Source organism: Streptomyces sp. NPDC089915, from assembly GCF_040684675.1.
In the GTDB taxonomy this organism is placed as follows: Bacteria; Actinomycetota; Actinomycetes; order Streptomycetales; family Streptomycetaceae; genus Streptomyces.
In genome coordinates this window covers 1-56361 of sequence record NZ_JBFBGN010000010.1, presented here as the reverse complement: position 1 = coordinate 56361, position 56361 = coordinate 1, and the positions used below count along the sequence as shown (strand labels likewise).

49 protein-coding genes and 1 pseudogene (1 of these 50 only partly in view) are annotated in these 56361 nt (G+C 72.6%); 31 read left to right on the top strand and 19 right to left on the bottom strand.

What is annotated here, in order from left to right:
• The 6 genes from AB0O29_RS05355 to AB0O29_RS05330 form a co-directional block, all read left to right on the top strand.
• On the top strand, positions 1–305 hold the final stretch of the coding sequence (locus AB0O29_RS05355; RefSeq protein WP_365146414.1) for a helix-turn-helix transcriptional regulator. 940 nt of this gene lie to the left of the window's left edge; only the last 305 of its 1245 coding nucleotides appear in the window; its start codon lies off the left edge, out of view; it ends in the stop codon at positions 303–305.
• Positions 306–547: 242 nt separating this feature from the next.
• Positions 548–805 carry a hypothetical protein gene (locus AB0O29_RS05350; RefSeq protein ID WP_365146412.1) on the top strand — a complete coding sequence of 86 codons (258 nt, stop codon included), beginning with the start codon at positions 548–550 and terminating at the stop codon, positions 803–805.
• 82 nt (positions 806–887) lie between these two features.
• Positions 888–1433: a CYTH domain-containing protein gene (locus AB0O29_RS05345; protein ID WP_365146409.1), complete on the top strand. Its 546-nt coding sequence runs from the start codon at positions 888–890 to the stop codon at positions 1431–1433.
• 114 nt (positions 1434–1547) lie between these two features.
• Positions 1548–2732: a helix-turn-helix transcriptional regulator gene (locus AB0O29_RS05340; RefSeq protein WP_365146406.1), complete on the top strand. Its 1185-nt coding sequence runs from the start codon at positions 1548–1550 to the stop codon at positions 2730–2732.
• Between the two features lie 110 nt (positions 2733–2842).
• A complete protein-coding gene (locus tag AB0O29_RS05335) occupies positions 2843–3016 on the top strand; it encodes a hypothetical protein (RefSeq protein ID WP_365146403.1) in 174 nt (57 codons plus the stop codon).
• Positions 3009–3266 (top strand): hypothetical protein, encoded by a 258-nt coding sequence (locus tag AB0O29_RS05330; RefSeq protein ID WP_365146400.1) that lies wholly within the window; start codon positions 3009–3011, stop codon positions 3264–3266. Before AB0O29_RS05335 ends, AB0O29_RS05330 begins: the two co-directional genes overlap by 8 nt.
• 545 nt (positions 3267–3811) lie before the next feature.
• Here AB0O29_RS05330 and AB0O29_RS05325 read toward each other — a convergent pair.
• The 5 genes from AB0O29_RS05325 to AB0O29_RS05305 all read right to left on the bottom strand — a co-directional run bounded on the left by AB0O29_RS05325 (position 3812) and on the right by AB0O29_RS05305 (position 9702).
• Complete coding sequence (locus AB0O29_RS05325; RefSeq protein ID WP_365146398.1) at positions 3812–4819, bottom strand: LacI family DNA-binding transcriptional regulator; 1008 nt, start codon at positions 4817–4819, stop codon at positions 3812–3814.
• Positions 4807–6402 carry a glycoside hydrolase family 13 protein gene (locus AB0O29_RS05320; protein ID WP_365146512.1) on the bottom strand — a complete coding sequence of 532 codons (1596 nt, stop codon included), beginning with the start codon at positions 6400–6402 and terminating at the stop codon, positions 4807–4809. The genes AB0O29_RS05325 and AB0O29_RS05320 overlap by 13 nt, the downstream gene beginning before the upstream one ends.
• A 65-nt stretch (positions 6403–6467) precedes the next feature.
• Positions 6468–7250 carry a carbohydrate ABC transporter permease gene (locus tag AB0O29_RS05315; RefSeq protein ID WP_365146509.1) on the bottom strand — a complete coding sequence of 261 codons (783 nt, stop codon included), beginning with the start codon at positions 7248–7250 and terminating at the stop codon, positions 6468–6470.
• Between the two features lie 83 nt (positions 7251–7333).
• On the bottom strand, positions 7334–8419 hold the full coding sequence (locus tag AB0O29_RS05310; protein ID WP_365146395.1) for a sugar ABC transporter permease: 1086 nt from the start codon (positions 8417–8419) through the stop codon (positions 7334–7336).
• An 8-nt stretch (positions 8420–8427) separates the two neighbouring features.
• Positions 8428–9702, bottom strand: a complete 1275-nt coding sequence (locus AB0O29_RS05305) for an extracellular solute-binding protein (RefSeq protein WP_365146392.1) — start codon at positions 9700–9702, stop codon at positions 8428–8430.
• Positions 9703–9935: 233 nt separating this feature from the next.
• Here AB0O29_RS05305 and AB0O29_RS05300 point away from each other — a divergent pair, with 233 nt between their 5' ends.
• From AB0O29_RS05300 to AB0O29_RS05290, 3 genes are all read left to right on the top strand, one after another.
• A complete protein-coding gene (locus AB0O29_RS05300; protein WP_365146389.1) occupies positions 9936–11702 on the top strand; it encodes a glycoside hydrolase family 13 protein in 1767 nt (588 codons plus the stop codon).
• Positions 11703–11728: 26 nt separating this feature from the next.
• Entirely contained in the window at positions 11729–12763 is a 1035-nt protein-coding gene (locus AB0O29_RS05295) for a LacI family DNA-binding transcriptional regulator (protein ID WP_365146386.1), read from the top strand.
• An 84-nt stretch (positions 12764–12847) separates the two neighbouring features.
• On the top strand, positions 12848–13780 hold the full coding sequence (locus AB0O29_RS05290; protein ID WP_365146506.1) for a phosphatase PAP2 family protein: 933 nt from the start codon (positions 12848–12850) through the stop codon (positions 13778–13780).
• Between the two features lie 46 nt (positions 13781–13826).
• On the opposite strand, the gene AB0O29_RS05285 is transcribed toward AB0O29_RS05290, so the two are convergent.
• The gene (locus AB0O29_RS05285) at positions 13827–16814 is read right to left on the bottom strand and encodes a bifunctional [glutamine synthetase] adenylyltransferase/[glutamine synthetase]-adenylyl-L-tyrosine phosphorylase (RefSeq protein ID WP_365146383.1); all 2988 of its coding nucleotides are present in this window, start codon (positions 16812–16814) and stop codon (positions 13827–13829) included.
• A gap of 203 nt (positions 16815–17017) precedes the next feature.
• Here AB0O29_RS05285 and AB0O29_RS05280 point away from each other — a divergent pair, with 203 nt between their 5' ends.
• The gene (locus AB0O29_RS05280) at positions 17018–19588 is read left to right on the top strand and encodes a PIG-L family deacetylase (RefSeq protein ID WP_365146380.1); all 2571 of its coding nucleotides are present in this window, start codon (positions 17018–17020) and stop codon (positions 19586–19588) included.
• 354 nt (positions 19589–19942) lie between these two features.
• A complete protein-coding gene (locus tag AB0O29_RS05275) occupies positions 19943–22021 on the top strand; it encodes a PIG-L family deacetylase (protein ID WP_365146377.1) in 2079 nt (692 codons plus the stop codon).
• A 304-nt stretch (positions 22022–22325) separates the two neighbouring features.
• Here AB0O29_RS05275 and AB0O29_RS05270 read toward each other — a convergent pair whose 3' ends face one another.
• Positions 22326–22646 carry a hypothetical protein gene (locus AB0O29_RS05270; protein ID WP_365146375.1) on the bottom strand — a complete coding sequence of 107 codons (321 nt, stop codon included), beginning with the start codon at positions 22644–22646 and terminating at the stop codon, positions 22326–22328.
• 382 nt (positions 22647–23028) lie between these two features.
• The gene (locus tag AB0O29_RS05265) at positions 23029–24276 is read right to left on the bottom strand and encodes a hypothetical protein (RefSeq protein ID WP_365146372.1); all 1248 of its coding nucleotides are present in this window, start codon (positions 24274–24276) and stop codon (positions 23029–23031) included.
• A gap of 73 nt (positions 24277–24349) precedes the next feature.
• On the opposite strand from AB0O29_RS05265, the pseudogene AB0O29_RS05260 reads away from it, so the two are divergent.
• Positions 24350–24754: pseudogene (locus AB0O29_RS05260) on the top strand (site-specific integrase); the annotation flags it as partial.
• 75 nt (positions 24755–24829) lie between these two features.
• Here AB0O29_RS05260 and AB0O29_RS05255 read toward each other — a convergent pair.
• Positions 24830–26191 (bottom strand): glutamine synthetase family protein, encoded by a 1362-nt coding sequence (locus AB0O29_RS05255; protein ID WP_365146370.1) that lies wholly within the window; start codon positions 26189–26191, stop codon positions 24830–24832.
• Between the two features lie 174 nt (positions 26192–26365).
• Here AB0O29_RS05255 and AB0O29_RS05250 point away from each other — a divergent pair, with 174 nt between their 5' ends.
• The 3 genes from AB0O29_RS05250 to AB0O29_RS05240 all read left to right on the top strand — a co-directional run bounded on the left by AB0O29_RS05250 (position 26366) and on the right by AB0O29_RS05240 (position 28237).
• Complete coding sequence (locus tag AB0O29_RS05250; protein ID WP_365146367.1) at positions 26366–26773, top strand: hypothetical protein; 408 nt, start codon at positions 26366–26368, stop codon at positions 26771–26773.
• A gap of 70 nt (positions 26774–26843) precedes the next feature.
• A complete protein-coding gene (locus tag AB0O29_RS05245; RefSeq protein ID WP_365146364.1) occupies positions 26844–27506 on the top strand; it encodes a DUF3105 domain-containing protein in 663 nt (220 codons plus the stop codon).
• Positions 27503–28237, top strand: coding sequence for a DUF305 domain-containing protein (locus AB0O29_RS05240; RefSeq protein WP_365146361.1), 735 nt, complete (start codon positions 27503–27505; stop codon positions 28235–28237). Before AB0O29_RS05245 ends, AB0O29_RS05240 begins: the two co-directional genes overlap by 4 nt.
• On the opposite strand, the gene AB0O29_RS05235 is transcribed toward AB0O29_RS05240, so the two are convergent.
• The gene (locus AB0O29_RS05235; RefSeq protein ID WP_365146359.1) at positions 28206–29150 is read right to left on the bottom strand and encodes an alpha/beta hydrolase; all 945 of its coding nucleotides are present in this window, start codon (positions 29148–29150) and stop codon (positions 28206–28208) included. The two genes, AB0O29_RS05240 and AB0O29_RS05235, sit on opposite strands and share 32 nt — an antisense overlap.
• On the bottom strand, positions 29147–29866 hold the full coding sequence (locus AB0O29_RS05230; protein WP_365146356.1) for a DUF998 domain-containing protein: 720 nt from the start codon (positions 29864–29866) through the stop codon (positions 29147–29149). The genes AB0O29_RS05235 and AB0O29_RS05230 overlap by 4 nt, the downstream gene beginning before the upstream one ends.
• Before the next feature lie 286 nt (positions 29867–30152).
• On the opposite strand from AB0O29_RS05230, the gene AB0O29_RS05225 reads away from it, so the two are divergent.
• Together AB0O29_RS05225 and AB0O29_RS05220 are read left to right on the top strand one after the other, a co-directional pair.
• Positions 30153–31883: a hypothetical protein gene (locus AB0O29_RS05225; protein WP_365146353.1), complete on the top strand. Its 1731-nt coding sequence runs from the start codon at positions 30153–30155 to the stop codon at positions 31881–31883.
• A gap of 68 nt (positions 31884–31951) precedes the next feature.
• Positions 31952–33706: an NAD+ synthase gene (locus tag AB0O29_RS05220; RefSeq protein WP_365146350.1), complete on the top strand. Its 1755-nt coding sequence runs from the start codon at positions 31952–31954 to the stop codon at positions 33704–33706.
• A gap of 72 nt (positions 33707–33778) precedes the next feature.
• On the opposite strand, the gene AB0O29_RS05215 is transcribed toward AB0O29_RS05220, so the two are convergent.
• Positions 33779–34828 (bottom strand): endonuclease/exonuclease/phosphatase family protein, encoded by a 1050-nt coding sequence (locus AB0O29_RS05215; RefSeq protein ID WP_365146347.1) that lies wholly within the window; start codon positions 34826–34828, stop codon positions 33779–33781.
• A gap of 306 nt (positions 34829–35134) precedes the next feature.
• On the opposite strand from AB0O29_RS05215, the gene panB reads away from it, so the two are divergent.
• The 3 genes from panB (at position 35135) to AB0O29_RS05200 (ending at position 37956) form a co-directional block, all read left to right on the top strand.
• Positions 35135–35995 (top strand): 3-methyl-2-oxobutanoate hydroxymethyltransferase, encoded by an 861-nt coding sequence (gene panB, locus AB0O29_RS05210; protein WP_365146344.1) that lies wholly within the window; start codon positions 35135–35137, stop codon positions 35993–35995.
• Positions 35996–36097: 102 nt separating this feature from the next.
• A complete protein-coding gene (locus AB0O29_RS05205) occupies positions 36098–37120 on the top strand; it encodes an ATP-binding cassette domain-containing protein (protein WP_365146341.1) in 1023 nt (340 codons plus the stop codon).
• A complete protein-coding gene (locus AB0O29_RS05200) occupies positions 37117–37956 on the top strand; it encodes an ABC transporter permease (RefSeq protein ID WP_365146338.1) in 840 nt (279 codons plus the stop codon). Before AB0O29_RS05205 ends, AB0O29_RS05200 begins: the two co-directional genes overlap by 4 nt.
• Positions 37957–38014: 58 nt before the next feature.
• On the opposite strand, the gene AB0O29_RS05195 is transcribed toward AB0O29_RS05200, so the two are convergent.
• A complete protein-coding gene (locus tag AB0O29_RS05195; protein ID WP_365146335.1) occupies positions 38015–41497 on the bottom strand; it encodes a BTAD domain-containing putative transcriptional regulator in 3483 nt (1160 codons plus the stop codon).
• Between the two features lie 62 nt (positions 41498–41559).
• On the opposite strand from AB0O29_RS05195, the gene AB0O29_RS05190 reads away from it, so the two are divergent.
• Positions 41560–42360 carry a site-2 protease family protein gene (locus AB0O29_RS05190; RefSeq protein ID WP_365146332.1) on the top strand — a complete coding sequence of 267 codons (801 nt, stop codon included), beginning with the start codon at positions 41560–41562 and terminating at the stop codon, positions 42358–42360.
• Positions 42361–42393: 33 nt separating this feature from the next.
• On the opposite strand, the gene AB0O29_RS05185 is transcribed toward AB0O29_RS05190, so the two are convergent.
• Together AB0O29_RS05185 and npdG are read right to left on the bottom strand one after the other, a co-directional pair.
• A complete protein-coding gene (locus AB0O29_RS05185; RefSeq protein WP_365146330.1) occupies positions 42394–42579 on the bottom strand; it encodes a hypothetical protein in 186 nt (61 codons plus the stop codon).
• Positions 42580–42694: 115 nt separating this feature from the next.
• On the bottom strand, positions 42695–43399 hold the full coding sequence (gene npdG / locus AB0O29_RS05180) for an NADPH-dependent F420 reductase (RefSeq protein WP_365146327.1): 705 nt from the start codon (positions 43397–43399) through the stop codon (positions 42695–42697).
• Positions 43400–43494: 95 nt separating this feature from the next.
• Here npdG and AB0O29_RS05175 point away from each other — a divergent pair, with 95 nt between their 5' ends.
• Positions 43495–44106 (top strand): hypothetical protein, encoded by a 612-nt coding sequence (locus AB0O29_RS05175; protein ID WP_365146324.1) that lies wholly within the window; start codon positions 43495–43497, stop codon positions 44104–44106.
• Between the two features lie 10 nt (positions 44107–44116).
• Here AB0O29_RS05175 and AB0O29_RS05170 read toward each other — a convergent pair whose 3' ends face one another.
• Complete coding sequence (locus AB0O29_RS05170) at positions 44117–44374, bottom strand: hypothetical protein (RefSeq protein WP_365146321.1); 258 nt, start codon at positions 44372–44374, stop codon at positions 44117–44119.
• Positions 44375–44446: 72 nt separating this feature from the next.
• Here AB0O29_RS05170 and map point away from each other — a divergent pair, with 72 nt between their 5' ends.
• Complete coding sequence (gene map / locus AB0O29_RS05165) at positions 44447–45304, top strand: type I methionyl aminopeptidase (RefSeq protein ID WP_365146318.1); 858 nt, start codon at positions 44447–44449, stop codon at positions 45302–45304.
• A 129-nt stretch (positions 45305–45433) separates the two neighbouring features.
• Positions 45434–46081, top strand: coding sequence for a biliverdin-producing heme oxygenase (locus AB0O29_RS05160; protein WP_365146315.1), 648 nt, complete (start codon positions 45434–45436; stop codon positions 46079–46081).
• A gap of 12 nt (positions 46082–46093) precedes the next feature.
• Here AB0O29_RS05160 and AB0O29_RS05155 read toward each other — a convergent pair whose 3' ends face one another.
• Positions 46094–46744 carry a PhzF family phenazine biosynthesis protein gene (locus AB0O29_RS05155; RefSeq protein ID WP_365146312.1) on the bottom strand — a complete coding sequence of 217 codons (651 nt, stop codon included), beginning with the start codon at positions 46742–46744 and terminating at the stop codon, positions 46094–46096.
• 455 nt (positions 46745–47199) lie between these two features.
• Between AB0O29_RS05155 and efeO the strand changes: the two genes are divergently transcribed.
• From efeO to efeU, 3 genes are read left to right on the top strand one after another with little or no spacing between them, the layout of a single operon-like run.
• A complete protein-coding gene (gene efeO / locus AB0O29_RS05150; protein WP_365146309.1) occupies positions 47200–48351 on the top strand; it encodes an iron uptake system protein EfeO in 1152 nt (383 codons plus the stop codon).
• A 31-nt stretch (positions 48352–48382) separates the two neighbouring features.
• Positions 48383–49675 carry an iron uptake transporter deferrochelatase/peroxidase subunit gene (efeB, locus tag AB0O29_RS05145; RefSeq protein WP_365146306.1) on the top strand — a complete coding sequence of 431 codons (1293 nt, stop codon included), beginning with the start codon at positions 48383–48385 and terminating at the stop codon, positions 49673–49675.
• A gap of 30 nt (positions 49676–49705) precedes the next feature.
• Entirely contained in the window at positions 49706–50542 is an 837-nt protein-coding gene (gene efeU / locus AB0O29_RS05140) for an iron uptake transporter permease EfeU (protein WP_365146303.1), read from the top strand.
• A 77-nt stretch (positions 50543–50619) separates the two neighbouring features.
• Here the strand turns inward: efeU and AB0O29_RS05135 are convergent, their stop codons facing one another.
• Positions 50620–51381 carry an SDR family oxidoreductase gene (locus AB0O29_RS05135; RefSeq protein ID WP_365146300.1) on the bottom strand — a complete coding sequence of 254 codons (762 nt, stop codon included), beginning with the start codon at positions 51379–51381 and terminating at the stop codon, positions 50620–50622.
• 108 nt (positions 51382–51489) lie between these two features.
• On the opposite strand from AB0O29_RS05135, the gene AB0O29_RS05130 reads away from it, so the two are divergent.
• Both AB0O29_RS05130 and AB0O29_RS05125 read left to right on the top strand, forming a co-directional pair.
• Positions 51490–52806: a multidrug effflux MFS transporter gene (locus tag AB0O29_RS05130; protein WP_365146297.1), complete on the top strand. Its 1317-nt coding sequence runs from the start codon at positions 51490–51492 to the stop codon at positions 52804–52806.
• 9 nt (positions 52807–52815) lie between these two features.
• Positions 52816–53829, top strand: coding sequence for a small ribosomal subunit Rsm22 family protein (locus AB0O29_RS05125; protein WP_365146294.1), 1014 nt, complete (start codon positions 52816–52818; stop codon positions 53827–53829).
• A gap of 7 nt (positions 53830–53836) precedes the next feature.
• Here AB0O29_RS05125 and ddaH read toward each other — a convergent pair whose 3' ends face one another.
• Entirely contained in the window at positions 53837–54649 is an 813-nt protein-coding gene (ddaH, locus tag AB0O29_RS05120; RefSeq protein ID WP_344153421.1) for a dimethylargininase, read from the bottom strand.
• 149 nt (positions 54650–54798) lie between these two features.
• Between ddaH and AB0O29_RS05115 the strand changes: the two genes are divergently transcribed.
• Both AB0O29_RS05115 and AB0O29_RS05110 read left to right on the top strand, forming a co-directional pair.
• Complete coding sequence (locus AB0O29_RS05115) at positions 54799–55449, top strand: TetR/AcrR family transcriptional regulator (protein WP_365146290.1); 651 nt, start codon at positions 54799–54801, stop codon at positions 55447–55449.
• A 179-nt stretch (positions 55450–55628) separates the two neighbouring features.
• On the top strand, positions 55629–56361 hold a 733-nt coding region (locus tag AB0O29_RS05110), incomplete at its 3' end, for a bifunctional DNA primase/polymerase (RefSeq protein ID WP_365146287.1).

The following is a 56361-nucleotide window of genomic DNA, read 5'->3' as shown; positions in this document are numbered from 1 at the left end:
TGGCGGTGGAACTCCACGCGGGCGGCGAATCCGTCCGCCAGTCCGCCCGCGCCGAAGCGGAAGCCATCCCCTCCCGCCCCCGCCGGGCCCGCCACCGCATCGAACAGGCCCGCGCCTACCACCTGGACGCCCAGCCGGACGTGGCCCTGGCCACGCTGGCCCAGGCCCACGCGACAGCCCCCGACACCATCCGCTACAACGGCTACGCCCGCCGGATCATCCTGGAGGAGACGGAAGCCAAATCCCCGTCCCGCCGCCGCCGAGCCTCCGACCTGGCAACCCGCCTGGGCCTCCTGACCGCCTGAACCAAGGGGCACAGACTGTGCCCCTGCCCGCCCGGACCCGCCCCTACCGTCGTCCCCACCACTCGCGACGGTAGGGACCCCCGCCATGACCGCACACACCCACTCCCCTGAATCCCTCAACCCCAAAGCCCCGGACAAACCCTCAACCCGTGTGACGGTCATGGACACCCCCGGCACCGACCTGCTCACCCGCGCCCACACCGGCTGGCAGCGCTTCCTCGACACCTTCGAGGAGCCACCCCATGGATGAGCAGTACGAGTACGTCCCCCACCGCCTCCTCCACCACCGCGTCCGCGACATCGCCTCCGGCATCGAAGGCGTCCTCATGGCCGTCATCAACGAAAACGTCTCCGACTCCACCGGATACGAGCACTGGATGGAACTGGCGTACATCCGCAACGCCTCCGGCCGCGAATTCACGACCGCCATCGCCAACGTCCACCCCGCCTATGACCAGCCCCAGACAGACCGCACCCGCCAAGCCGGGAGAAGCGCGTAGCGATCTGACGCGTACGGCGGGGTCGCTTGCGGCAGGAATGGTTGGCCCCGCGCCGCCTCACACCATCCGAAGGGACCGCCCTGTGACCACCGCCATCACCGAGTTCGAAGTCAAGGCCCTGGAGATCGACCCCGCCGACATCGCCGCCCGCATCGCGAAGGCCGGCGGAACGCACATCACCGACCGCCACATGCGCCGCTACGTCTACGACACCATCCCACCCGTCCCCGGCAAATGGGTCCGCCTGCGCGACACCGGCACCGCCATCACCCTCTGCGTCAAGGAGATCACCTCCGAGCAGGTCGACGGCACCCGCGAGACCGAGGTCGGCGTCACCGACTTCGACACCACCCACGCCCTCCTCACCGCCACCGGGCTGACCGCCCGCGCCTACCAGGAGAACCGGCGCTCGTCCTGGCTGCTCGACGGCGTGCGCCTGGAACTGGACGAGTGGCCGCTGATCCCCCCGTACCTGGAGATCGAGGCCGACACCGAAGACGCCGTCTGGGACATGGCCGACCGCCTCGGCCTGGACCGCACCGAACTCACCGGCGAGAACACCACCGCCGTCTACGCCCGCTACGGCATCGACCTCGACCAGGTCACCGACCTCAGGTTCACCACCTGACCCCGCGCACCACCACCAGCGGTGCGGCCGGACGGCGGGGGCCCGGCCGCACGGAACAGGCACTGCCGCCACCCGGCTAGTGTTTCCGGTGTCGAGTCAGAACGGAGCACCAGCATGCACGCTCTCCCGCACGACCACACCGGCGCACGCATCAAGCGCCTCCGGCTGCAGCACGGCCTCACCCAGAAGGCCCTCTCCGATCTCTCCCAAGTCCCCTACTCCACCCTGACGAAGGCGGAGCAGGGCGTGAAGCCGGCCTCGCCGTACGTCATCGCCCAGGTGGCCCGCGCACTCCGCGTCGACGTGGCCACGGTCCTCGGCCAGCCCTACGCCGCCGAACTCCGCGAGGACCAACTGGACGTCCTCGTACAGCCGATCCGTGAAGCCCTGGACGTCTACGACCTCGGCGCCGACCCCGAGATCACCCCGCGCCCCCATCAACTCCTGGCCGCCGACGCCGAATCACTCCTCATCGCCGTCCGAGCCGGGGAGATCAAGCAGGCGGCCGCCGCCGTTCCCGGCCTCATCCTGGAGGCCACCACCTCCGCGCACTCGGCGCCCGGACACGAACGCTGGCTCCTGCTGGCCAGCACCTACCGAACCTCCTACGACATCGCCACCAAACTCGGCTACGGCGACCTCGCGACCATCGCCCTGGCCCGCATGGACTGGGCCGCCGAACGCGCCTCCAGCGCCGCCCTCGGCGGCATCTACCGGTACATGCGCGCCCTCACCTACCTCCGTGACGGCCAGTACCGCACCGGTCAGCGCCTCACCACCCTCGGCCTGAGCCTTCTGGAACAGGCCGACCCGGGCCAGGAACGCGAGGTCGTGACCGGCCAGCTGCACCTCGGCGCATCGGTCATGGCCGGCCGCTCCAAGGACAGGGCAACCGCCGAGATCCACCTGTCCGAGGCCGAACGGATCGCCGCACGCACAGGTGAAGCGCCCACCGTCCACTACCTCTCCTTCGGCCCCACCAACGTGAAGGTCCACCGGGTGAGCGTCCTGGCCGAGCTGGACGAGTACGGAGACGCCGCGCGGACCGGACGCACCGTCGCGATCCCGCAGGACTGGCCCAAGTCGAGAAAGGCCCACCACTACGCGGAGCTCGCCCGAGCACACCTCTGGACCGGCGACCTGGACGCGTCGTTCGACAACCTGCTCCGCGCCCGCAAGGCCGCCCCGCAGCAGGCGCGCTACCACCAGACGGTCCGCGACACCTACACCGGCCTGGAGGCCGCCCGCCGCCAGCTGCCCGACAACTTCCTCTCCTACGGCACCTGGCTGGGCGTCTAACGACGCCCTGTCAGGCCCTGGCCCCGGCTATCACCAACGCGTGTCAGTCGGGGCCTTTCCGCACCCCCACCCTGGTCACCTCATCCGCTGACAACGGCAGGGAGTGGCCCATGACCAGCCACATCACCCACAACTACGCCCACACGACGTCCAGTCCCGAGACCTCGGACAAACCCTCGACCCGTGTGACGGTCATAGACACCCCCGGCACCGACCTGCTCGCCCGCGCCCACACCGGCTGGCAGCGCTTCCTCGACACCTTCGAGGAGCCACCCCATGAGTGAGCAGTACGAGTACGTCCCGCACCGCCTCCTCCACCACCGCGTCCGCGACATCGCCTCCGGCATCGAAGGCGTCCTCATGGCCGTGATCAACGAGAACGTCTCGGACTCCACCGGATACGAGCACTGGATGGAACTGGCGTACATCCGCAACGCCTCCGGCCGCGAATTCACCACCGCCGTGGCCAACGTCCAGCCCGCCTATGACCAGCCCCGGACGGCCCGCAGCCGCCAAGACGAGAGAAGCGCGTAGCGATCTGCTGCGCCCACCGGCCCCGGATGCCAATCTGATTGGCCTTTGGTGCGGGTACCAGCCCCACGCGGGGGCCGGACGCTGAGAAATGAGGAGCGCGTAGCGATCTGACGCGGACGTCGGCGCCGCTTGCCCTCTGGAGTCGGCCCGGATGCCCGGTCTGCCGGCCCCCGGCCGCCCCGCCTGCTCGCTGAGGGAGCCGGTCCTTTGACTCCGGACCGTCCCGTTCCTTTGGGGGGTTCCCGGCAGTCCTTGTCTTTCCGGGGCGGGTCGGTCTGTCAAGGGTGGCCGAAGGCCATCGCGAAGCGACGCGACCGAAGGGAGCGCCCTTGACAGGGCGGCCCGAACCGGAAGGACAGTGGGACTGACGGGAAACCCCCAACCCCTCCCTGAGACCGCCGAGCCGGGACCCCGCCCCCCACACCACCGCCCCGCACCCGGGGAGGCGGGTGGGCAACCACCGCCCGGCCCCCGGCCCGTCGAGGGGGAGATGGCGGGCCCGCACCGCGAGAACCCGTACCAGCCGGCCCGCACCGCGAGCCGCCCTACCCCGGCCCCGTCGACCCCCGGACCACCAGTTCCGGCTGGAAGACGTACTCCGTCCGCTGCACCGGCGTCCCCGCCACCGCCTCCAGCAGGGCCCCCACCGCCGCCGTCGCCATGGCCCGCACCGGCTGGCGGACCGTCGTCAGCGGCGGGTCGGTGAAGGCGATCAGCGGCGAGTCGTCGAACCCCACCACCGAGACGTCCTCCGGCACCCGCAGCCCCCGCTCCCGGGCGGCCCGTACGACGCCCAGCGCCATCATGTCGCTCGCGCACACCACCCCCGTACACCCCCGCTCCAGCAGCGCGATGCCCGCCGCGTGACCCCCCTCGACGGTGAACAGGGTGCGCTGGACCAGCCCTTCCGCATCCGCCCCCGGCCGGGCCGCCAGGAAGCCCTGCTCCTTCCTGGCGGAGGGCACGTACCGCGTCGGCCCGATGGCCAGCCCGATCCTGCGGTGCCCCAGCTCCTCCAGGTGCCGTACGGCCATCTCCGCCGCCGCCCGGTCGTCCGGGGAGACGAACGGGGCCTGGACGTGCTCGTTGAACCCGTTGACCATCACGAACGGAACCCCCCGCGCCGCCAGCCGCTGGTACCGCGCCGGATCGGCCGAGGCATCCGCGTGCAGCCCGGACAGGAAGACGATCCCGGTGACCCCCCGCTCCTCCAGCTGCTCGACCAGCTCGTCCTCCGTCGCCCCGCCCGGCGTCTGTGTGCACAACACCGGCGTGTACCCGTGCCCCGCCAGCGCCTGCTCGATGACCTGCGCGAACGCCGGGAAGATCGGATTGGTCAACTCAGGGATCAGCAACCCCACCAGCCCGTTGCTCCGCCGCTTCAGCCGCACCGGCCGCTCGTAGCCGAGCAGGTCCATGGCGGCCAGCACCCGGTGCCGGGTGCCGGCCGCCACGCCCGCCTTGCCGTTGAGCACACGGCTGACGGTCGCCTCGCTGACCTGGGCCTGCGAGGCGATGTCCGTCAGCCGCAACGGGGAACTCACCCCTGCCACCACACGGTGGTGTCACCGGGCAGCACATCGGCCTCCGCCCCCAGCTCACCACTGGCGAGCAGGACGGAGCCACCCACCCCGGCTATCCGCACGTTCTCCCCGGTCGTATTGACGGCGCACACGAACGCCCCCCGCCGGAACATCAGCACCCCCTCGGGTCCCTCCAGCCACTCCACCGCGTCCCCCGCACCCAGATCCGCGTGCTCCCGCCGGATCCGCAGCGCCGCACGGTAGAGCTCCAGCGTGGACCCGGCGTCCCCGGTCTGCGCCTCCACGCTCAGCTCGGCCCACTCCTCGGGCTGCGGCAGCCAACTACCGCCCTCCCCGAACCCGTACGGGGCGGACTCCCCCGACCACGGGATCGGCACGCGGCACCCGTCCCGCAGCCCGTCCTGCCCGTTCGCCTTGAAGAACGACGGGTCCTGGCGCACCTCGTCCGGCAGCTCGGTCACCTCCGGCAGCCCCAGCTCCTCCCCCTGGTACACGTACGCCGACCCGGGCAGCGCCAGCATCAGCAGCGAGGCCGCCCGCGCCCGCGCGAGGCTGCCGAGCCGCGTCCGGTGCCGGACCACGTCGTGGTTGGACAGCACCCACGTGGTCGGCGCCCCCACGGGCCGCATGGCGTCGAGCGACTCGTCCACCGCGGCGCGCAGCGCGACGGCGTCCCAACCGGTCGTCAGGTAGTGGAAGTTGAACGCCTGGTGCAGCTCATCGCTCCGCACGTACAGGGCAGTGCGCGCCACGCTCGGCGCCCACGCCTCCGCGACCCCGATCCGCTCGCCCGCGTACTCGTCGAGCACCTTCCGCCACGACCGGTAGATCTCGTGGACCCCGTCCTGGTCGAAGAACGGCAGCACCTGGTTGCCCAGCAGCTTGAGCTGCTCGTCCCGCCCCAGGTCGGGCAGTCCGGCCGCCTTCACCAGCCCGTGGGCCACGTCGATCCGGAACCCGTCCACCCCCAGGTCCAGCCAGAACCTGAGCACGGAGCGGAACTCGTCCTGGACCGCCGGGTGTTCCCAGTTGAAGTCGGGCTGCTCGGGCGCGAAGAGGTGCAGGTACCACTCCCCGTCCTCGGCCCGCGTCCACGCGGGCCCGCCGAAGATGGACTCCCAGTCGTTCGGCGGCAGCTCCCCCGCCTCTCCCTTTCCCGGCCGGAAGTGGAAGCGTTCGCGCAGCGGGGTCCCCGGGCCCTCCCGGAGCGCCTGCTTGAACCATTCGTGCTGGTCGGAGCAGTGGTTGGGGACGAGGTCGACGATGATGCGCAGGCCCAGCCCATGGGCCTCGCGGATGACGGCGTCGGCGTCGTGCAGGGTGCCGAACATGGGGTCGATGGCCCGGTAGTCGGCGACGTCGTAGCCGGCGTCGGCCTGCGGGGAGGCGTAGAAGGGGCTCAGCCAGACGGCGTCGACGCCGAGCTCCTTGAGGTAGGGCAGTCTGCCGCGGATGCCCGCCAGGTCCCCCATGCCGTCCCCGTTGGAGTCGGCGAAGCTGCGCGGATAGACCTGGTAGATCACCGCGTCTCTCCACCAGCCGGACCGGGTCCCGGTCGGGGTGGGGAGTGCGTCGGCGAGGTGCTGGGTCATGGTGTCCTTGGAGAGGTCGGGCCGGTGGTCGTACGACGAGCGCGGAAGGCGCAACTCAGGGTTGGTCAGCCCTTGGTGGCGCCCGCCGTCATACCGGCGACGAGGTGACGCTGGGCGAACAGGAAGAAGACGGCCGCAGGGATGGCGATCAGCACGGAGGCCGCGCTCATCGCACCCCAGTTGGACGTGTACTGCGTGACGAAGGTCTGCAGCCCGCCCGCGAGGGTGAGGTTCTCCTCGCCGACCATGAAGGCCGAGGCGTAGGCGACCTCGCCCCATGCGGTGATGAAGGCGTAGAAGCCGGTGACGGCGAGGCCGGGCTTGGCGAGCGGGAGGATCAGGCGCCAGAAGGTGCCGAAGGGGTTGAGCCCGTCGACCCGGCCGGATTCGTCGATCTCGACCGGGATGGTGTCGAAGAAGCCCTTCATCATCCACGCGCAGAACGGCACGGCGATGGTCAGGTACGTGATGATCAGTCCGAGCGGCTGGTTCAGCAGCCCGAACTCTCCCATCATGTTGTAGAGCGGGACGATGAGGATGGCCATCGGGAACATCTGCGTGATGAGCAGGGTCCACATCAGCGGCTTCATGCCCGGGAACTTGAACCGGCTGACGGCGTATCCGGTGGTGGCGGCGATGAACACGCCGAGCACCGTCGTGACGCCGGCCACCAGCACGGAGTTCCAGAACCAGCTCAGGAAGTGGCTGGACTCCAGCAGGTAGGAGTAGTTGTCCAGCGACGGCTCCTTCACGAAGTCCGTGCTGATGGCGTACTTCGCGGGCTTCAGCGACGTCAGCAGGATCCACAGCACCGGGAAGACGGCGATGACGGACGCGGCGAGGAGCATGGCGTGCAGCCCGAAGGAGGCGAGCGGGGAGCGGCTGCCCCTCGGCCGGACGGCGCCCTGCTTCGAAGCGGTCTCGGACACGGTCACCACACCTCTCCCTGCTTGCGCAGCGAGCGCCGGTAGACCAGCGCGAAGATCATGAGCAGGCCGAGGATCAGCACGCCCCAGGTCGCGGAGCCGGCGAAGTCGCGCGGGCTGGCGATGAAGGCCTGGCGGAAGGCCTGGGTCACGAGGATCTCGGTGGAGTCGCCGGGGCCGCCCCGCGTGAGCAGGAAGATCACCGGGAACATGTTGAAGGTCCAGATGGTGGAGAGCAGGATCACCGTCATGCTGACGGCGCGCAGCCCGGGCAGGGTGATGTGCCGGAACCGCTGCCAGGGTCCGGCGCCGTCCATCTCGGCGGCCTCGTACAGCTCGCCGGGGATCGACTGGAGCCCGCCGAGCAGGGCGACCATCATGAAGGGCACGCCGAGCCAGACGTTGACGGCGATGACGGAGACCTTGGCCCAGGTCGGGTCGTCCAGCCACGGGACGGCCGAGATGCCGCCGCCGTCGAGGATCTTGTTGAGGATGCCGTTGTCGCGGTTGAAGAGGAACCGCCAGGCGAAGACGGAGACGAAGCCGGGCACGGCCCAGGGCAGGATGAGCGCCATCCGGTAGGCGGCGCGGCCCCTGAACTGCCGGTTGAGGGCGGTGGCCAGGCCGAGGCCGAGGGCGAAGGTGATGGAGACGCAGGCGACGGTCCACATCACCGTCCACACCAGCCGCTGCCAGAACACGGGGTCGCCGAGGACCGCCGCGTAGTTCTCGAGGCCGACGAACTCGTACGTGGCCTCGATGTGGCGCACGCCGATCGTACGGGCGACGTTGCGCTCGCTGGCGTTCGTCAGCGACAGGTAGACGCCGCGGACGAGCGGCCAGCCGACGATCACGCCGAGGACGAGGACGACCGGGGCGACCATGGCCCAGGCGTACCAGTGCGTGGCGAGGGCCCGGCGGATGCCGCCGCGCGGGCTCCGGGCACCGCCGGCGCTCCCCGCGCCCCCGGCACTCCCGGCACTTCCGTCGGTCGGGGCGGTCTTGGCGGTCGTGCGGCCGGGGCCGCGGCCGGCGAGGGTCGTCTCGCCGGCCGCGGCCCCGGTCACGGACCGGCTGGTGTCAGCGGCCATCGTGCGTACTACTTCCAGCCCTTGAGGATCTTGCGGAACTCGACCCCGGCCGCCTTGGCCGCGTCCTCGGGGCTCGACGCCCCGGTGACGGCCTTGGTGTACTCGACCTTCAGCGGCTCGAAGAGGGAGCCGTTCTCCGGGATCCAGGCGCGCTGGACGGACTGGTCGACGGCCGGCTTGAAGAACTGGACCATCTCGCTGTTCTTGACGTCCGGCTGCTCGTAGGCGGCGGTGCGCGTCGGGAGCAGGCTGAGCTCCTTGGCGGACCGGACCTGGACCTCCTGGGAGGTCATGTACTCGACGAAGGCGTGCGCGGCGGCGGTGTTCTTGGAGCCGGCGTAGACGGCGAGGTCGTGGCCGCCCTGGGGGGCGCCGGCCTTGACGGAGCCGGCCGGGACGGTGGCGATGCCGAGGTTGGACTTGTCCTTGAACTGCTCGCCGGCGTAGCTGTCCTCGACCGCCCAGGGGCCGTTGATCATCATCGCGACCTCCCCGGACTTGAAGGCGGTCTGCATGTTGGTCCAGCCGTCGGTGGCGTTGGTGACCGCCGCGCCGGAGGCGACCAGGTCGCGGGCGGCCTTGAAGGCCTTGACGCCGGCGGGGCCGTCGACGGTGACGGTCTTGTTCTTGGCGTCGACGAGGTCGCCGCCCTCGCCGTAGATGAACGGGAGGAACCAGTAGGAGTCGTCGCCGCGCAGGTAGAGGCCGGTCTTGCCGGTCTTGGCCTTGATCGCGGCGGCGGCGGTCTTCAGCTCCTCCAGGGTCTTGGGGGGCTGGACGCCGGCGTCGGCGAGCATCTTCTTGTTGTAGAAGAGGCCGAGGGTGTCGATGACCTGCGGGACGGCGTAGGTCTTGCCGTCGAACCGCCCGCTGGCGGCGGCCTGCGGCAGGAACTCGGCGTCGACCTTCTTGACGGTGTCGGCCGGGACCTCGTCGAGGTAGCCGAGGGAGGCGAAGTCGGCGACCCAGCCGACGTCGGCGCGGATCACGTCGGGGGCGTCGGCCCCGCTGCTGAAGGCGTTCTTGACCTTGTTCTGGGCGTCGCCGTAGGGCACGTTCACGTACTTGACCGTGACCTTCGGGTGCTGCGCGGTGAACCCCTCGGCGATCTTCTGGAAGCTCGCCTTCTCGGCCTCGTTCGAGGTGTCCCACCAGGTGACGGTGCCGGAGAGCTCGCCGCCCGCCTTGGTCTCGCCACCGTCGCCCTTGGTGTCACCGCCGCAAGCCGTCGCCGCGAGCGCCAGGGTCGCGACCAGCGCGGTGGCCGCTATGCCACGCCGCATATGAACTCCTTCGATGATCCCGGCCGCGCCCTCGCGGTCCCGAGTTGCAGGGAACGTAACAAGACTGAAAGCCGACCGAAAGACCTTGCGGCAATTTTCTGCAAGCGGAGGGGATCGTTACATCCGTGTGTCCCTACGGTTGCCGCAGCTTGCTGGTGTGTGTCCGCCAGTTCGAGGCCGCTCCGTCCCCGCAGGCCCGCAACCACGGGGCGCGTACGCGCGTTGACTGCGGTATGAACCACGAGTTGACGGCCCTCCCGCTTGCAAGCGCTTCCAGCAACCCCGCCGCGAACCGCGGCTGGTGGCGCGATGCCGTCATCTACCAGGTGTACGTCCGCTCCTTCGCGGACAGCGACAGCGACGGGGTCGGGGACCTGCGCGGAGTCCGCGAGCGGCTCCCGCACCTGGCCCGGCTCGGAGTGGACGCGGTGTGGCTGACCCCCTTCTACGTGTCCCCGCAGGCGGACGGCGGCTACGACGTCGCCGACTACCGGGCCGTCGACCCGCTCTTCGGGGACCTCGCCGACGCCGACGACCTCGTCCGGGCCGCCCACGCGCTCGGGCTGCGGGTGATCGTGGACGTGGTGCCGAACCACACCTCCGAGCGGCACCCCTGGTTCCGGGAGGCCCTCGACGGGGTGCCCGGCGCCCGGGAGCGCTACCTGTTCCGCCCGGGGCGCGGGGCCGGCGGGGAGCTGCCGCCGAACGACTGGGAGTCCGTCTTCGGCGGTCCCGCCTGGACGCGGGTCGCGGACGGGGACTGGTACCTGCACCTGTTCGCCCCGGAGCAGCCCGACCTCGACTGGGAGCACCCGGAGGTGGCGGAGGAGTTCGCCTCGGTGCTGCGGTTCTGGCTGGACCTGGGGGTGGACGGCTTCCGGGTGGACGTGGCCCACGGCATGGTCAAGGCGCCCGGGCTGCCGGACATCGGCCGGGGCGCGCAGGCCACGCTGATCGGCACCGAGCCGCTCCCCTTCTTCGACCAGGACGGGGTGCACGCCATCCACCGCTCCTGGCGCAGGCTGCTCGACTCCTACGAGGGGCAGCGGATCGGGGTCGCCGAGGCCTGGGCGCCGACCTCGGAGCGGCTCGCCCTGTACGTACGGCCCGACGAGCTGCACCAGGCCTTCAACTTCCGGTTCCTGAACTGCCCCTGGGACCCGGCGGCGATGCGGACCGTCATCGACGAGTCCCTGGCCGCGACCTCGGCCGTGGGGGCGCCGACGACGTGGGTGCTGTCCAACCACGACGTCGTCCGCCATGTGACCCGGTACGGGGGCGGGGCGCAGGGGCTGGCCCGGGCGCGGGCGGCGGCGCTGCTGATGCTGGCGCTGCCCGGGTCCGCGTACGTCTACCAGGGCGAGGAGCTCGGCCTCCCGGAGGTGACCGACCTCCCGGCGGAGGCCCGCCGGGACCCGGCCTTCCGCCGCCGGCCCGGGGCGGCCCACGCCCACGCCGACCACGTCCCCGCCTCCGCCTCCGCCGACCGCGTCCCCGGGGCCGGCGCGGACGGGCAGGACGGGCAGGACGGGCTGCGGGACGGGTGCCGGGTCCCGCTGCCCTGGTCCGGGCACGAGGCCCCGTACGGGTTCGGCGGCGGCGGGACCTGGCTGCCGCAGCCCGAGGGGTGGGGCGGGCTCACCGTGGCCGCGCAGACCGGCGACCCGCACTCCACGCTGGAGCTCTACCGCGCGGCCCTGGAACTGCGCCGCGCGCTGCCGGGCCTGGGCGCGGTCGAGGCGGGCCAGGACGGGCCGGCGGAGGAGTGGCCCGGTACGGGGGCGGGGCCCGCCGTCTTCGCCCGGGGCATGCGCTGGTGCCCGGCGCCGGAGGGGGTGCTCCTCTTCACCCGTCCCGCCTTCGCCTGCACCCTCAACACCCTGCCCACGGCGGTGGAGATGCCGAGCCCCGGGCGTCCGGTGCTGTCCAGCGCGCCCGTAGAAACGGACGGCCGCACGGTCCGGCTTCCCCCCGATTCCTGCACCTGGTGGGCGTTGTGAGCCGTCTGCCGGTACAGTCCAACCCCGTGACCGCACGGCTTGCCGACATCGCAGCCCAGGCGGGGGTCAGCGAAGCCACAGTCAGCCGCGTGCTCAACGGCAAGCCCGGTGTGGCCGCAGGCACCCGTGAGTCCGTGCTGGCCGCGCTCGACGTGCTCGGCTACGAGCGGCCCGTGCGGCTGCGGCAGCGCAGCGCCGGTCTGGTGGGGCTGATAACGCCCGAGCTGGACAACCCGATCTTCCCGGCGCTCGCGCAGGTCATCGGGCAGGCGCTGACCCGGCAGGGGTACACCCCGGTGCTGGCCACGCAGACGCCCGGCGGGTCCACCGAGGACGAGCTGACCGAGATGCTGGTGGACCGGGGCGTCTCCGGGATCATCTTCGTCTCCGGGCTGCACGCCGACACCACCGCCGACATGGGCCGCTACGACCAGCTGCGCGCGCAGGGCGTCCCGTACGTCCTGATCAACGGCTTCTCCGACAAGGTGCGGGCCCCCTTCGTCTCCCCCGACGACCGGGCCGCCATGCAGCTCGCGGTGACCCACCTGACGGCGCTGGGGCACACCCGGATCGGGCTCGCGGTCGGGCCGAAGCGGTTCGTGCCGGTGCTGCGCAAGATCGAGGGCTTCCGGCTGGCGATGCGGGAGCGGCTCGGGCTCGGCGAGGCCGAGACCGAGGAGCTGATCCAGCACTCCCTGTACACCCTGGAGGGTGGTCAGGCGGCTGCGGCGGCGCTCATCGGGCGGGGCTGCACGGCGGTCGTCTGCGCCAGCGACATGATGGCGCTGGGCGCGATCCGGGCGGCGCGCCAGCAGGGGCTGCGGGTGCCGCAGGACGTCTCCGTGGTCGGCTTCGACGACTCCCCGCTCATAGCGTTCACCGACCCGCCGCTGACGACGATCCGCCAGCCCGTGCAGGCCATGGGGCAGGCCGCGGTGCGGACCCTGCTGGAGGAGATCGGCGGTACGCCGGCCCCGCACAGCGAGTTCGTGTTCCTGCCGGAGCTGGTGGTGCGCGGATCGACGGCGTCCGGTCCCGGGCAGCGGCGCGGGCCAGGGTAAGCGGTCTCCGGGGCGGTGTCCTCCGCAGGGCGGAGCACGGGCGCGGAAGACCGTCCGGAGGGATGATCGGAGGCGATGACGCATCTGGCAGACTCTCTCCCCATGGGTGAAGCGAGCGTGAAGACACTGGAAACTCCCCCGGCCGCTGCCGGGGGCACCGCCAGCACGGACACCTCGGCACCCGCCGCCGCCGGAGGCGACGCCCGTACGGGACGGGAGCGCCCGCTCCTCACCCGGCTGCGGGCCCCGCGCCGGCCGCGGATCTGGTTCGAGGTCCTGCTGATCGGCATCAGCTACTGGACGTACTCGCTGATCCGCAACGCGGTCCCCGAGCAGAAGGCGGCCGCGCTCGCGAACGCCGACTGGATCTGGAGCCTGGAGCAGGGGCTCGGCATCGCGGTGGAGCACTCCGTCAACCACGCCGTCAACTCGGTGACGTGGCTGATCGTGGGCATGAACTACTACTACGCCACGCTCCACTTCGTCGTGACCATCGGCGTGCTGGTGTGGATCTACCGCTTCCATCCCGGCCGTTACGCGGCCACCCGCCTCGTGCTGTTCGCCACCACGGGCGTGGCCCTGCTCGGCTACTTCTTCTTCCCGCTCGCGCCGCCCCGGCTGATGAACGGGGGGCACTTCATCGACACCGTGCTGGTGCACCACACCTGGGGCTCGATGGCCTCGGGGAACCTCAAGCACATGTCGAACCAGTACGCGGCGATGCCGTCCATGCACATAGGGTGGTCGCTCTGGTGCGGCCTGACGATCTTCGCGGTCGCCTCGGCCCCCTGGGCCCGGATCCTGGGCCTGCTGTACCCGGCGGCGACCCTGGTCGTCATCGTGTCCACGGCGAACCACTTCTGGCTGGACGCCGTGGGCGGCATGCTCTGCCTGGCCTTCGGCTACGCGGTCTCCCGCGGCTGGTACGGCGCCCTCCCGCACCGGCTGCCCCGCAGCCCGCTGGAGACCTCCCCGCACCCGGCGACGGCGGCCCTGGTCAACCGTTTCCGCCGGTAGCCGGTAGCCGGTAGGGCGTGTCTTAGAGCTTGCCCCGCCGCCCGGGTCAGGCCCCGTAGAAGAGGTCGTCGACGACCGCGCGGGCGCGGCGGGTGGTGCGCCGGTAGTCGTCCAGCATCTCGCCGACCCTGCCCTCCGGGTAGCCCAGGTAGCGGCCTACGGCCGCCAGCTCCCGGGCGTCGGCGGGGAAGGTGTCCCCGGCGCGGCCGCGGACCAGCATCACGGCGTTGCGGACCCGCGTCGCCAGCACCCAGGCCTCGTCGAGGATCTGGGCCTCCTCGGTCGGGATCAGTCCGGCGGCGTGGGCGGCGGCCAGGGCCTGGCGGGTGCGGGTCGTGCGCAGGCCCGGCTCGGCCCAGGCGTGCCGCATCTGGAGGAGCTGGACGGTCCACTCGACGTCGCTGAGGCCGCCCCGGCCGAGCTTGGTGTGCAGGGTGGGGTCGGCGCCGCGCGGGAGGCGTTCGGACTCCATGCGCGCCTTCAGCCGGCGGATCTCGCGGACGGCGTCCTCGCCGAGGCCTTCGGCGGGGTAGCGCAGCGGGTCGATCAGGTCGATGAAGGTGCGTCCCAGGTCGGCGTCGCCCGCGACGGGCTCGGCGCGCAGCAGGGCCTGGCTCTCCCAGGTCAGGGACCAGCGCCGGTAGTAGGCGGCGTAGGAGGACAGGGTGCGCACGAGCGGGCCGGAGCGGCCCTCGGGGCGCAGGTCGGCGTCGATGAGGAGCGGCGGGTCGGCGGTGGGCAGCTGGAGGAGCCTGCGCATCTCGGCGATGACGGTCTGGGCGGCCTTCGCGGCCTCCTGCTCGTCGACGCCCTCGCGGGGGTCGTGGACGAAGAGGACGTCGGCGTCGGAGCCGTAGCCGAGCTCGTGTCCGCCGAAGCGGCCGACGCCGATGACGGCGAAGCGGGTGGGGAGGGTCTCGCCCCAGTGGTCGCGCACGGCGGCGCGCAGGGCTCCGGCGATGGTGGCGGCGGTGAGTTCGGAGACGGCGTCGCCGACCCGGTCGACGAGGGCTCCGCAGTCCTTCTCGGCGGGGTTCTCCTCGGTGCCGTAGGAGGCGATGATGTCGGCCGCGGCGGTGCGGAAGAGCTCGCGGCGGCGGACCCCGCGGGCGGCGGCGACGGCGGCCTCCCCGCTGTCGGCGCGGCCGACGGCGGCGAGCACCTCCTGTTCGAGGGCCTCGGCCGTACGGGGCTGGAGGCCTTCGGGGTCGCCGAGGAGGGCGACGGCCTCGGGTGCGCGCATCAGCAGGTCGGGGGCGAGGCGGCCGGCGGACAGGACGCGGGCGAGGTTCTCGGCGGCGGCGCCCTCGTCGCGGAGCAGGCGCAGGTACCAGGGGGTCTTGCCGAGGGCGTCGGAGACCTTGCGGAAGCCGAGGAGTCCGGCGTCGGGGTCGGCGGAGTCGGCGAACCAGCCGAGGAGGACGGGCAGCAGGGTGCGCTGGATGGCGGCCTTGCGGCTGACTCCGGAGGCGAGGGCTTCGAGGTGGCGCAGGGCGGAGGCCGGGTCGGCGTAGCCGAGGGCTTCGAGGCGCTGGCCGGCGGCGGCCGGGGAGAGCCGGGTCTCGCCGGGGGCGAGCTGGGCGACGGCGTCGAGGAGGGGCCGGTAGAAGAGCTTCTCGTGGAGGCGGCGGACGACGGAGGCGTGCCGGCGCCAGGCCTTGTTGAGTCCGGCGACGGGTTCGGTGCGCAGGCCCATGGAGCGGCCGAGGCGGCGCAGGTCGCCCTCGTCCTCGGGGACGAGGTGGGTGCGGCGGAGCCGGTACAGCTGGATGCGGTGCTCCATGGCGCGCAGGAAGCGGTACGCGTCGTGGAGCTGGGCGGCGTCGGCCCGGCCGACGTAGCCGCCGGCGGCGAGGGCGTGGAGGGCGTCGAGGGTGGTGCCGGAGCGCAGGGTGGTGTCGCTGCGGCCGTGGACGAGCTGGAGGAGCTGGACGGCGAACTCGACGTCGCGCAGGCCGCCGGGGCCGAGCTTGAGCTCGCGGTCGATCTGGGAGGCGGGGATGTTGTCGACGACGCGGCGGCGCATCTTCTGGACGTCGGCGACGAAGTTCTCGCGTTCGGCGGCCTGCCAGACGAGCGGCGTTATGGCCTCGACGTACTGGGCGCCGAGTTCGGCGTCGCCGGCGACGGCGCGGGCCTTGAGGAGGGCCTGGAACTCCCAGGTCTTGGCCCAGCGCTGGTAGTAGGCCATGTGGGAGGCGAGGGTGCGGACCAGGGGGCCGTTGCGGCCCTCGGGGCGGAGGTTGGCGTCGACGGGCCAGATGGTGCCCTCGACGGTGGTCTCGGAGCAGATCCGCATGAGGTGGGAGGCGAGGCGGGTGGCGGCCTGGATGCCCTTGCCCTCGTCGGTGCCGGCCGCGGCCTCGCCGACGAAGATCACGTCCACGTCGGAGACGTAGTTGAGCTCGTTGCCGCCGCACTTGCCCATGGCGATGACGGCGAGCCGGCAGGCGGCGGCGTCCTGGGGGGCGGCGGCCGAGGCGATGCGCAGGGCGGCGCGGAGGGTGGCGGTGGCGAGGTCGGCGAGCTCGGCGGCGGTCTGGGCGACGTCTATGGTCGCGCAGACGTCGCGGGCCGCGATGGAGAGCAGGCAGCGGCGGTAGGCGACGCGCAGGGCGACGGGTTCGTGGGCGTCGGCGAGGCCCTGTTCGAACTCGGGGAGGCCCGGGTGCAGGTCGGCGGCCTCGTAGGTGACCAGGGCCTGCCAGTCGCGGGGGTGGCGGGCGAGGTGGTCGGCGAGGGCCTCGGAGGCGCCGAGCACGCCGAGGAGGCGGTCGCGCAGGGGCTTGGCGCTGACGAGGGTGTCGAGGAGGAGGGGGAGGTCCTCGGCGGGCTGGGCCTCGGCGAGGCGGACGAGGCCGAGGAGCGCGAGGTCGGGGTCGGCGGTGGCGCCGAGGGCGTCGAGGAGCACCGGGTCGGCGCGTACGGCGGCCAGCGCTTCGGCGTCGAGGAGCCGGGCCGCGGTGGTGGGGTCGGTGAATCCGCTCCGCAGCAGCCGGATGAAGGTACTGCTCCTGCGCCCCGGGACTGTCATCCCGCCGCCTCCCGAGTCTGTCGCCGCCGGTGGTCCGGTCCGGTCCGCTCCGGGAGCGAGCCTAGCCGGAGCAGGCGTTCGACTCACCGGGCGCCGTGGCCGATATCATGAGGCGGATTATCAGATTATCTGCTTACTTATAGCTCTCTAGATCTCTGCGTCACAGGGGCCCGGTCCCCGAACGACCGGCCGCGAGGAGCCCCATGTCCGACGGACCCCCGTCCTCGCGCCCTGCCCCCGCACCCGCGCCCCGGCCCGCCCCGCCCGCGTCCGAGCCCGCCCCGACCGCGCCTGGAACGCCCCGCGAGGCCACCGCGACCACCCGCCCGAGCGGCGCCGCGAAGAAACGGCCCGCCGGTACGGCGAAAAAACGGCCGCCCCGCACGGCGAACGCACACCCCGACCACGAGACGACCGTACGTCACACCGGACCCGCGACCGCGCGGCACGACGACGACACGGCCGGCCGGCACGACGGGGACGCACCGGCGAGCCGCGGAACCGCCGTACCCGCCCCGCGCGACGGCGGCGCGGCCACCCCGCACGACGGCGAACCGGCCCTCCGCCCCGACCGCGGCACGACCGCCCGGCACGACGACGACATACCCGCCTCGCACGCCGACGCCGTACCCGCCCCGCGCGACGGCGGCGCGGCCCTCGGCCCCCACGAGCGCGGCGCGGCCGTCCCGCACCCCCGGGCGCGCGCGGTCGTGAAGGCCGTCGCGCTGCTCGCCGCCACCGCCGCCGGCGGGATGCTCTTGTTGCGCGGCAACGAGGCCCTCGCCGGCCTCGACGCGCCCACCGCGCCCGACTCCAGGGCCACCACCGCCACCGCCGCGGACGCCCCCGACCCCGGCCGGGTGCTCCAGATCGTCGCCCACCCCGACGACGACCTGTACTTCATGAACCCCGACCTCGCCTACTCCATCACCGCCGGCCACCCGGTGACCTCCGTCTACCTGACCTCCGGCGAGGCCGACGGCGTCAACGCCGGCACCGGCAAGGCGGCCTCCACCCCGCCCGACAAGCCCGCCTACGCCGAGGCCCGGCAGAACGGCATCCGCGCCGCCTACGCCAAGATGGCCACCGGCGACCGCAGCAGCGCCTGGAAGCGGAGCGTCATCCCCACCAAGGGCGGCGGCCACGCCGAGGTCGACGTCCTCGTGGCCCGGCCCCAGATCAACCTGGTCTGGCTCCAGCTGCGCGAGGCGGGCAACGTCTACCAGGACGTGCCCGACAGCCTCCACGGCCTGTGGGACGGCAAGGTGCCCCGGCTGGAGTCGGTGCTCGCCTCCGGCAGCCCCGTCCGGCAGGGGTTCTCGTACACCAAGGAACAGGTCGTCCAGACGATCACGGGCATCCTGGAGCGGTACCGGCCCACCACCATCCGCACCCAGGACCCCACCCCCGGCCGCTTCCACGACGCCGCCAAGCGCTACACCGACCACCAGGACCACTTCTACGGCGCCCGGTTCGTGCAGATGGCCGCCGCGGACTACGCGGAGCGGTTCAAGGACCGCCCGCACTTCACCGTCCAGAACTACGTCGGCTACTTCAACGGCTCCCTGCCCCGCGCCCTCGACCCCGGCGAGGCCAAGGAGAAGCTCGACATCCTGGACACGTACGCCTGGCTGGACAAGGAGAACCACTGCGGCAGCGAGGCCGGCTGCGGGGACCTCAAGGTCGCCGAACACCCCTCGGGCAACGGCTGGACCCAGTCCATCAACTACGCGCGCGGCACCGGCACCTCCTGGCTGAGCTCCGACGCCGAACACGGCCTGTGGGCCTTCAAGGTCCTCGACGGGCAGGTCGCCCTCTGGCACCGCAGCGGCCTCATAGGCCGCTGGAGCGGCCCCCGCCTCCTCCCCGGAACCGGGATGGACCAGGGCATGTCCACCGTCACCCTGAAGGACGGCCGCATAGCCGCCTTCGGCACCCGCACCTCCTTCGGCGACAAGCCCGCCGACTACCGGCGCGAGGTCGTCTACGCCGTCCAGCGGGCCCCCGGCTCCGAGGAGTTCGGCCCCTGGGAGTCGCTCGGCACCCCCGAGGCCTCCGACGCCGACTGGACCTCCGACATCAGCGCGCCCGCCGTGTCCGTCGACGGCACCGGCGCCCTCGCCGTGTACGTCCGCGACGGCGCCTCCACCCTGCGCGGCCGCGTCCAGGGCCCGGACGGCGCCTGGGGCCCGTGGGAGGCCCACGGCGGCGCCGACCTGCACGGCAACCCGGTCACCGCCACCGACGGGGCCGGGCGGCGGATGGTCTTCGCCGCCACCACCAAGTCGGTGACGGGCTGGCTCCAGCCCGCGCCCGGCGCCCCCCTGGGCCCCGCCACCCCCACCGGCCTGCCCGAGACCACCCTCCCGCTCACGGCGGAGGGCCGCGAGGGCGGCGTACGGGTCTGGTTCCGCAAGCCCGGCTCCGGCAACGTCCGCACCGCCCTGATGACGGACGCCGAGGGCCTGAAGGCGACCGGCCTCACCGACCTCGGCGGCCTCCAGGGCTTCGGCTCGGTGACGGCGACCGGGCACCTCCTGGCCGGCCGCTCGGCAGGCGGGCTGCTCGGCTCGGACCTCGGCGCGGGGCAGCCCTGGCAGCGCTCGCCGCTGATGTTCGTGGGCGCCCCGTCCAGCACGATGACCGGCAAGAACCTGGTCAGCCTGGCGGTGGTGGGCCTGGACGCCCGGCTGTACGTCACCTCCTCGGCCGACGAGCCCGACGCCTACCTGGCCCCGTGGCAGCCGGTGGGTCCGCGCAACACGAGCCCGTAACGCGGCCCGTCGCACGACTCGTCGCACGGCCCCGTGACCCGGCCCCGTCACACGGCCCGGCGATTCCGCCCCACCCACGCATAGGCGGCACATCGGCTGGACAGACACCATCCGTGCCACACCAGCTCCAACACCCCACACCGGGACCATCCTTACCCCGCGGGGGCGGGACGCGTCCACGATCCGGACGGACGCGCCCGGCGGGACCGCCGACCGTGCACCATCACACCCGGTCGTTTTCGGAAAACGCGCGTCATCGGTGAAATCCGTGAACCAACTCGCCCGATTTCGCCTCTCAATGACTGCACATGCACAGCGGTTCTTCCCGTCCGGAACGACCTCAAGGCGTAACCGATGCCCGTTTCCCGCCGCCGCTTCCTCCTCGCGGCCGTCGTGCCCATGCTCACCCTGGGCGCCTCCGGCGTGCTCTCCATCGCCTCCGGCCAGCAGACGGCCGCCGAGGCCACCCAGGGGAAGGACCCCGCCGCCCTCCTCCCCGCGAGCGTCACCTCCGGCACGGTCGTCCAGATCGTCGCCCACCCCGACGACGACCTGTTCTTCATGAACCCCGACCTCAGCCGCACCCTGCTGACCGGGCTCCCCGTCACCACCGCCTACCTCACCTCCGGCGAGGCCGACGGCCGCAACGAGGCCAACGGCGGCCAGGCCAAGGACCCGCAGCAGCCCGCCGACCGCGCCCGCTACGCGGAGGCCCGGCAGAACGGCATACGCTCCGCCTACGCCCAGATGGCCACCGGGGACCGCACCAGCGCCTGGAAGCGCACGGTCATACCCACCGCCGGCGGCGGCCAGGCCGAGCTCGACGTCCTCGTCGCCCGGCCCCAGGTCAACCTGGTCTGGCTGCAGCTGCGCGAGGCCCGCAACCCCGCCGCCGAGAACCCGGACAGCCTGCGCGGCCTGTGGAACGGGCAGATACCGGCGCTGGGCGCCCAGCTCACCACCGGGACCCCGGTCAAGCAGCCGTTCTCGTACACCAAGGACCAGGTGATCCAGTCCATATCGGGCATCCTGGAGCGCTACAAGCCGACGACGATACGGATGCAGGACCCGACGCCGAACCGCTACCCGGACACCGGCAAGTACACCGACCACCAGGACCACATGTACGGGGCCCGCTTCGTGCAGGCCGCCACCGCCGCGTACGCGGAACGCGTCACCGACCGGCCCCGGTTCTCCGTGCAGAACTACCTCGGCTACCACAACGGCACCCTCCCGCACGCCCTGGACCCGCAGACCGCCGAGACGAAGATCGGCTACCTCAAGACCTACGCCTGGCAGGACCACGCCGACTACTGCGGCTCCCCCGACGGCTGCGGCGACCGCAAGGTGGCCGGCAGCCCCACCGGCCGCAACTGGGCCCAGTCCCTGCGCTACGCCCGCGCCGACAACGCCTCCTGGCTCACCGAGGGCACCCCCGGCCGGCTCTGGGCCTTCGCCGCCCTCGACGGCCGGATGGCCGTCTGGACCCGCGACCGCTCCGGCACCTGGACCGGCCCCGCCCTGCTCCCCGGCGCCGGCATCGACTCCGGCGCCACCACCACCCGCCTCCCCGACGGCCGCGTCGCGGTCTTCGCCACCCGCACGGTCCTCGGGCCCCGGCCCGCCGACTACCGGCGCGAGGTCGTCTACGCCGTCCAGGCCGCCCCCGACGGCCCGTTCGGCCCCTGGCAGTCCCTCGGCACCCCCGAACCCGGCGACGAAGCCGGCACCTCCGCCATCAGCGCCCCCGCGGCCGCCGTCGACGCGGCGGGCCGGCTGACCGTCTACCTCCGCGACACCCGGCGCACCCTGCGCGCCCGCGTCGAGCAGCCCTCGGGCGCCTTCACCGACTGGCAGAAACTCGGCGGCGAGGACCTCCAGAGCGACCCGGTGGCCGTCGTCGACTCCGCGGGCCGCCGCCACGTCTACGCCACCACCACCAAATCCGTCCTGGCCTGGACCCAGCCCGCCCCCGACGCCCCCCTCACCGCCCCCCACCCCCCGGGCCTGCCCGCCACCACGGTCCCCCTCACGGCGGCCCGCGACGGCGCGGGCGTCCGCCTCTACTTCCGCCGCCCGGACTCCGGGGTGGTCCGCAGCGCCCTGGTCACCGCCGGCCCCGGCGCCCCGCAGGTCTCCAGCGTCTCGGAGTCCGGCGGCCGGGCGGGCTACGGCGCGGTCGGCGCCGCGGGCCGCCTCCTGACGGGCCGCGCCGAAGCGGGCACGGTCTCCACCACCACCCTGGGCGGCCCCCCGGCCTGGACGGAGTCCCGCATGCTCTTCGCGGGCGCCCCGGCGGCGGTCCTCGACTCCACGGGCACGGCAACCACAACGGCCCTGGGCCTGGACGCCCACCTCAACACGGCCCCCCCCCACCCCACGACCCCCTCCCCCCTCTGGCACCCGGCGGTCCTCCCACCCCCGGCCACGTGACACCACACGACTGCGGCCCCGCCCCCCCGAGAAGGGGGCGGGGCCGCGGTCGTGGCTGCCGCAGGGGGTCCTACAGCACCGGCAGGTTCTTGCGGAGTTCGAAGGCGGTGACCTCCGAGCGGTACTCCTCCCACTCCTGCTTCTTGTTGCGGAGGAAGTCATGCCTCTGTCACTGCGCCAGGAAGACCCCGCTGCAACGCCGTTCCAGCCACCATCGAAGCGGTCCTCCGCAGTCGTCCGCGGTGCCCCCCGCCCAACCTCGAACGGCCCAGATACGGCCCAGACCTGTCGTCCAAGGCGGCCCTCAGGCGAAGTCCGCGCCGACTCCGGAGAGCGCGTGAGTCCCATGCATCTCCGCAGGTCGGAGCCAATCTGCAGACTGCTGGGCGGCCGCTGCGCCTGACAGCAGCGCCAGCATTCCGCCCAGCGTCGCCAGAGCCGTTGCGGCGTTCGGGAAAAGCTCGCGCCAGCGTTCCTTGACGACGACCATCTTGAGCTTCTGCCAATTGTGTTGGCGAATGTGGCAGCCCATCATGACGCCCCTGCTGTTGTTCCTGCACGCGCCGTTTCGTCCAAGTTCCCCACACCAGGCCGGAGCGAGAAAGAAGAAGTAGAGCGCGCACACCCCGGACAACGCCAACAGACGTGAGCCAACCTGCCAACAGGACTGCGAAGGCGGCCCATCCCCAGCACTTCCCGAAGTTCTTCACGCACACCGGAACGTAACGGTGTGTCGCCCAGGGGCGGGGAAGGGAGCATGCGAGACGCAACAGTGGCACTCCCCAACGCAGATGATCTCTCAGCAGGCAAGTTGGACTTTGCAAACGCTCGCACGTCGCGGCCGACACGATGTGTCCGTCGGCTCCGCAGGTCGGCGTCGTTGCTGCAGCACCCCCGCCGGATGCTCGCGACGAGGGCGGCCTTCTGATGGAAGGGACCCCGCGAGTTGGGGGCCCTTCCATCAGAATCAGAATACCTTCAAGCTTGCGTGGCCTGGGAGGCTGATGTTACCGAGTTCCCCATCTCAAAAAGAAGGCGAAGTAGGGGTCGGAAATGTAGAGAGTGGCGAGCTCCTTGTCGTAGTCCACGACAGGTTCACCTTCTAGATCCTTTTTGGCAATCTTTGACATGGCTTCAAGGACGCGGATTACCTGATGCCGTTGAGGGATGTCACTAGCAAGGATGTCTCGAACCGCCGAGCGAATTTCTTCGTAGGTCAGGGCGACCTTTGGGCCCGTGTGGGAGATCGCCTCTAGGATTACCCCGTAGATATCCTTCTCAAGGCCGTTCTTGAGTTTTCTTGCCTGCCTGTCGGTTCGCTGCCTTGGCCCCCGGGCGAGTAGATCGAATGCGGTCTTCGAAGCCATGGAAGATCGCTGCTTGAAAAATTCTTCCCATTCCGGCGCAGCAAGCCTTGCGTTTGCAGTCTGCCCGGATCGGTACCCATTCTGCTTGCAGAGCTGAAGACAGAAATCCTGCATCAAATGAGGGCTTGCGAAACTCTCTTCAGCCAGGCGGTCACTAAGAAGACTGCCTTCGTCGAACAGGTTGAGGGCTTCGAACCCCTTCTGCGGGATCCCAAGGAGCTCCTCCGTTGACCAGAATCCGACCTCGACTTGCTGGACTCGACCAGTCATTTCCTTCTCCACGCGTACAACGTCGTACGCGCGGTGTGGAACAGCGATCACTACGAAGCGGAGCCCGTTGAAGACCAGATCCTTGATCGATCGAACGATCTCAAGCTGGACGTCCTGGGGTACGTAATGAAAATCGTCAACTACGATCGGCTGGAGAAGCCCATTCAGCGCCTCACGTACCTGGTTCGACACGTGGCGGGCGCGACTTACCTTGTTCCCTTTGGTGTCTCCGACGATTTCCTTGCGCTCGAATACAGCTTTAATGCTACCCAAGCCGAATGAGCCCTGCCGGGTTCGCCATTCCTCGTCCTTAATGTCACTGGAGTACTCCACCCCAGTGAAAAGGCCGAGTTTATCAGCAATGGTCTCCCAGAAGTCGTTGCTGGAGTTGATGGAGCCGCCCGAAAGCCATAGTGCATCCGACTCGGGGATCACGTTCCGGACAAGAACCGTCTTCCCGGTCTTGGTGGGGCCGGACACGGAAAGGATCTTGTGCCCTTCGTCCAGGTAGTCCTGGATCTCCTCTTCGAGGTTACGCGTGGAGCGAGGGTTGTACGTGATCGTGGGTAGACCGCCAGCTACGAACACCTTCGCCACGCGAAGCTCAGATGAATCCATGGTCAGAGGGTAACGCCGCTTCGGGCCTGCTGGGAGGGAGTTGAAGCGGTGAGCCAGATAACTCATACCTCAGCTTCCCTGGATGCGACCGGACGGGCCGCCCGTGACGAAACGGCTCGTGTTCTCGCTTGCGGGAGGTGGGCCGGTCCGCCGGACCGACTTCAACACTCGGGTGTGCTAGCCCGCTCTCGTCGTGGCCAGCGTGATCCCCGAGCCTCGGCCGGGCAAGCGGCACGACGCCGCGCGGGAGCACGGAATGCACGCGCTGCGGCACTTCTACGCCTCTCTCCTTCTGGCCTGCGGAGAGAACATCAAGACGCTCAGCCTGTACCTCGGGCACGGCGACCCCGGCTTCACGCTCCGGGTCTACACGCACCTGATGCCGAGCAGCCACGAGCGCACGCTGAGGGCCGTGGACGAGGTCTACCAGGCCGCCGATCCGACGGATGACGGCCCACAGACGGCCCAGGAGGGGTGAGACGGGTCCGGGCCGGCGGCTGAGTGCCGTCGGCCCGGAGGGTCGTGGTGCTGGGGTGGTGCCGCTGACCTGCGGTTACAGCACCGGGAGGTTCTTGCGGAGTTCGAAGGCGGTTACCTCCGAGCGGTACTCCTCCCACTCCTGCTTCTTGTTGCGCAGGAAGAAGTCGAAGACGTGCTCGCCGAGGGTTTCCGCCACCAGTTCGCTGCGTTCCATCAGGGCGATGGCCTCGCCGAGGTTCTGGGGGAGGGGTTCGATGCCCATCGCTCGGCGTTCGGCGTCGGAGAGGGCCCAGACGTCGTCGTCGGCGCCCGCCGGGAGTTCGTAGCCCTCCTCGATGCCCTTGAGGCCCGCCGCCAGGAGGACGGCGTACGTGAGGTACGGGTTGGCGCCCGAGTCGATCGAGCGGACCTCGACCCGGGAGGAACCGGTCTTGCCCGGCTTGTACATCGGGACCCGGATCAGGGCCGAGCGGTTGTTGTGGCCCCAGCAGATGTACGAGGGGGCCTCGCCGCCGGAGCCGGCGGTGCGGGAGGAGCCGCCCCAGATGCGCTTGTAGGAGTTGACCCACTGGTTGGTCACGGCCGCGGTCTCGGCGGCGTGCTTCAGGAGGCCCGCGATGAAGGAGCGGCCGACCTTCGAGAGCTGGTACTCGGCGCCCGACTCGTAGAAGGCGTTGCGGTCGCCCTCGAAGAGGGAGAGGTGGGTGTGCATGCCCGAGCCGGGGTACTCGGAGAAGGGCTTCGGCATGAACGTGGCCTGAACCCCCTGTTCGAGGGCCACCTGCTTCATGACCAGGCGGAACGTCATGATGTTGTCGGCCGTCGAGAGGGCGTCGGCGTAGCGGAGGTCGATCTCCTGCTGGCCCGGGGCGCCCTCGTGGTGGCTGAACTCGACCGAGATGCCCATGGATTCGAGCATGGTGATCGCCTGGCGGCGGAAGTCCATGCCCACGTTCTGCGGAGTGTGGTCGAAATAGCCGGAGTTGTCCGCCGGGACCGGGCGGGTGCCGTCCAGCGGCTTGTCCTTCAGCAGGAAGAACTCGATCTCCGGGTGGGTGTAGAAGGTGAAGCCCAGGTCGGAGGTCTTGGCCAGGATGCGCTTGAGGACGTAGCGCGGGTCCGCGAAGGACGGGGAGCCGTCCGGCATCAGGATGTCGCAGAACATCCGGGCGGTCCCGGGGGCCTCGGCACGCCACGGCAGTATCTGGAACGTGCCCGGGTCCGGCTTGGCGATCATGTCGGACTCGTAGACGCGGGCGAAGCCCTCGATCGCGGAGCCGTCGAAGCCGATGCCCTCGTCGAAGGCCTGCTCCAGCTCGGCCGGAGCGACCGCGACGGACTTCAGGAAGCCCAGCACATCGGTGAACCACAGGCGCACGAAGCGGATGTCGCGCTCCTCGAGCGTCCGGAGGACGAATTCCTGCTGCTTGTCCATGCCTTCATCCTCGCAGTTCAGACGACCTGTGCACCACCGACCCGAGGGACCGGCGGCACAGCCGGGCCCGTCCAGTATCCCTAGTGGTGGTTTCCGCCACATTACGCACCCCCCAAGGCCGATGGCACCCCCGCTCTGACCTCGTGCCCGTCATGAGCATTACCATCTGCGCCCATGGGGGGCTGGGAACACACGCGGAGCGGGCGTCACGGACGTCCCGCCCGTCGCGGTGCCCTCCTGCTGCTGCTCGTCCTGGGCGTCGCCGCCGGGATGGGGTTCCTGTGCGGACGGGGCGGGGCGGACGCGCCGGGGGCGCGGGCGACGGAAGGGCCCGTTCGGGCGTATGCCGCGCACGGCCCGTACGACGCGCACGCCACCTGTGTGGCCCCGCACGAGCTGCCGGGCTGCTCCCCCCTCGCCCATGTGACCCCGGCCGTGCTGCCGGCCCCGCCGCCCGCCGTCGCCGCGGCGCGCCCGGGTCCGGCGCCCCGCGCCCTCCCGGCGGCCACGGGCCCGGTACGGCCGCCGGGGACGCTCGCGCGCGCCCCCGACCTCCACGCCCTGCAAGTGCTGCGGACCTGACGGGTCCGGCGCGGTACACGACACCACCGGCACCACCCCACACCCCCCTCAGCAGAAGGAACCAGGGCACATGGCCAGCAGGACGTCCGACCAGAACTCCCGCCAGAACCGCATAGCCGAGATGCGCCGTGCCGAGAAGGCCCGCGACCGGCGCAACAAGATCATCGCGATCAGCGTCTCCACGGCGGTCGTCGCCGGCCTCATCGGCTTCGGCTCGTGGCTGATCATCGAGCAGAAGCAGAAGGACAAGGACGCCGCGGCCGCCACGGCCGCGGCCCGCAAGGCGCCGGTGAACGGCGAGCAGAGCTGGGACGTGAAGAAGCTCGGCCGCAACCACGTCGAGACCCCGGTCAAGTACGAGATGAACCCGCCCGTCGGCGGTGACCACAACCCCCGCTGGATGAACTGCAACGGCGACGTCTACAAGAACGAGATCCCCGAGGTGAACGCCGTGCACTCGCTGGAGCACGGCGCGGTCTGGGTGACGTACAACGACAAGGCCGACAAGGCCGACGTCGACGCGCTCGCCGGGAAGGTCGGCAAGACCCCCTACACGCTGATGAGCCCGGACAAGACGCAGGCGGGCACGATCATGCTCAGCGCCTGGGGCAAGCAGCTGACCGTCGACAAGGCGGACGACCCCCGGGTGGCGCAGTTCTTCACCAAGTACGTGCAGGGCCCGCAGACCCCCGAACCGGGCGCGGCCTGCACCAACGGGCTGGGCGAGAAGTGACCCGCAGCCGTACGAACCGTACGTACTGGGCCGCGGGGACGGCGGTGGTGCTGGCCTCGCTGTTCGCGGCCGGGGCCACCTTCGCCACGGCGGACGGTTCGGGCTCGGCGGATGCGGGCGGGTCCGCCGCGGTGCGGGCCCCTTCGCTGTACTCCCCCGATGCCGGCTTCGCCCGGGACATGGCGGTGCACCACCAGCAGGCGGTGGAGATGTCCTTCATCGTCCGCGACCGCACCCAGGACGAGCCGGTCCGCTCCCTCGCCTACGACATCGCCAACACGCAGGCCAACCAGCGCGGCATGCTGCTGGGCTGGCTGGACCTGTGGGGGCTGCCGAAGGTGGTGGCCGACGAGCCGCCGATGTCGTGGATGGACATGGGGGCCGCGGGGTCGATGGAGTCCATGGGCTCGATGGGGTCCATGGACCACTCGGACGGACACGACGGACACGACGGGCACGCCACGAAGCCGGGCGCGCTGATGCCCGGCATGGCCACCAAGGAGGAGCTCGACCGGCTCGGCGCCAGCAGCGGCCGGGACGCCGAGGTGCTCTACCTCCAGCTGATGACCGACCACCACAAGGGCGGCGTCGCCATGGCCGAGGGCTGCGCCAAGCAGTGCCGGACCCCGGCGGAGCGGGCGCTGGCCCAGGGCATGGTCGAGGCCCAGCAGTCCGAGATGAAGCTGATGGCGGACATGCTCAGGCAGCGGGGGGCCGCCCCGCGCGGGTGAGGCGGCGGCCGCCCGGCGGGACCGGGGCCGCCGCGTACCGGACCGCCCGCGCCACCTGGTGCGGGCGGTCCAGCATGACCAGGTGGCCCGCCGGCTCGGCCACCTCGAAGCGGGCCCCGAGCCGGTCGGCGAGGGCCGCCTGGCGGGCCAGCCAGCGCAGGGCGGCCCGGCCGGAGCCGCCGTCGTGTCCGACGAGGACGGTGGCGGGGGCCGGCAGGGGGTGGCGGGCCCGCAGGGCGAGGAGCTCGGCGGCGGTGTCGGGGTAGCGGGCGTTCTCCAGCAGGATCCCCCGCCAGACCCGTCCGGTGCGGTAGCAGCGGCGTACGAGGTCGGGCGCGGCCGGGTCGGCGCCGGCCGCCCCCGCGCGGGAGGCCCGTACGGCGGCCCGCCGGGCGGCCGGTCCCAGCGCGGCGGGGAGCCCGGCGGCGGTGAGGGCCCGGCCGAGGGCGCGGGCGGCGCCGGTGCGCAGCGGGGCGGGCAGGAGCGTACGGGGGGCGGTCTCCTCGACGCTGGAGTCGACCAGGACCAGGGCCGCGGTGCGGGCGGGGTACAGGCGGGCGAAGGCCTCGGCGTGGAAGCCGGCGAGGGAGTGCCCGACGACGGTGACGGGCGCGGTGACGCCGAGCGCGTCCAGCAGGGCGGCGATCCGGCGGGCCTCGCCGGCGGCGGTCGGCGGGGCGGCGGCGGGGGCGCTGAGGCCGTGGCCGGGGCGGTCGAAGCGGATGACGGTGTGGCCGGCGGCCACGAGCGGCGCGGCCACCTCGTCCCAGTCGAACCAGGCCATGGCGAGCCCGGCGCTCAGCACGACGGGAGGGCCCTCGCCCTCCACGAGGGTGTGCAGGGGCACCCCGTCGACCCGGAGGAAGCGGCCGGGCGGGGCGTACGGCGGGGGCGGCGGGGGCGGCGGGGTCATGTGCGGCGCTCCCGGTGGACGGAGTGGGCCAGCAGGCCCAGCCAGAGCGCCACGAGCAGCACCTGGAGCCGCTGGCCGGCGCCCAGGGCCCAGGTGCCGTGCCCGGCGGTGAACAGGGAGATGGCGGTCAGGGTCCAGGCGGTGGCGAGCAGTTCCAGGACGACGAGGGCGGGGCCGTAGCGGGCGAGGGGGGCGAGGCGGCGGTAGCGGCGGGCGGCGACCGTGAGGGCCACTATCCCGATGAGCGCGCCGGTCATGGCGAGGCTGCTGCTGACGGCGTGCGCCTGGTGGGTGGCCGGGACCAGGCCGGCGGTCTCGCGGGCGGCGCACTCGGGGTCGGCGGTGGGCTGGCAGCTGAGCGGCAGCCAGGCGTCGGCGGCGGTGGCCGCGCCGAAGAGGGTGACCCCGGCCCAGCCGGCGACGGCCCAGGGGCGGCGGGACCCGGGGTACCGGACGAGGCGGACGAGGGCGAGGAGCCCGCCGAGGAAGACGAGCAGGCCGGCGGTGAAGTCGGTGGCGCGGAAGAGGCCGCCGAGGGGCTGGTCCTGGGCGGCGAGCTCGCTGACGTACGTCTCGATGGGGTTGAGGCCCGTGGAGAGGACGACTTCGAGCACCCAGGCGGTGTAGGCGGCCGCGCCGAGGCCGACGAGGCCGGCGACGGAGCCGCTGCCGGGGCGTTCGGGGCGGTCGGGGTCGGGGTCGGCTTGTGTACCCATGGGGTGAATGATCCTCAGCAGATCGGGCGTTGACGCGCGGCCGCGCGGGGGCCATGCGGGGGCTGCGCTGCCGGGGATCGCCGGGGGGCCGTCCGGTGGGATCCCTCACCCGGCAGAACGAGGCGGCGGCGCGGGGCGTTCCCCGCCGGGTGGACGGATTCCGACAGACCGGCCGATTTCCTCCGCCGTGGGGAAGGCGGGGCGCGAATCGGGTTGGAGGGGGCGGGCGGTCGTGGCAGTCTGCCCGCATCTCCGTACGCCGCACTTCCCGAGGACGCCGCCAGGTATGAGCACGCCGCCGACCCCGCCCGACCGCCCGTCACCCGGCCACGGGGACACGCCGATACCCGAGGACGCGGCCCCGACGAAGTCCCCCGAGGCGGGGGCGGAGTCCACACCGGCCCCGGCCGAGACCCCGGCAGCGGCCGTCACCGAGACCGTCCGGCTCCCGCACGACGACGCCCCCGCCGCCGAGACCGCCCGGCTCTCCCTCGACAAGCCGGAGGCCCCGGCCGCCGACGTCACCGAAACCGTCCGCCTCCCGCAGGGCGAAGCCCCCGCCACGGACCCCGTAGCCGAGACCGCCCGGCTCTCCTTCGACAAGGCCCCCGCGGCCCCCGCACCGGACGTCACCGAAACCGTCCGGCTCCCGCACGACGAGGCCGTCTCGCTCGGCGGGGAGCGGTCTGCCGGCCGGGCATCGCTGGAGAAGGGCCCGGCGGTAGCCGAGCCGCAGGACGCCACCGCCGCCGAGACCGCGCGGCCGTCGTTCGAGAAGGCGGTGCCGGAGGCGGGCACCGCCGGCGCACCCGCACCCTGCGACGCGCCCGCGCCGACACCGGCATCCCCGCCCGCCCCCGGCGACACACCCGCACCCGCAGCCCCGCCCGCGCCCGCCGCGCCCCCCGCCGCCGCACCCGCGTGGTCGGCCCCGGAGGGGGCGCGGGGCGCCTCCGTGCCGGGGGCCGAGGGGTTCGACCCGTGGGCGACGCCCGCCCCGGGGGCCTTCGCCGCGCCCCCGCCGCCCGCAGCCGCGCCCGGACCGTTCGCCCCGCCGCCCGCAGCCGCGCCCGGCCCCTTCGCCCCGCCCGCAGCCGCGCCCGCCGCCGCCCCCGGCGGCTTCGCGCACCCCGCCCCCGGGGCCCCCGGCCCGTTCGTGCCGCCCGGTGGGGCCTGGGGGCCGCCGCCCCCGCATCCCGGGTACCCGGGGTACTACCCCGTGCCGCCGCCCCGGACCAACGGGCTGGCCGTCGCCGGGCTGGTGCTCGGGCTGCTCTCCGTCGTGCTCGGGATCGTCCCGTTCCTCTTCTGGATCGGCACCTGCCTCGCCCTCACCGGGCTCGGGATCTCCATCGGCGCCATGGCCCGGGCCCGCCGCGGCGCCGGGCGCAGGGCGATGTCCGTCGCCGGCGTCGTCCTCGGCATCGCCGGCCTCGGCGCCTCCGTCGGCGGCTGGTTCCTGACCTCCGCCGTCCTCGACAAGGCCCGCGAGCGCATCGCGCACGAGCGGCTGAACGACCCCCAGTGGGGCGAGGACCCCGAGGACTGGCAGGAGGAGCCCTCCCCCATGCCCTCCCTCCCGCCCTTCTCGCCCCCGCCCAGGGCCCCGAAGCCGCCCACCGGCCCCGGCATCAGCACCCCCGTCCCCTTCGGCCGGACGGTGGCGTTCCCCGAGGGCATCAAGGTGACCCTGGCGCCGCCGCGCAAGTACGTCACCAAGTCCGACTGGATCGAGGTGGGCAACGCGGTGGAGGTGTCGTTCACCATCACCAACGACTCCGACAAGCCCCACAAGGTCATCTACGCGATGCCGACGGTGCGGGACGACAAGGGCGGCGCCGGCAAGCTCGTGTTCGACGGCGCCACCCCGAAGCGGATCGAGGGCGTGATCCAGCCCGGCCAGTCCGCGACCGGCGTCGCCGCGTTCGAGGTCCCGGAGGGGACGAAGAGCATCAGCGCCGAGCTGTCCCCCGGGATCCTGATGGAATCGGCGAAGTTCACCGGACCCGTCGAATAGGGCGTCCGGCACCGGCGGAACGGCCCGGGCCCAGGACATCGCGTCAGAAAGACGATTACACTGGGCCCGTGCCTCAACTTCGCCTCGCGCTGAATCAGATCGACTCGCACGTCGGCGACATCGCCGCCAACGCCGACTCGATCGTGCACTGGACCCGGCACTCCGCCGAGCAGGGCGCCCACCTCGTGGCGTTCCCCGAGATGGCGCTGACCGGGTACCCCGTCGAGGACCTCGCCCTGCGCGGGTCCTTCGTCGACGCCTCCCGCGCCGCGCTGACGGACCTCGCCCGGCGGCTGGCCGACGAGGGCTTCGGCGAGCTGCCCGTCGTCGTCGGCTACCTCGACCGCACCGCCCGGGCCGCCGAGCGGCTCGGCCGCCCGGCCGGGTCCCCGGAGAACGCGGCCGCCGTGCTGCACCGCGGCGAGGTGGTGCTGCGCTTCGCCAAGCACCACCTCCCCAACTACGGGGTCTTCGACGAGTTCCGCTACTTCGTGCCGGGCGACACCCAGCCGGTGATCCGGGTGCGCGGCGTCGACGTGGCGCTCGCGATCTGCGAGGACCTCTGGCAGGAGGGCGGGCGCGTCCCGGCCACCCGCGCCGCCGGGGCAGGGCTGCTGATCTCGGTCAACGCCTCCCCGTACGAGCGCAACAAGGACGACCTGCGCCTGGAGCTGGTGCGCAAGCGCGCCCAGGAGGCCGGCTGCACCCTCGCCTACCTGGCGATGATCGGCGGCCAGGACGAGCTGGTCTTCGACGGGGACTCCATCGTCGTGGACGCCGCTGGCGAGGTGATCGTCCGGGCCCCGCAGTTCTCCGAGGGCTGCGTCCTGGTGGACCTGGAGCTGCCCGCCGCGCGGCCCGACGCCCCCGAGGGGGTCGTGGACGACGGGCTGCGCATCGACCGCGTCGTCCTCTCCGAGGAGCCGCTGGAGCCGTACGAGCCCGTCGTGACCGGCGGCTACGCCGACCGCCTCGACGACGACGAGGAGGTCTACGACGCGCTGGTCGTGGGCCTGCGCGCGTACGTGAAGAAGAACGGGTTCCGCTCCGTCCTGATCGGGCTCTCCGGCGGCATCGACTCCGCGCTCGTCGCCGCGCTCGCCTGCGACGCCATCGGCGCGCAGAACGTGTACGGCGTCTCGATGCCCTCGAAGTACTCCTCGGACCACTCCCGGGGCGACGCCGCCGACCTGGCCGCGCGGACCGGGCTGAACCTCCGCACGGTCTCCATCGAGCCGATGTTCGACGCCTACATGGCCGCGCTGGGCCTGACCGGTCTGGCCGAGGAGAACCTCCAGTCCCGGCTGCGCGGCACGCTGCTGATGGCGCTGTCCAACCAGGAGGGGCACATCGTGCTGGCCCCGGGCAACAAGTCGGAGCTGGCGGTGGGCTACTCCACCCTCTACGGGGACTCGGTGGGCGCGTACGGGCCGATCAAGGACGTCTACAAGACGGACGTCTTCCGGCTCGCCCGCTACCGCAACCGGGCCGCCGCCGAGCGGGGCGAGACCCCGCCGATCCCGGAGAACTCGATCGTGAAGCCGCCGAGCGCCGAGCTGCGCCCCGGGCAGGTGGACACGGACTCGCTGCCGGACTACCCCGTCCTCGACGCGGTCCTGGAGCTGTACGTGGACCGCGACCAGGGGCTGGAGGCGATCGTGGCGGCCGGCTTCGACCGGGAGACGGTGGCGCGGACCATCCGGATGGTCGACACCGCCGAGTACAAGCGCCGCCAGTACCCGCCGGGCACGAAGACCTCCGCGAAGGGCTTCGGGAAGGACCGCCGGCTGCCGATCACCAACGGCTGGCGCGAGCGGCCGTAGGCGTCGCGAGCGGCCGTAGACGTACGGAAGGGGCCCCGCCGCACCGGCGGGGCCCCTTCCGCGTGCCCGGCGCTACTTGCGGACGGTGAGCCGCGCCGCGACCGGGAGGTGGTCGCTGCCCGTGCGCGGCAGGGTCCAGGAGGCCTCCGGCTTCACCCCGCGGACCATGATCTGGTCGATGCGGGCCATCGGGAACTGGGCGGGCCAGCTGAAGCCGAAGCCGTTGCCGGCCGCGCCCTGGGTGGAGCGCATCTGCGAGGTGACCTCGGACAGGGAGCGGTCGTTCATCGTGCCGTTGAGGTCGCCGAGCAGGACGACGTTCTTCAGCGGTTCGGCGGCGAGGGCCGCGCCCAGCGCGTCCGCGCTGTTGTCGCGCTGGTTGGCGGTGAAGCCGGCGTTGAGCTTGACGCGCACGGACGGCAGGTGGGCGACGTAGACGCCCATCTCGCCGAAGGGGCCGGCGACGGTGGTGCGCATGGCCCGGGTCCAGCCGAGCCGGATGTCCACGGGCTTGCTGGAGGTCAGCGGGTACTTGCTCCACACGCCGACCGTGCCCTCGACGGCGTGGTACTTGTACGTGCCCTTGAGGGCCTCCTCGTAGACCGGGACGGCGCTCGCCTTGAGCTCGGTGAGGGCCAGGATGTCGGCGCCGGACCTGGCGACCGACTGGGCCGTGCCGCGCGGGTCGGGGTTGTCGGCGTCGACGTTGTGGGTGGCGACCATCAGGTTGCCGCCGGGGCCCGACTTGTCGGTGACCAGGCCGCCGAAGAGGTTCACCCAGACCGCGGCCGTCAGCAGTATCGCGAGCAGGGCGGTGGCGGACCTGCGGACCACCGCGATGACCAGCAGGACCGGCACGAACACGCCCAGCCAGGGCAGGAAGGTCTCGGTGAGGCTGCCGAGGTTGCCGACGTCGTTGGGCAGCTCGGCGTGGAAGACCATGATCCCGGAGATCAGCAGCGCGAACGCCGCCGTGACGAGGCCCCGCTTCCAGATGCCCGGATCGCGCCGCAGCTCGTCCAGTTTGCGGCGCAGCGCGGCCCATCGGCGTCCCAGACCGGATCGGGAGGGCCCGGGCTCGGAGCCGCCGTTCCCCGTCTCCGTCATGTACGCCTGTGCCATGCCATGTCCTCGCTGCCGTGCTTGCGCTCCGTCCCCGCCCCTTGACCCTAGGCGATGTTCGGAGCCTTCCGTGCCGACCTCGCGGCCGTACAACCGGGAGGACGAACGGCCGTGCGGACGGGGTTCCGGTTGTCACGAAACGCGCACATTGGCTCCGGCGCGCCTGGAGGCGGGCCAGGAGTGTGACGGACCGGTCAGTACGCCACCGCTGCGCCACTTCCGTCCACGGCCGGACGGGTGCCACCATGGTGGGTGAGTCCGGGGACGCCGTGAGGGCGCCTCGAGATGACACAAGGAGCAGTTGCAATGACGCATGCCGTTTCGCCTGCCCGCGAAGCCGCCTCCACCACCCTGTACGGAGGCACGGGCACCCGGCGGATCACCGTCCGCGACCTCACCCTCGCCAAGGAGCGCGGCGAGAAGTGGCCCATGCTCACCGCCTACGACGCCATGACGGCGTCCGTGTTCGACGAGGCCGGCATCCCGGTCGTCCTCGTCGGCGACTCGATGGGCAACTGTCACCTCGGCTACGAGACCACCGTCCCCGTGACGATGGACGAGATGACCCTGCTGTCGGCGGCCGTCGTACGGGGCACCAGCCGGGCCCTGGTCGTCGGCGACCTGCCGTTCGGCTCGTACCAGGAAGGCGCCGTGCAGGCGCTGCGCAGCGCGACCCGGCTGGTGAAGGAGGCCGGGGTCGGCGCGGTCAAGCTGGAGGGCGGCGAGCGCTCGCTGGCCCAGACCGAGCTGATCGTGCAGTCCGGCATCCCGGTCATGTCCCACCTGGGCCTGACCCCGCAGTCCGTGAACGCCATGGGCTACCGCGTGCAGGGCCGGGGCGACGAGGCCGCGCACCGGCTGCTGCGCGACGCGAAGGCCGCGCAGGACGCGGGCGCCTTCGCGGTGGTGCTGGAGCTGGTCCCGGCCGAGCTGGCCGCCGAGGTCACCCGGTCCCTGCACATCCCGACCGTCGGTATCGGGGCGGGCGCGGAGTGCGACGCGCAGGTGCTGGTGTGGACGGACATGATGGGCCTGACCGGCGGGAAGATGCCCCGGTTCGTGAAGCAGTACGCGAACCTGCGCGCGACCATGGGTGACGCGGCGAAGGCCTTCGCCGAGGACGTGGTCGGCGGAACGTTCCCGCAGCCGGAGCACGCCTTCCACTAGCGGTTCGCGGACGGCCCGCCGACGCCCCTCCTCCGGGATGTCGGCGGGCCGTCGGTCCGCTGTCGGCCGGCTGTCGGAGCTTTGTCAGTGGCGGCTGGTCCCATGGTGGACATGACGCGAAACGACAAGAACTCCCACGCCGTCGAAGTGCGGGGGCTGGTGAAGCACTACGGCGAGACGAAGGCCCTGGACGGGGTCGACCTCTTCGTCCGCGAGGGCACCGTGCTCGGTGTCCTCGGTCCGAACGGCGCGGGCAAGACCACCCTGGTGCGCTGCCTGTCCACCCTGATCGTGCCCGACGCGGGCACGGCGACGGTCGCGGGCTACGACGTGGTCCGCCAGCCGCGGCAGCTGCGCCGCACCATAGGCCTGACCGGCCAGTACGCCTCGGTCGACGAGAAGCTCTCCGGCTGGGAGAACCTCTACATGATCGGCCGGCTGCTGGACCTGTCCCGCAAGGAGGCCCGGTCCCGGGCCGACGAGCTGCTGGAGCGGTTCTCGCTGACGGAGGCCTCGAAGAAGGCCGCCATGCACTACTCCGGCGGCATGCGCCGCCGGCTCGACCTGGCCGCCTCGATGATCGGCCGCCCGGCCGTCCTCTACCTGGACGAGCCCACCACCGGTCTGGACCCCCGCACCCGCAACGAGGTGTGGGACGAGGTGCAGCGGATGGTCGCCGAGGGGGCCACCGTCCTGCTCACCACCCAGTACATGGAGGAGGCCGAGCAGCTGGCGAGCGAGCTGACGGTCATCGACCGCGGCAAGGTCATCGCCAACGGCAAGGTCGACGAGCTGAAGGCGCGCGTCGGCGGCCGCACCCTGCGGATCCGCCCGGTGGCCTCCGCCGACCTTCCGGACATGGCCCGCGCCCTGTCCGAGGCCGGTCTGGACGGGGTGGCCGGCGCCCAGGCCGTGCCGGACGAGGGCGTGCTGCTGGTCCCGATCCTCAGCGACGAGCAGCTGACCGCCGTCGTCGGCCTGCTGGCCGGCCGCGGGTACGCGATCGCCGACCTCGGCACCTACCTGCCCAGCCTCGACGAGGTGTTCCTGTCCATCACCGGACAGCGGCCGTCCCCGTCCGAGGACTCCGTTCCCACCGAGAAGACCGAGGAGGTCGCGGTATGAGCACCGTCACCACCACCAAGCCCGCGGCCGCCCCGGCGGCCGTGGCGGCCCGGGCCGAGGACGGCCGGATCGGCCTGCGCGGCAACCTGCGCCACATCGGCGCCCTGGTGCGCCGCAACGCCCTGCAGATCAAGCAGGACCCGGAGTCGATGTTCGACGCCGTGTTCATGCCGATCATCTTCACGCTGCTGTTCGTGTTCGTCTTCGGCGGCGCGATCTCCGGCAAGGGCCAGCAGGAGCAGTACGTCAACTACGTGGTCCCGGGCCTGATGGCGATGATGGGCATGAACATCGCCATGGGCGTCGGCACCGGAGTCAACGACGACTTCAAGAAGGGCGTGATGGACCGGTTCCGGTCCATGCCGATCGCCCGGTCCTCGGTGCTCATCGCGAAGATCGTGGTCGAGCTCGGCCGGATGATGGTCGCCATCGCGATCCTGCTGACCGTGGGCTTCATGCTGGGCCTGTCGGTCCAGTCGGTCGTGGACCTGTTCCTGGCCATCGGACTGTCGGCCGTCTTCGGCGCCTCCCTGATGTGGATCTTCATCCTGCTGGGTCTGACGATGAAGACCGCGCAGGCCGTCCAGGGCATGGCGATGCTGGTCCTGATGCCGCTGCAGTTCGGCAGTTCGATCTTCGCCCCGCCGACGACCATGCCGGGCTGGCTCCAGGCCTTCACGGACTACAACCCGCTGTCGAACCTGGCTGACGCGGCGCGCGGCCTGATCAACGGCACGGCGCTGGGCCACTCGGTGTGGATCACCCTGGCCTGGTCGGTCGCGATCACCGCGGTCGCCATGCCGCTCGCGGTGCGCAAGTTCCGCCAGAAGACCTGACCCGGACGGCCGGTCCGTTCCGGATCGCGTCCCGGACCGGACCCCGCACGGGGGCGGGTCAGTAGAGGGCGGCGGCCTCCTCCATCGTGAGGCCGCCGCCTTCGGCGTGCGCGGACTCGTACGCCTCGTCCCCGAGCGCCGCCCGCGCCAGCTCCTCGGCGCGGGCGGCGTCCTCGCGTTCCGTGCTGACCGGGACGTGCCGGGGCGGCAGGTGGGCGCGGTAGGCGCCGACGAGGCGCGCCGCGTCGTACGCCCGCTCCGGGCCGCCGGCCGAGGCGAGGGAGACGGCGGCCGTCACCAGGAACACGGCGGGCAGCTGCGGGGCGACCATCGTCGCGAGCGGGTGGCGCATGGCGGCCTGGGCGTCGCGGATCCGGTCCAGGGCGTCCTCGTACTTGCCCTCCTCGTTGTCCAGCCAGGCCGTGGTGGCGTGCAGGAACACGTCGAAGACGGCGAACGCGCCGAGGGCGAACTCCTCGCGCAGGACGTCGATCTGGGCGCGGGCCTCGGGGATCCGGCCGGTGCGGCCGAGGAGCCCCGCGTAGAACATGCGGGCGGCGGGCATGGCCTCGTTGCCGAACCGCTGCTCGGTGGCGGTGATCCCGCCGAGGATCTCCTCGGCCTCCGCCAGCCTGCCGCTCTCGATGAGCGAGCCGGCCATCCGCACGCGCAGCACCGTCACCTGGGCGCGGGCGCCGAGCCGTTCGGCGTATCCGATGGCTTCGAGGTAGTCCTGGACGGCGAGGCCGTACGCGCCGCTCTTCTCCCGGGACTCGGCGCGCGCGGACAGCGCCTCGGCGCAGCCCCAGTCGTCGCCGAGCTCGCGGAAGAGGGCGAGGCTCTCGTCGGCGTCGCGGGAGGCGTCGCCGGCCCAGTCGGCGCGGTTGGCGAGGATGTTGGCCCGCAGCTGGAGGGCGGAGGCGAGCTCCCAGCGGTAGCCGAGGGTGCGGGCGGCGGTGACGGTCTCGTCGACGACCCGCTTCAGCAGCCCGGCCTCGCCCGCGATCATGACGGCGTAGATCCACAGGGAGCCGGGGGTCCGGCAGGTCTGCGGGAGGCCGGGCCGGTAGGTGGCGAGGACGCCCTCCACCTCGGCGCGGGCCTCGGGGCTGTCCCATCGGGCGGACGTGTGGTCGCGGGAGGACAGGCGCACCAGGTGCAGGGCGCGCCAGGCCTCGGCGAGGGCCTCGCCGGAGTAGGGCGGGGGCGAGTCGAGGAGCCGCTCGTGGACGGGCCCGGCGGGGACGTGGGGCGGGGCGAAGGGGTCGGGGCCGAGCGCGGCGGCGGCTTCGGTCCAGTGCCGGATCTCGGCGCGCAGGTCCTGCATGTGCCAGTACCAGGCGAGGGCGTGGACGAGGCACAGCACCTCGCCGGCGTCGCGGACGGCGAGGGCCCGGCGCAGGGCGGTGCGGAGGTTCTCGTACTCGGTGGCGAGGCGGTCGGCGGCGGCGCGCTGGCCGTGGCCGCGCAGCAGGGGCTCGGTGGTGCGGGCGAGTTCGCGGTAGTGGACGAGGTGGCGCTGCTCGGTCTCCTCGCGGTCGGCCTCCCCCAGCCGCTCGGCGGCGTACTCGCCGACGGTCTCCAGGAGCCGGTAGCGCATGTCGCCGGCCGGGCCGGGGGCGGCGACGACGAGGGACTTGTCGACCAGGGCGGCCATGGCGTCGGCGACGTCGAGCCCGCCGCCGTCCGCGCAGACGGCCTCGGCGGCCTCCAGGTCGCAGCCGCCGGCGAAGACGGACAGCCGGCGCAGGACGGCCCGTTCGGGCTCGTCGAGGAGGTCCCAGGACCAGTCGACGACGGCGCGCAGGGTCTGCTGGCGGGGCAGTACGGTGCGGGCGCCGCCGGTGAGCAGCCGGAAGCGGTCGTCGAGCCGGTCGGCGATCTGGCGGGGGGTCAGCAGCCGCAGCCGGGCGGCGGCCAGTTCGATGGCGAGCGGCAGCCCGTCCAGGCGGCGGCAGATCTCGGCGGCCGCCTCCGGGTCGTCGGCGACCCGGAACCCGGGCCGGGCGGCGGCCCCCCGGTCGCCGAGGAGCCGCAGGGCGACGGGGTCGGGCAGGGGTTCGACGGGGCGCAGGTGCTCTCCGGGCACGCCGAGGGGCTCCCGGCTGGTGGCGAGGATCCGTACGCCGGGGCAGTCCGTGAGGATCCGCTCGGCGAGTTCGGCGGCGGCGCCGATCACGTGCTCGCAGTTGTCCAGGAGCAGCAGGAGCCGGCGGCGGGAGCAGTGCTCGGCGAGGCGGTCCAGGGGCCGGTCGCCGGTGCGGTCGGTGAGGGCGCGCAGTTCCTCGGCGGCGGCGCCGCGCAGCTTGGTCTCGCGGGCGCCGACGGCGGCGAGGGCGGCCTCGGCGACGTCCTCCGGATCGTCCACGGGCGCCAGCTCGACGAGCCACACCCCGTCGGGCCACTCCCCGGCGGCGTGCGCCTCGGCGGTCTCCTGCGACAGCCGCGTCTTCCCGGCCCCGCCGGGCCCGAGCAGCGTGACGAGCCGGGCCCGGGAGAGGTCGCCCCGGATGACCCGGATGTCCTCCTCCCGCCCGACGAAGGTGGTCAGCCGCGCCCGCAGGTTCCCGGGCGCGGGGGCGGCGGGGGCCGCCGGAGCCTGGGCCCCGGGCCGGGCCGGACCGGCGGAGCCGGCCAGGTCGGTGCCGGCCGCGGCGGCGCCGAAGCCCCGACCGGCCGCGCCGGGGTGCGGGGCGGCGGGGGCCGGGGCCTGGGGATCCGGCCACGCCGTGGGGGCCGGGGCCGGGTGGGCGGGTGCGGCCCAGGCCGCGGGTGCTGTGGGGTGCGGGGCCGTCCCGGGTGCGGCGGCTCGGTGCGGGGCCGGTGGGGTGGTGCCCGTGAGGAGTTCCGTGTGGAGGGTGCGCAGGGACGGGCCCGGGTCGGTGCCCAGGCGGGCGGCGAGCTCGCGCCGGACGGTCTCGTAGGCGGCCAGGGCCTCCGCGGGGCGGCCCGCGGCGCTCAGGGCCCGGATGCGCAGGCTCTGCAGGGACTCGTCCAGGGGGTGCCGGGCGCACAGTTCGGTCAGCTCCGGCAGGGCCTGTTCCGCCTCGCCCAGCGCCAGCGCCGCGCCCAGCCGGCCCCGCCGCGCGTCCATCCGTACGGCCTCCCAGCGCGCGGACTCGGCCGCCGGGTCGGGGAGGGAGGCCAGCGCGGGCCCCCGCCACAGGGCGAGCGCCTCGTCGTACAGGGCCGCCGCCCGGGCGGGCTCCGGGGCGGCCGCGGCGGAGCGCACGAGCCCTTCGAAGCGGTACAGGTCGACGTCCTCCCGCCGCGCCTCCAGCTGGTAGCCGCCCTCGGCGGACCGCACGGCCCCGTGGCCCAGGGCCCGCCGCAGCCGGGCCACCAGCGCCTGGAGGGCGGCTACGGCGTCGCCCGGCGGGTCGGCGTCCCACACCTCGGCGACCAGCAGTCCGGCGGACACGGTCCGGCCGGGCCGCAGCGCGAGCGCGGTCAGGAGCGCGCGCAGGCGCGCTCCGCCGACGGCGACGGGGGTCCCGTCGTCGCGGATGGCCTGGGCGGTGCCGAGAATCGCGTAACGCACCGGCCCATTGTCCCCGGCCCCCGGGGCCCCGCGGGCCGCGAGGCCGGGATAGGTTTCGCGGCATGGTTCACCAGGGCAGCCGCGGCGAGCGCCGCATCAGTTCCGTTTTCCTCGGCATCGTCGCCGTCATGGCGGTCACCGGCTGGGCGGTGTGGACGGGGTACGCGACGAGCGCGGGGCTGGCCGTGTTCCTCTTCGTCACCTCGGCGTGGGTGGTGTCGCTGTGCCTGCACGAGTACGCGCACGCCCGTACCGCCCTTCACGGCGGTGACATCACCGTGGGCGCCAAGGGCTACCTCACCCTGAACCCGCTGAAGTACACGCACGCGCTGATGAGCATCGTGCTGCCGGTGGTCTTCGTGATCCTGGGCGGGCTGGGCCTGCCCGGCGGGGCCGTATACATCGAGCGGGACCGGATCCGGGGCCGCTGGCGGCACAGCCTGGTCTCGGCGGCGGGCCCGCTGACGAACGTGGCCTTCGCCGTCGTCTGCACCGCGCCGTTCTGGCTGGACGCCCTGGACGGGGTGCCGCCGGCCTTCCGCTTCGCGCTGGCGTTCCTGGCGCTGCTCCAGGTCTCGGCGGCGATCCTGAACTTCCTGCCGGTCCCGGGCCTGGACGGCTACGGGGTCATCGAGCCCTGGCTGTCCCACCGCGCCCGCCGCGAACTCGCGCCGCTGGCGCCGTTCGCGCTGATCGGGGTGTTCGCGCTGCTGTGGATCCCGGAGGTGAACGCGGTCTTCTTCGACGCGGTGCGGGCCGTCCTGCGCGGGCTCGGCGTCTCGGACCTGGAGACCTACTGCGGCCGCGACCTGTACCGCTTCTGGACCGACCAGGACGGCTTCTGCGCCGTCCCGGCCGGCTGACCGACTGACCGACGGGCCGGACCGCCGGACGGCCTAGGCGGCGGCCCGGCGCCGCTTCTCGGCCTTGGCCTTGCGCAGGTAGAACCAGGCCATGTTGGACGTCACGCCGGCCAGCAGCACCCACACGATCCCGAGGAAGCTGCCCTCCACGAAGGCGACCACGGCGGCGGCCACGGCAAGGACGCAGACGACAACGGCGAACACGGCAAGGCGGGGCATCCGGAACAGCTCCTCGGCGACACGGAACGGGGTCGAGCCCCTCCAGTGTCCCCCATCCCCGCCCGGGCCCCGCGTGCACGGCACGGGGACCCGGGGTGCGGGGCTCGGACGCGGCTCAGACGTCCGTGAGGCGGACGCCCGCGTGGGCCTTGTAGCGGCGGTTCACCGAGATGAGGTTGGCGACCATCGCCTCCACCTGGTGGGCGTTCCGCAGCCGGCCCGAGAAGACGCCGCGCATGCCGGGGATGCGGGCCGCGAGGGCCTGGACCAGGTCGGTGTCGGCGCGGGATTCGCCGAGGACCATGACGTCGGTGTCGATCTCCTCGACCGAGGTGTCCTGGAGGAGGACCGCGGAGAGGTGGTGGAAGGCGGCGGTGACCCGGGAGTCCGGGAGCAGGGCGGCGGCCTGCTGGGCGGCGCTGCCCTCCTCGACCCGGAGGGCGTAGGCGCCCTGCTTGTCGAAGCCCAGCGGGTTGACGCAGTCCACGACGAGCTTGCCGGCGAGGTCCTCGCGCAGGGCCTCCAGGGTCTTGGCGTGGCCCTCCCAGGGCACGGCGATGATCACGATGTCGCTGCGGCGGGCGCATTCGGCGTTGTCCGCGCCCTCGACGCCGAGGCCCAGCTCGCGGGCGGCGGTCTCGGCACGGTCGGCGGCGCGGGAACCGATGATCACCTTCTGGCCCGCCCGGGCGAGCCGGTAGGCGAGGCCGCGGCCCTGGTCACCGGTGCCGCCGAGGACGCCGACGACCAGGCCGGAGACGTCGGGGAGGTCCCAGGGGTCCTTGGCCGGCGGCTTCTGCGTGCTGTCTGAGGAAGTCATGGGGGCGAGCGTACTGCCGGGTAGGCCGGGGCCGAAGGGGTGGAGAGGTGCGGAAGCGCCTGCCGCGGCGCGCCGGGTCGGGCAGGATGCGCGCCATGGATGCCGTGAGGGTGGCCCTGTTGCGCGAGGTGCTGGCGGGGACGCCGTGGCCGGGAGAGGCGCGGAGGTTCGCCGGGTCGCTGCGGCGGGCGGTGACGCCGGCCGGCGGGGGCCTGCTGCTGGTGGGGACGGAGCGGTACGAGCCCTGGCACCTGGCGGCGCACCTGGTGGACGAGGCCGCCTGGTCCGGCCGGGCGGAGCTGGCGCCGACGCTGGTCCGCCACCGCGTGCTGCCGGACGCGCCGCCGCACCTGGCGGTCGGGCTGGGCCGGCTGGAGGCGGCCCGGCGGGGGCACACCCTGCTGGTGGTGGCCCCGGGGCCGCCGGGCGAGGGGCTGCTGGAGCGGGTCCACGACGCCCGGCGGGCGGGGGCGACCGTACTGTCCCTGGACGGCGGGGACGCGGACCTGGGAGCCCTCGCGCACGACGCGCTGTCGGTGCCGGCCGAGGACTGCGCCCTGGACCTGGACACCGTGCAGCACCTGGTCGGGGCCGCGGCCGGGGAGAACGGGCTCCCGGTGCGGCGGGGCACGGGCCGGCTCCGGCTGCGGGACCGGCTGGCGCGGCTGGCCGATCAGCTGGCCGCGCCGCCGCCCAGCCGCTGGTAGGGGGAGGGCGTCAGGGGGCCGTGGTGCCGGTGCCGTCCCCTTCCTCCTCCTGCCCCTCGCGGGTCTTGTCGTTCCACTTGGGGTCGTTCTGCCATTCGAGGTTGCGCTCCTGGGCCGTCTCCATGGCGTGCGCGGCCTCCTCGGGGGTCGTGTACGGGCCGAAGCGGTCCTTGGCGGGGCACTCGGGGCCCTCCTCGACCTTGTGGTGGACCAGGCAGTAGTACCATTCGCCCGGTTTGCCCACCTGACGCTTCTTGAACAGGGCCATCGTCTCCCGGCTCCTCTCGGTCCTCGTCTACAGCGCCATGCTGCCCCATGCCCGCTGGATACACTCGCCTGCATGTCTGGCCAGTCGCTGCTCGTACCAGGCGAGCTCTCTCCCGCCCGTTCCGTTCCCGGAAACATCCGCCGGCCCGAGTACGTGGGCAAGCCCGGCCCCAAGCCGTACTCCGGCCCCGAGGTGCAGTCCGCCGAGACCATCGAGGCCATGCGCGTCGCCGGCCGCATCGCCGCGCGGGCGATGGAGGAGGCCGCCAAGCACATCGCGCCGGGGGTGACCACGGACGAGCTGGACCGGGTCGCGCACGAGTACATGTGCGACCACGGCGCCTACCCTTCGACGCTCGGCTACCGGGGCTTCCCCAAGTCGCTGTGCTCCTCGCTCAACGAGGTCATCTGCCACGGCATCCCCGACTCGACGGTGCTGCGCGACGGCGACATCGTCAACCTCGACGTGACCGCGTACATCGGGGGCGTGCACGGCGACAACAACGCCACCTACCTGTGCGGCGAGGTGGACGAGGAGTCGCGGCTGCTGGTGGAGCGGACCCGGGAGTCCCTGAACCGGGCGATCAAGGCGGTCAAGCCGGGCCGCCAGATCAACGTCATCGGCCGGGTCATCGAGTCGTACGCGAAGCGGTTCGGCTACGGCGTGGTCCGGGACTTCACCGGGCACGGCATCAACTCGTCCTTCCACTCCGGCCTGATCATCCCGCACTACGACAGCCCGCACGCGACGACCGTCATCGAGCCGGGCATGACGTTCACGATCGAGCCGATGCTGACGCTGGGCACGCACGAGTACGACATGTGGGACGACGGCTGGACGGTCGTCACCAAGGACCGCAAGCGGACGGCGCAGTTCGAGCACACGCTGGTGGTGACGGAGACGGGGGCGGAGGTCCTCACCCTGCCGTAGCGGCCCCGGCCGTGGGGATTTTTTACCGACAACGCGTCGGGAACACATTGACTTAGGTATGCCTAAGCAGGAGGATCGGGCGTGGCGGCTGTGTCGCCGCGCCCGATTCCTCTTCTCCGGAGGTCCGTTTTGGACGCCTTCTCCACGGTCATCCGTGTCGCCTCGCACGAGCAGCACACCGAAGCCGAGACCTCCACCTTCATGAGCGACCTGCTCGGCGGGCGGCTCGGCGTGGAGGCCTACACCCGCTACACCGAGCAGCTGTGGTTCGTGTACCGGGCGCTGGAGGACGCGGCCGACGCGCTCCGGGAGGACCCGGTGGCGGGCCCGTTCATAAGGCCGGAGCTGATGCGCGTGGCCGAGATCGAGCGGGACCTGGCGCACCTGCTCGGGCCCGGCTGGCGGGAGGCGGTGACGGCGCTGCCCGCGACGCGGGCGTACGCGGCCCGCGTGGCGCACTGCGCGGAGAGCTGGCCGGGCGGGTACGTCGCCCACCACTACACCCGCTACCTGGGCGACCTCTCCGGCGGGCAGATCATCCGGGACAAGGCGGAGCGGACCTGGGGCTTCGAGCGCAAGGGCGACGGGGTGCGGTTCTACGTCTTCGCGGACATCGCCAATCCGGCGGCGTTCAAGCGGGGGTACCGGGAGCTGCTCGACTCGATCGCCGCCGACGACCTGGAGAAGCGGCGGATCGTCGACGAGTGCAAGCGGGCCTTCGACTTCAACGGGGCCGTGTTCCGGGAGCTCGGGGAGGAGTTCCGGATCAGCGCCTGACCGGCCCGTCCGTCAGGACGCGAAGCGGACGCGGCCGCCGAGTTCCACCGTGCCGTCCGGGGCCGGGGCCGTCAGGAGCTGGGAGCCGGCGCCCTGGGTGATGTTCAGGGCGCGGTTCAGCTCGGCGGTGAGGAGGATCGCCGCCGAGCCGGTGGCCTCGTCCTCGGCGACGGCCCCGTCGGGGCGGCGCGGGAAGCCCCGGGCTCGGATCCGGCCGGCGGGCTCGTCCTCCCAGGCCCAGGCGTAGAGCCAGCCCTCGCCGGGCGGCGGGGCGGGCAGGGCGTCGACCTCGGCGGCGCTGGCGTACTGCCGGGTGTGCTTGCCGGTGACCCACTCGGGGCGGGCCGTGATCCAGGTGAACTCCCCGTCGCCCCGGGCCCACACGGATCCGACGGGCGGCTGGAGCTCCTCGATGTCGAGCAGCCAGGCGAGTCCGACCAGCGGGTGCCCGGCGAAGGACAGGCGCGTGCCGGGGGTGCGGATGTCGACGACCCCGCGCTCGGGGTCGTCGACGAACACCGTCTCGCTGTAGCCGAGTTCGGCGGCGAGGGCCTGGCGGTCCGCGTCGTCCGGGACGGTGCGGCCGTCGCGGACGACGCCGAGCAGGTTGCCGTGCCGCCCGTCGCCCGAGCAGAACACCTTGATCACGTCGAGATCGTTCACAGCGGCATTCAAGCACGGGCGCACCGGGCTTCAGCCCTGCGCGCCCGCCCCGCCCCGGCGGCGGCCGGGCTCTTCGGGGACGGCCTTCGGGGCGGCCTTCGGGGCGGTCTTCGGGGACGACCCTCGGGGACGGGCCGCTCGGCCGGGTCCACCGGCAGCCGGCGGAGGCGCTCCCGCGCCCGCGCACCGGTGCGCCCCCGGCGCTCCCCCCACACCTCCCGACCGGGGCGAAACCGGACGGTAACCCCGGTCCCGCACGGAATGCGGACGGGGACTTGACCCGCGCTTGACCTTCGCTTGAGCCGGTCATGGAGGGGCCGTGACGGGTCCGTGTCCGGGGCCGGAAGGTGAGAGCTGAATCACTGGACGAGTGGGTATCGGTCAGGTAAGCCTCGGTTAAGTTAGGTCCGCCTCACCAAGGCCGCCCCACGCCTCCACCCTCGCCAGGAGCCCCCATGCGCCCCGCCCGTCTCACCGTCCTCACCGCGGCGGCAGCCGTCGCCGCGCTCACCGCCGTCACGGGCTGCGCGGAGAAGAGCGACAAGGGCGGCTCGGACGTGATCCACGTGAACGCGACCGACAGCGCCTGCGAGGTCTCCACGACCGACTTCCCGGCCGGCAAGGTCTCCATCGAGGTCGAGAACAAGGGCTCCAAGGTCACCGAGCTGTACGTGCTCTTCCCGGACGACCGCATCGTCGCCGAGCGCGAGAACATCGGCCCCGGCACCAAGGCCACCATCACCGCCGAGATCAAGGCCGGTGACTACCTCTTCACCTGCAAGCCCGGCATGAAGGGCGACGGCATCCGCACCAAGGTCAAGGCCACCGGCAAGGGCGCCGCCGAGAAGCGCAGCCCCGAGCTGGACGCCGCCGTGGCCGCGTACCGCAAGTACGTCCAGGAGCAGGCCGACGAGACCATGCCGAAGGCGCAGGCCTTCGCCGACGCCGTCAAGGCCGGCGACCTGGAGGCCGCGAAGAAGGCCTACGCCCCCTCCCGCCTGGGCTGGGAGCGCACGGAGCCGGTCGCCGAGTCCTTCGGCGACATCGACCCGAAGGTCGACGTCCGCGAGGACGGCCTGGAGGCGGGCCAGGACCCGGCGAAGGACTGGACCGGCTGGCACCGCCTGGAGAAGTCCCTCTTCCAGGACAACAAGATCGACGACAACGACAAGAAGCTCGCCGACACCCTGATCACCGACCTCACCGCCTGGCAGAAGAAGGTCGGCGAGGCGGAGATCACCCCCACCTCCATGGCCAACGGTGCCAAGGAGCTCCTCGACGAGGTCGCCCGCAACAAGATCACCGGTGAGGAGGAGCGCTACAGCCACACCGACCTGGTCGACTTCAAGGCCAACGTCGAGGGCGCCGAGAAGTCCTACGAGCTCCTCAAGGCCGTCACCGCGAAGAACGAGCCGGAGCTCGGCAAGCAGCTGGACACGCAGTTCGCCGCGCTGAACACCCTCCTGGACAAGTACCGGGCCGACAAGAACGGCTACGAGTTCACCTCGTACGACAAGGTCGGGGAGGCCGAGCGCAAGGAGCTCTCGGACGCCGTCAACGCCCTGGGCGAGCCGCTCTCGAAGCTGGCCGCCGCGGTCGCCAAGTAGTCCACAGCCAGGCAGAGCGGGAGATACCACCATGACCGACGCCCAGGAGCCGAAGGTGTCCGAGGCCCAGGAGTCCGCCCAGGAGTCCGCCGAGCCCGGGGCAGCTCCCTCGCGCCGTTCCGTGCTCGGCTGGGGCGGGGCCGGGCTCGCGCTCGGCGCCGCCGCGGCCGGCGGTGCCGTGGCAGCGTTCAACGGCGGGGCGGACATCGCGCCGGCGGCCTCCGCCGGCGCGGCCGTGCCCTTCCACGGCGAGCACCAGGCGGGCATCGCCAGCGCCGTCCAGGACCGGCTGCACTTCGCGGCCTTCGACGTGAAGACGAAGGACCGCGAGGAGCTCGTCAAGCTCCTCAAGAACTGGACGGCCGCCGCCCGGCTGATGACGGCCGGCCTGCCGGTCGGCGACGTGTTCGAGGGCACCCCCGAGGCCCCGCCGACCGACACCGGCGAGGCCCTGGGCCTCAAGCCCTCCCGCCTGACCCTGACCTTCGGCTTCGGCCCGGGCCTGTTCGCCAAGGACCGCTTCGGCCTGGAGGGCAAGCGCCCCGAGGCCCTGGTGGACCTGGAGGCCTTCCCCCACGACAACCTGGACCAGGCCCGCTCCGGCGGCGACCTGTGCGTCCAGGCCTGCGCCGACGACCCGCAGGTCGCCGTCCACGCCATCCGCCAGCTGGCCCGCATCGGCTTCGGCACGGTCGCGGTCCGCTGGTCGCAGCTCGGCTTCGGCAAGACCTCCTCGACCACGCCCGACGAGCAGACCCCGCGCAACATGATGGGCTTCAAGGACGGCACCCGGAACATCTCCGGAACCGACACCGCCGCCCTCGACAAGCACGTGTGGGTCGGCCCGGGCGACGGCAGCGACTGGCTGACCGGCGGCTCCTACCTGGTCGCCCGGCGCATCCGGATGCACATCGAGAACTGGGACCGCACCTCCCTCCAGGAGCAGGAGGACGTCTTCGGCCGCGACAAGGGCGAGGGCGCACCGGTCGGCAAGTCCAAGGAACACGACGAGCCGTTCCTGAAGGCGATGAAGCCCGAGGCGCACGTGCGCCTCGCGCACCCCGACAGCAACAACGGCGCCACCATCCTGCGCCGCGGCTACTCCTTCACCGACGGCACGGACGGACTGGGCCGCCTCGACGCGGGCCTGTTCTTCCTCGCCTACCAGCGCGACGTCCGCAAGGGCTTCGTCGCGATCCAGCGCCAGCTGTCGAAGAACGACGCGCTGAACGAGTACATCCAGCACGTGGGCTCGGCCGTCTTCGCCGTCCCGCCGGGCGTCCGCGACAAGGACGACTGGTGGGGCCGGACGCTGTTCGCGTAGTCGCGTGGTCCCTTCCGGAGAGGAAACGCCGTGTTCGGCAACTATCTGATCGGCCTGCGCGAGGGCCTCGAAGCGAGCCTGGTCGTCTGCATCCTGGTCGCCTACCTGGTCAAGACCGGGAACCGGGCGGCGCTGCGGCCCGTGTGGCTCGGCATCGGCATCGCCTGCACGATCTCCCTGGCCTTCGGCGCGCTGCTGACCTTCGGCACGCAGGAGCTGACCTTCGAGGCGCAGGAGCTGCTCGGCGGCAGCCTGTCGGTGATCTCGGTCGGCCTGGTGACGTGGATGGTCTTCTGGATGAAGAAGACCGCCCGGCACCTGAAGAGCGAGCTCCAGGGCAAGCTCGACGCCGCGCTCGCCATGGGCACCGGCGCGCTCGTCGCGACCGCCTTCCTGGCGGTGGGCCGCGAGGGCCTGGAGACGGCGCTGTTCGTGTGGGCGTCGGTGCGGGCCAGCGGCGAGGGCTCGTCGGCGCCGCTGATCGGTGTGCTGCTGGGCATCGGGACGGCGATCGTCCTGGGCTGGCTGTTCTACCGGGGCGCGCTGAAGATCAACCTGTCGAAGTTCTTCACGTGGACCGGCGGCATGCTGGTCATCGTGGCGGCGGGCGTCCTCGCGTACGGGGTCCACGACCTCCAGGAGGCCGGGTTCCTCGGCGGCCTGCAGAACAAGGCGTTCGACATCAGCTCGGCGATCCCGCAGGACAGCTGGTACGGGGTCCTGCTCAAGGGCGTCTTCAACTTCCAGCCGGACCCGACGGTGGCGCAGCTCGTCGTGTGGACCCTGTACCTCGCGGCGGTCCTGACCCTGTTCCTGCTCCCGGCGGGCCTGCGCGGCGCGGCCAAGACCCCGGCCGCGGCGAAGTAACCCCGCCTCCCGAGCCCGGCGCCCGGTTCGCTCCCCCCTCCGCGGGGACGAACCGGGCGCCGTTCTCCGTTCCGCGGCTAGCCCCGGCCGATGTACGGCATGGCCGTCGCCATCACGGTGGCGAACTGGACGTTGGCCTCCAGCGGGAGTTCCGCCATGTGCAGGACGGTGCGGGCCACGTCCGCCGCGTCCATGACCGGCTCGACCGCCAGCTGCCCGTTCGCCTGGAGGATCCCGGTCTGCATCCGCGCCGTCATGTCCGTCGCCGCGTTGCCGATGTCGATCTGCCCGCAGGCGATGCGGTGGGGGCGCCCGTCCAGCGACAGGGACTTCGTCAGGCCGGTCATGGCGTGCTTGGTGGCGGTGTAGGCGATCGAGTTCGGGCGCGGGACGTGGGCCGAGATGGAGCCGTTGTTGATGATGCGGCCGCCCTGCGGGTCCTGGTCCTTCATCACCCGGAAGGCCCCCTGAGCGCAGAGGAAGGCCCCGGTGAGGTTGACGTCGACGACCTGGCGCCAGTCCTCGTAGGAGATGGCCTCCAGCGGGACCCCGGCCGGGCCGAAGGTGCCGGCGTTGTTGAACAGCAGGTCGAGGCGGCCGTACCGCTCCCGCACGGTCTCGAACAGCGCGGTGACGTCGCCCGGGTCGCTCACGTCCGCCCGTACCGGCAGGACGTCCGCGCCCTCCCCGGCCGCCGCGGCGGTCTCCTCCAGGGGCCCGGTGCGGCGCCCGGCCACGGCCACCGACCAGCCGGCCCCGGCGAGGGCGAGGGCCACGGAGTGGCCGATCCCGGAGCCGGCCCCGGTCACTACAGCGATCTTGTTCCCACGTGCGCTCATGGGGCCGCAGAGTACGTCACAGCGGACATCCGTCCCGGAACGTTCCGCCAGCTGAGAGCATGGGTCGGTCAGGGGCACATAAAGCTGATCAAAAGACTGGAGTTCCGTATGTCGGAGAGAGGCCCCTCCGCGGCCCCCTCGCGCGAGCCGTCACCCACCCCCACGGCCCCTGCCACCGCCCCCCTGACCGCCGCGCGCCGCACCGGCCTGCTGGTCACCTTCATCCTCGGCGGCCTGACCGCCCTGCCCCCGCTGTCCATGGACATGTACCTCCCGGCCCTGCCGGAGGTCACCTCGGCCCTGGGCAGCCCGGCCGCGACCGTCCAGCTCACCCTGACCTCCTGCCTCGCCGGCATGGCGCTGGGCCAGCTGGTCATCGGGCCCATGAGCGACAAGTGGGGGCGGCGCCGCCCGCTGCTCGCCGGCATGGCCGTCTACGTCCTCGCCACCGCCCTCTGCGCCCTCGCCCCCTCCGCCGGACTGCTGATCGGCTTCCGGCTGCTCCAGGGCCTGGCCGGGGCGGCCGCCATCGTCATCGCGCGGGCCGTCGTCCGCGACCTGTACGACGGGGTCGAGATGGCCCGCTTCTTCTCCACCCTGATGCTCATATCCGGCACCGCCCCGATCATCGCCCCGCTGATCGGCGGCCAGGTGCTCCGCTTCGCCGACTGGCGCGGGGTGTTCGTCGTCCTCACCGCCGTCGGCCTCGCGCTGACCCTCGTCGTCTGGCGCGGCCTCGGCGAGACGCTGCCGCCCGAGCGGCGCCAGACCGGCGGCGTGGGCGCCGCCCTGCGGACCATGCGGGGGCTCCTCGCCGACCGGGTCTTCGCCGGCTACACCCTGGCCGGCGGCTTCGCCTTCGCGGTGCTCTTCTCGTACATATCCGCCTCGCCCTTCGTCGTCCAGGAGATCTACGGGGCCTCCCCGCAGGCCTTCAGCCTGCTCTTCGGCCTCAACTCCGTCGGGCTGATCATCGTCGGCCAGGTCAACGGCAAGCTGCTGGTCGGCCGGGTCAGCCTGGACAAGGTCCTCGCCGTCGGCATCGCCGTGCTCACCACCGCCTCGGTGGCCCTGCTGCTGATGTCCACCGGGGTGTTCGGGGAGGTCGGGCTGCTGCCCGTCGCCGCCGCCCTGTTCGTGCTGATGTCGGCGATGGGCCTGGTGCTGCCCAACACCAACGCGCAGGCCCTGATGCGCACCCCGCACGCCGCCGGATCGGCGTCCGCGCTGCTCGGCACCTCCTCCTTCCTCGTCGGCGCGGTGGCCTCCCCGCTGGTCGGGATCGCGGGCGAGCACACGGCCGTACCGATGGCCCTGGTCCAGCTGAGCTGCTCGCTGCTGGCGGCCGGCTGCTTCCTCGCCCTGTGCCGCCCCTGGCGGGAGCGGCAGCCCATGGCCGTACCGGGCGACCCGGCCGCGCCGTAAACTTCGCTGGTGAACGCCACCGCCCCCACCACCGCCGAAACCCTCCGCAGCGCGCTCGGCGGGCTGCTCGACGGACTCCCGCCGAAGCAGGCCGCGGCCGCCGTCGAGCGGCTCATCGCCAACTACCGGGGCACCATCCCCACCGACGCCCCCGTCCTGCGCGACCGCTCCGACGTCGCGGCGTACGCGGCGTACCGGATGCCGGCCACCTTCGAGGCCGTGCGCTCGGCGCTGGACGGGCTGGCGGAGGCCGCGCCCGCGTGGGTGCCCGGCTCGCACGTGGACGTGGGCGGCGGCACGGGCGCCGCGACCTGGGCGGTGGACGCCACCTGGGACGGGCCCCGCACGACGACGGTGCTCGACTGGGCGGAGCCGGCCCTCGACCTCGGCCGGGAGCTGGCCGCCCGCTCGGCCTCCGCCGCCCTGCGGTCGGCCGACTGGCGCCGGGCCGTCATCGGGACGGGCATCGCCCTGCCCGACGCGGACCTGGTCACCGTCTCGTACGTACTGGGCGAGCTGACCGAGCCGGCCCGCCGGGCGGTCGTCGCGGAGGCGGCCCGCGCCGGGCAGGCCGTCGTCCTGATCGAGCCGGGCACGCCCGAGGGGTACCTGCGCATCCGCGAGGCCCGCGACCAGCTGATCGCCGCCGGCCTCAAGGTGGCCGCACCCTGCCCGCACGACGGGACCTGCCCGATCGAGGTGGGCCGGGACTGGTGCCACTTCTCGGCCCGGGTCAGCCGCTCCTCCCTGCACCGGCAGGTCAAGGGCGGCTCCCTGCCGTACGAGGACGAGAAGTTCGCCTACGTGGCGGCGACCCGCTTCCCCACGGTCCCCGTCCCCTCCCGGATCACGCGCAAGCCGCAGATCCGGAAGGGGCTGGTCCTGCTGGACCTGTGCGGCCCCGAGGCGGAGGGGCTGGGCCGGGCGACCGTCACCAAGCGCCACGGCGCCCTCTACAAGGCGGCCCGGGACGTCGAGTGGGGCGAGCAGTGGCCCCCCGCCGACGCCCCGGACGAGGCCTGAACCGGCTCTAGGCCGGGCGCAGCTCCTGGGTGCAGCACTTCACGCTGCCGCCGCCCTTGAGCAACTCGCCCAGGTCCATCGGGACCGGCTCGAACCCGCGCTCGCGCAGCGGTGCCAGCAGCCCGGTCGCGGCCTGCGGGAGCAGGACGTGCCGGCCGTCGGAGACGGAGTTGAGGCCGAAGGCGGCCGCGTCCGGGGCGTCCACGAGCAGGGCGTCCGGGAAGAGCCGGCGCAGCACGGCCCGGCTGCCCGGGGAGAAGGCCGGCGGGTGGTACATGATCTCGTCGCCGTCGAGCACGCACAGCGCCGTGTCCAGGTGGTAGTAGCGCGGGTCCACCAGGTCGAGGCCGATGACGGGGCGCCCGAAGAACTCCTGCGCCTCGTCGTGCGAGAGCGGGCTGGAGCGGAAGCCCCGGCCCGCCAGGATCCAGCTGGCGGTGACGGCGAAGTCCCCCTCGCCCTCGTTGACGTGCGAGGGCTCGTGGACGTCGGTGAAGCCGTGCGTCCGGAACCAGTCGAGGTGGATCTCGGCCTCGGCGGCGCGTTCCGGGTAGGCGAAGCGGGCGCCGAGGACCCGGCCGTCGACGACGAGGGCGCCGTTCGCGGCGAAGACCATGTCGGGCAGGCCCGGGTCCGGCTCCAGGGTCTCGACGGTGTGCCCCAGGGAGAGGTAGCGGTCCCGCAGGTCCTCCCACTGGGCGAGGGCGAGCGGCAGGTCCACCGGTTTCGTGGGGTCCATCCACGGGTTGATGGAGTACGTGACCTTGAAGTGTGCGGGTGGGCACATCAGGTAGCGCCGGGGTGTGGCGTCTCTGCGCAAAGAAGGCTCCTCACGACTGCGGACTCACGGTACGGGTGTGTACGGAGAGAATCGTCCCTCCTCAGGACGGGCTCGCGCAGTGAACCGATCGGGTGGTTTACCACAACGGCCGGGAGACGAGACGTCTCGCCGGGTTGTACGTTGGCCCGGTGACCAAGCCCCCCGACTCCAGCCGCCGCAGCGAGCACTCCCGGCGCGCCATCCTCGACTCCGCCCTCGCCCTCGTCGGCGAGGTCGGCTACAACAAGCTGACCATCGAGGCCATCGCGGCCCGCGCGGGCGTCGGCAAGCAGACCATCTACCGCTGGTGGCCCTCGAAGGCGGCCGTCCTGCTGGACGCCTCGCTGGCGCTGTCCGGCGAGGCCTGGACGGACTCCGGCTGGGCCGGATTCCCCGATACGGGTGACCTGGCGGCCGATCTGAAGTCCGTCCTGCGGGCCACCGTGGACGAGTTCGCCGACCCCCGCTACGAGGCCCCCACGCGCGCCCTGACGGCGGCCGGGGCGACCGACCCCGACCTGGCGGCGCGCTTCACCGAGCAGCTGCTGGAGCCGCAGCTCGCCCTGTACGAGGCCCGGTTGCGGGCGGGCGCGGAGGCCGGCCAGCTCGCGGCGGACGCCGATGTCCGGCTGGTGACGGAGATGCTGGTGGGGCCGCTGACGTACCGGTGGCTGATGCGGACGGCGCCGCTGACGCACGCCTTCACGGACGCGCTGGTGGACTCCGTACTGGGCGGGGTGGGCGGTACGGGTGCCCCGCGCGACCCGCGTGACACGGGTGACACGGGCGGCGTGGCATAAGTCACCGTTCACCGGCCGGACGCCCCTCGACCACGGCGACGCCGGGAACATATGGCCTGATTGTGCGGAATTGGCCGGAAGTAGGGGCTAAGGCGGGAACGGGGGGTGCGGTCACCCGGCCCTCGGGATGGTGGGACCATGGAATGGTCTGCCGGGGCAACGGTGAGGTGAGGGGATAGATGGGGTCTGAGTCCGGCCGCGTCAAACGCGGCGAGCAGAGCAGGATCTCCCAGTGGCTGCGCCGCCGCCCTAAGGCCGCTCCCGAGGACCCCGGCAAGGAACGCGAAGCGCTCCTCGTGGCCGTCGCCGCCGCCGGACTGCCGGTCGCCCCGGCCGCCCATCCCGCCGGCTACCGCTGTTCGTGCGACCGCATCGGCTGTCCCACGCCCGCCCGGCACCCGGTCTCCTTCGCCTGGCAGACCCAGTCGACCACCGACCGCGCCCAGATCGAGCGCTGGGCCCGCAACCAGCCCCAGGCCAACTTCATCACCGCGACCGGCATGGTCCACGACGTCCTGGACGTCCCCCTGGAAGCCGGCCGCAACGCCCTGGAACGGCTGCTCGCCGCCGGCGTCGAGGTCGGACCCGTCGCCGAGTCGGGCGGTACGGGCGACCAGGCCCGGATGCTCTTCTTCACCGCCACCCGGGGCACGCCCGAGGACGAGGACGAGTGGTGGCCCTGCGAGCTGGACTGCCACCCCGAGACGATGGACGAGCACCCCGGGCTGCGCTGGCACTGCCGCGGCAGCTACGTGCTGCTGCCGCCCGCGGCGCTGCCGGGCGACTTCGCCGTGACGTGGGTACGGGACGTACGGCACGCGCTGCCGGACCCCCTGACCCTGCTGGAGACCCTCACCGACGCGTGCGCCCGGTACGCCGGCACCGCGGACCAGACCCCGTCCGCGGTCGCCT

Excerpts from the sequence above, each read along its gene's own strand:
- AB0O29_RS05170 (WP_365146321.1), bottom strand. The coding sequence starts at position 44,374 with ATGGCCCTGTTCAAGAAGCGTCAGGTGGGCAAACCGGGCGAATGGTAC.
- AB0O29_RS05255 (WP_365146370.1), bottom strand. The coding sequence starts at position 26,191 with ATGGACAAGCAGCAGGAATTCGTCCTCCGGACGCTCGAGGAGCGCGAC.
- AB0O29_RS05250 (WP_365146367.1), top strand. The coding sequence starts at position 26,366 with ATGGGGGGCTGGGAACACACGCGGAGCGGGCGTCACGGACGTCCCGCC.
- AB0O29_RS05320 (WP_365146512.1), bottom strand. The coding sequence starts at position 6,402 with ATGACCCAGCACCTCGCCGACGCACTCCCCACCCCGACCGGGACCCGG.
- AB0O29_RS05305 (WP_365146392.1), bottom strand. The coding sequence starts at position 9,702 with ATGCGGCGTGGCATAGCGGCCACCGCGCTGGTCGCGACCCTGGCGCTC.
- AB0O29_RS05280 (WP_365146380.1), top strand. The coding sequence starts at position 17,018 with ATGTCCGACGGACCCCCGTCCTCGCGCCCTGCCCCCGCACCCGCGCCC.
- efeO (WP_365146309.1), top strand. The coding sequence starts at position 47,200 with ATGCGCCCCGCCCGTCTCACCGTCCTCACCGCGGCGGCAGCCGTCGCC.
- AB0O29_RS05215 (WP_365146347.1), bottom strand. The coding sequence starts at position 34,828 with ATGGCACAGGCGTACATGACGGAGACGGGGAACGGCGGCTCCGAGCCC.
- AB0O29_RS05205 (WP_365146341.1), top strand. The coding sequence starts at position 36,098 with ATGGTGGACATGACGCGAAACGACAAGAACTCCCACGCCGTCGAAGTG.
- AB0O29_RS05175 (WP_365146324.1), top strand. The coding sequence starts at position 43,495 with ATGGATGCCGTGAGGGTGGCCCTGTTGCGCGAGGTGCTGGCGGGGACG.
- AB0O29_RS05340 (WP_365146406.1), top strand. The coding sequence starts at position 1,548 with ATGCACGCTCTCCCGCACGACCACACCGGCGCACGCATCAAGCGCCTC.
- AB0O29_RS05130 (WP_365146297.1), top strand. The coding sequence starts at position 51,490 with ATGTCGGAGAGAGGCCCCTCCGCGGCCCCCTCGCGCGAGCCGTCACCC.
- AB0O29_RS05245 (WP_365146364.1), top strand. The coding sequence starts at position 26,844 with ATGGCCAGCAGGACGTCCGACCAGAACTCCCGCCAGAACCGCATAGCC.
- AB0O29_RS05330 (WP_365146400.1), top strand. The coding sequence starts at position 3,009 with ATGAGTGAGCAGTACGAGTACGTCCCGCACCGCCTCCTCCACCACCGC.
- AB0O29_RS05185 (WP_365146330.1), bottom strand. The coding sequence starts at position 42,579 with ATGCCCCGCCTTGCCGTGTTCGCCGTTGTCGTCTGCGTCCTTGCCGTG.
- AB0O29_RS05200 (WP_365146338.1), top strand. The coding sequence starts at position 37,117 with ATGAGCACCGTCACCACCACCAAGCCCGCGGCCGCCCCGGCGGCCGTG.
- AB0O29_RS05310 (WP_365146395.1), bottom strand. The coding sequence starts at position 8,419 with ATGGCCGCTGACACCAGCCGGTCCGTGACCGGGGCCGCGGCCGGCGAG.
- AB0O29_RS05350 (WP_365146412.1), top strand. The coding sequence starts at position 548 with ATGGATGAGCAGTACGAGTACGTCCCCCACCGCCTCCTCCACCACCGC.
- AB0O29_RS05135 (WP_365146300.1), bottom strand. The coding sequence starts at position 51,381 with ATGAGCGCACGTGGGAACAAGATCGCTGTAGTGACCGGGGCCGGCTCC.
- AB0O29_RS05335 (WP_365146403.1), top strand. The coding sequence starts at position 2,843 with ATGACCAGCCACATCACCCACAACTACGCCCACACGACGTCCAGTCCC.
- AB0O29_RS05315 (WP_365146509.1), bottom strand. The coding sequence starts at position 7,250 with ATGCTCCTCGCCGCGTCCGTCATCGCCGTCTTCCCGGTGCTGTGGATC.
- AB0O29_RS05265 (WP_365146372.1), bottom strand. The coding sequence starts at position 24,276 with ATGGATTCATCTGAGCTTCGCGTGGCGAAGGTGTTCGTAGCTGGCGGT.
- AB0O29_RS05225 (WP_365146353.1), top strand. The coding sequence starts at position 30,153 with ATGAGCACGCCGCCGACCCCGCCCGACCGCCCGTCACCCGGCCACGGG.
- AB0O29_RS05190 (WP_365146332.1), top strand. The coding sequence starts at position 41,560 with ATGGTTCACCAGGGCAGCCGCGGCGAGCGCCGCATCAGTTCCGTTTTC.
- AB0O29_RS05300 (WP_365146389.1), top strand. The coding sequence starts at position 9,936 with ATGAACCACGAGTTGACGGCCCTCCCGCTTGCAAGCGCTTCCAGCAAC.
- AB0O29_RS05230 (WP_365146356.1), bottom strand. The coding sequence starts at position 29,866 with ATGGGTACACAAGCCGACCCCGACCCCGACCGCCCCGAACGCCCCGGC.
- map (WP_365146318.1), top strand. The coding sequence starts at position 44,447 with ATGTCTGGCCAGTCGCTGCTCGTACCAGGCGAGCTCTCTCCCGCCCGT.
- AB0O29_RS05285 (WP_365146383.1), bottom strand. The coding sequence starts at position 16,814 with ATGACAGTCCCGGGGCGCAGGAGCAGTACCTTCATCCGGCTGCTGCGG.
- AB0O29_RS05235 (WP_365146359.1), bottom strand. The coding sequence starts at position 29,150 with ATGACCCCGCCGCCCCCGCCGCCCCCGCCGTACGCCCCGCCCGGCCGC.
- panB (WP_365146344.1), top strand. The coding sequence starts at position 35,135 with ATGACGCATGCCGTTTCGCCTGCCCGCGAAGCCGCCTCCACCACCCTG.
- AB0O29_RS05275 (WP_365146377.1), top strand. The coding sequence starts at position 19,943 with ATGCCCGTTTCCCGCCGCCGCTTCCTCCTCGCGGCCGTCGTGCCCATG.
- efeB (WP_365146306.1), top strand. The coding sequence starts at position 48,383 with ATGACCGACGCCCAGGAGCCGAAGGTGTCCGAGGCCCAGGAGTCCGCC.
- npdG (WP_365146327.1), bottom strand. The coding sequence starts at position 43,399 with ATGACTTCCTCAGACAGCACGCAGAAGCCGCCGGCCAAGGACCCCTGG.